Origin of the sequence: Candidatus Agathobaculum pullicola (genome assembly GCF_052117205.1) — a bacterium.
GTDB classification, from domain to species: Bacteria; Bacillota; Clostridia; order Oscillospirales; family Butyricicoccaceae; genus Agathobaculum; species Agathobaculum pullicola.
Genome location: NZ_JBQKJP010000001.1, coordinates 108,683 through 166,353, shown reverse-complemented (window position 1 = coordinate 166,353; position 57,671 = coordinate 108,683). Strand labels below are relative to the sequence as shown.

Annotated in this window: 51 protein-coding genes, 2 tRNA genes and 2 pseudogenes (2 of these 55 running past the window's edge); 15 read left to right on the top strand and 40 right to left on the bottom strand. The window is 54.7% G+C overall.

The genetic code is table 11. From position 1 onward, the window contains the following. On the bottom strand, nucleotides 1-1,039 hold the 5' portion of the coding sequence (locus ACTQ3V_RS00930) for a hypothetical protein (protein WP_441465847.1). Its footprint begins 296 nt before the window's first position; only the first 1,039 of its 1,335 coding nucleotides appear in the window; its start codon is at nucleotides 1,037-1,039; its stop codon lies beyond the left edge, outside the window. Nucleotides 1,040-1,253: 214 nt separating this feature from the next. On the opposite strand from ACTQ3V_RS00930, the gene ACTQ3V_RS00925 reads away from it, so the two are divergent. After that, a tRNA-Leu gene (locus ACTQ3V_RS00925) sits at nucleotides 1,254-1,338 on the top strand. Nucleotides 1,339-1,430: 92 nt separating this feature from the next. Here the strand turns inward: ACTQ3V_RS00925 and ACTQ3V_RS00920 are convergent. From ACTQ3V_RS00920 to rpmH, 15 genes are all read right to left on the bottom strand, one after another. Further along, nucleotides 1,431-2,042 carry a DNA-3-methyladenine glycosylase family protein gene (locus ACTQ3V_RS00920; protein WP_441465846.1) on the bottom strand — a complete coding sequence of 204 codons (612 nt, stop codon included), beginning with the start codon at nucleotides 2,040-2,042 and terminating at the stop codon, nucleotides 1,431-1,433. Nucleotides 2,043-2,090: 48 nt separating this feature from the next. Continuing rightward, entirely contained in the window at nucleotides 2,091-2,483 is a 393-nt protein-coding gene (locus tag ACTQ3V_RS00915; RefSeq protein WP_441465845.1) for a thioesterase family protein, read from the bottom strand. A gap of 4 nt (nucleotides 2,484-2,487) precedes the next feature. Beyond that, entirely contained in the window at nucleotides 2,488-3,783 is a 1,296-nt protein-coding gene (serS, locus tag ACTQ3V_RS00910; protein ID WP_441465844.1) for a serine--tRNA ligase, read from the bottom strand. Between the two features lie 29 nt (nucleotides 3,784-3,812). Continuing rightward, on the bottom strand, nucleotides 3,813-4,352 hold the full coding sequence (locus ACTQ3V_RS00905) for a hypothetical protein (RefSeq protein WP_441465843.1): 540 nt from the start codon (nucleotides 4,350-4,352) through the stop codon (nucleotides 3,813-3,815). 12 nt (nucleotides 4,353-4,364) lie between these two features. Further along, nucleotides 4,365-5,237: a ParB/RepB/Spo0J family partition protein gene (locus ACTQ3V_RS00900; protein ID WP_441465842.1), complete on the bottom strand. Its 873-nt coding sequence runs from the start codon at nucleotides 5,235-5,237 to the stop codon at nucleotides 4,365-4,367. A gap of 2 nt (nucleotides 5,238-5,239) precedes the next feature. Next, a complete protein-coding gene (locus tag ACTQ3V_RS00895) occupies nucleotides 5,240-6,016 on the bottom strand; it encodes a ParA family protein (protein WP_441465841.1) in 777 nt (258 codons plus the stop codon). Nucleotides 6,017-6,220: 204 nt separating this feature from the next. Beyond that, nucleotides 6,221-7,045, bottom strand: a complete 825-nt coding sequence (locus ACTQ3V_RS00890) for a ParB/RepB/Spo0J family partition protein (RefSeq protein ID WP_441465840.1) — start codon at nucleotides 7,043-7,045, stop codon at nucleotides 6,221-6,223. Nucleotides 7,046-7,276: 231 nt separating this feature from the next. Continuing rightward, on the bottom strand, nucleotides 7,277-7,981 hold the full coding sequence (gene rsmG, locus ACTQ3V_RS00885; RefSeq protein WP_441465839.1) for a 16S rRNA (guanine(527)-N(7))-methyltransferase RsmG: 705 nt from the start codon (nucleotides 7,979-7,981) through the stop codon (nucleotides 7,277-7,279). Then, complete coding sequence (gene mnmG / locus ACTQ3V_RS00880) at nucleotides 7,978-9,864, bottom strand: tRNA uridine-5-carboxymethylaminomethyl(34) synthesis enzyme MnmG (protein ID WP_441465838.1); 1,887 nt, start codon at nucleotides 9,862-9,864, stop codon at nucleotides 7,978-7,980. Before mnmG ends, rsmG begins: the two co-directional genes overlap by 4 nt. A gap of 235 nt (nucleotides 9,865-10,099) precedes the next feature. Beyond that, on the bottom strand, nucleotides 10,100-11,461 hold the full coding sequence (gene mnmE / locus ACTQ3V_RS00875; RefSeq protein WP_441465837.1) for a tRNA uridine-5-carboxymethylaminomethyl(34) synthesis GTPase MnmE: 1,362 nt from the start codon (nucleotides 11,459-11,461) through the stop codon (nucleotides 10,100-10,102). Between the two features lie 15 nt (nucleotides 11,462-11,476). Further along, nucleotides 11,477-12,457, bottom strand: coding sequence for an RNA-binding cell elongation regulator Jag/EloR (gene jag / locus ACTQ3V_RS00870; protein WP_441465836.1), 981 nt, complete (start codon nucleotides 12,455-12,457; stop codon nucleotides 11,477-11,479). A gap of 3 nt (nucleotides 12,458-12,460) precedes the next feature. Then, nucleotides 12,461-13,435, bottom strand: a complete 975-nt coding sequence (locus tag ACTQ3V_RS00865) for a YidC/Oxa1 family membrane protein insertase (RefSeq protein WP_441465835.1) — start codon at nucleotides 13,433-13,435, stop codon at nucleotides 12,461-12,463. A 72-nt stretch (nucleotides 13,436-13,507) separates the two neighbouring features. After that, on the bottom strand, nucleotides 13,508-13,720 hold the full coding sequence (yidD, locus tag ACTQ3V_RS00860) for a membrane protein insertion efficiency factor YidD (protein ID WP_297283409.1): 213 nt from the start codon (nucleotides 13,718-13,720) through the stop codon (nucleotides 13,508-13,510). After that, on the bottom strand, nucleotides 13,717-14,061 hold the full coding sequence (rnpA, locus tag ACTQ3V_RS00855) for a ribonuclease P protein component (RefSeq protein ID WP_441465834.1): 345 nt from the start codon (nucleotides 14,059-14,061) through the stop codon (nucleotides 13,717-13,719). The genes yidD and rnpA overlap by 4 nt, the downstream gene beginning before the upstream one ends. 287 nt (nucleotides 14,062-14,348) lie before the next feature. Further along, nucleotides 14,349-14,483: a 50S ribosomal protein L34 gene (gene rpmH / locus ACTQ3V_RS00850; RefSeq protein WP_441465833.1), complete on the bottom strand. Its 135-nt coding sequence runs from the start codon at nucleotides 14,481-14,483 to the stop codon at nucleotides 14,349-14,351. Between the two features lie 330 nt (nucleotides 14,484-14,813). Between rpmH and dnaA the strand changes: the two genes are divergently transcribed. The 9 genes from dnaA (at nucleotide 14,814) to ACTQ3V_RS00805 (ending at nucleotide 24,526) form a co-directional block, all read left to right on the top strand. Next, nucleotides 14,814-16,094, top strand: a complete 1,281-nt coding sequence (gene dnaA, locus ACTQ3V_RS00845; protein ID WP_441465832.1) for a chromosomal replication initiator protein DnaA — start codon at nucleotides 14,814-14,816, stop codon at nucleotides 16,092-16,094. A gap of 229 nt (nucleotides 16,095-16,323) precedes the next feature. Next, nucleotides 16,324-17,433, top strand: coding sequence for a DNA polymerase III subunit beta (gene dnaN, locus ACTQ3V_RS00840; RefSeq protein WP_441465831.1), 1,110 nt, complete (start codon nucleotides 16,324-16,326; stop codon nucleotides 17,431-17,433). Beyond that, nucleotides 17,426-17,632: a S4 domain-containing protein YaaA gene (gene yaaA / locus ACTQ3V_RS00835; protein ID WP_441465830.1), complete on the top strand. Its 207-nt coding sequence runs from the start codon at nucleotides 17,426-17,428 to the stop codon at nucleotides 17,630-17,632. Before dnaN ends, yaaA begins: the two co-directional genes overlap by 8 nt. After that, nucleotides 17,629-18,729, top strand: coding sequence for a DNA replication/repair protein RecF (gene recF / locus ACTQ3V_RS00830; RefSeq protein ID WP_441465829.1), 1,101 nt, complete (start codon nucleotides 17,629-17,631; stop codon nucleotides 18,727-18,729). The genes yaaA and recF overlap by 4 nt, the downstream gene beginning before the upstream one ends. Before the next feature lie 175 nt (nucleotides 18,730-18,904). Next, the gene (gene remB, locus ACTQ3V_RS00825) at nucleotides 18,905-19,165 is read left to right on the top strand and encodes an extracellular matrix regulator RemB (RefSeq protein WP_441465828.1); all 261 of its coding nucleotides are present in this window, start codon (nucleotides 18,905-18,907) and stop codon (nucleotides 19,163-19,165) included. 59 nt (nucleotides 19,166-19,224) lie between these two features. Next, on the top strand, nucleotides 19,225-21,165 hold the full coding sequence (gene gyrB, locus ACTQ3V_RS00820) for a DNA topoisomerase (ATP-hydrolyzing) subunit B (RefSeq protein WP_441465827.1): 1,941 nt from the start codon (nucleotides 19,225-19,227) through the stop codon (nucleotides 21,163-21,165). A 47-nt stretch (nucleotides 21,166-21,212) separates the two neighbouring features. Beyond that, the gene (gyrA, locus tag ACTQ3V_RS00815; RefSeq protein WP_441465826.1) at nucleotides 21,213-23,771 is read left to right on the top strand and encodes a DNA gyrase subunit A; all 2,559 of its coding nucleotides are present in this window, start codon (nucleotides 21,213-21,215) and stop codon (nucleotides 23,769-23,771) included. Nucleotides 23,772-23,933: 162 nt separating this feature from the next. Continuing rightward, entirely contained in the window at nucleotides 23,934-24,320 is a 387-nt protein-coding gene (locus tag ACTQ3V_RS00810; protein WP_441465825.1) for a hypothetical protein, read from the top strand. Between the two features lie 5 nt (nucleotides 24,321-24,325). Further along, nucleotides 24,326-24,526: a helix-turn-helix transcriptional regulator gene (locus ACTQ3V_RS00805; protein ID WP_441465824.1), complete on the top strand. Its 201-nt coding sequence runs from the start codon at nucleotides 24,326-24,328 to the stop codon at nucleotides 24,524-24,526. A 66-nt stretch (nucleotides 24,527-24,592) separates the two neighbouring features. Here ACTQ3V_RS00805 and rpsR read toward each other — a convergent pair whose 3' ends face one another. From rpsR to rpsF, 3 genes are read right to left on the bottom strand one after another with little or no spacing between them, the layout of a single operon-like run. Beyond that, on the bottom strand, nucleotides 24,593-24,865 hold the full coding sequence (gene rpsR, locus ACTQ3V_RS00800) for a 30S ribosomal protein S18 (RefSeq protein WP_031473842.1): 273 nt from the start codon (nucleotides 24,863-24,865) through the stop codon (nucleotides 24,593-24,595). 21 nt (nucleotides 24,866-24,886) lie between these two features. Further along, entirely contained in the window at nucleotides 24,887-25,378 is a 492-nt protein-coding gene (locus ACTQ3V_RS00795) for a single-stranded DNA-binding protein (protein ID WP_441465823.1), read from the bottom strand. A gap of 15 nt (nucleotides 25,379-25,393) precedes the next feature. Continuing rightward, the gene (gene rpsF, locus ACTQ3V_RS00790) at nucleotides 25,394-25,690 is read right to left on the bottom strand and encodes a 30S ribosomal protein S6 (RefSeq protein ID WP_441465822.1); all 297 of its coding nucleotides are present in this window, start codon (nucleotides 25,688-25,690) and stop codon (nucleotides 25,394-25,396) included. Nucleotides 25,691-25,872: 182 nt separating this feature from the next. Between rpsF and ACTQ3V_RS00785 the strand changes: the two genes are divergently transcribed. Continuing rightward, nucleotides 25,873-25,948 (top strand) — tRNA-Thr (locus tag ACTQ3V_RS00785). A gap of 223 nt (nucleotides 25,949-26,171) precedes the next feature. Here ACTQ3V_RS00785 and tnpC read toward each other — a convergent pair. Continuing rightward, nucleotides 26,172-27,770 carry an IS66 family transposase gene (tnpC, locus tag ACTQ3V_RS00780; protein ID WP_302668365.1) on the bottom strand — a complete coding sequence of 533 codons (1,599 nt, stop codon included), beginning with the start codon at nucleotides 27,768-27,770 and terminating at the stop codon, nucleotides 26,172-26,174. 19 nt (nucleotides 27,771-27,789) lie between these two features. Next, on the bottom strand, nucleotides 27,790-28,839 hold the full coding sequence (gene tnpB / locus ACTQ3V_RS00775; protein ID WP_441465821.1) for an IS66 family insertion sequence element accessory protein TnpB: 1,050 nt from the start codon (nucleotides 28,837-28,839) through the stop codon (nucleotides 27,790-27,792). Between the two features lie 331 nt (nucleotides 28,840-29,170). Between tnpB and ACTQ3V_RS00770 the strand changes: the two genes are divergently transcribed. Beyond that, nucleotides 29,171-29,704, top strand: coding sequence for a translation initiation factor 2 (locus tag ACTQ3V_RS00770; protein ID WP_441465820.1), 534 nt, complete (start codon nucleotides 29,171-29,173; stop codon nucleotides 29,702-29,704). A 153-nt stretch (nucleotides 29,705-29,857) separates the two neighbouring features. On the opposite strand, the gene ACTQ3V_RS00765 is transcribed toward ACTQ3V_RS00770, so the two are convergent. From ACTQ3V_RS00765 to metK, 3 genes and pseudogenes are all read right to left on the bottom strand, one after another. Further along, nucleotides 29,858-30,388: a hypothetical protein gene (locus ACTQ3V_RS00765; protein ID WP_441465819.1), complete on the bottom strand. Its 531-nt coding sequence runs from the start codon at nucleotides 30,386-30,388 to the stop codon at nucleotides 29,858-29,860. A gap of 8 nt (nucleotides 30,389-30,396) precedes the next feature. Continuing rightward, entirely contained in the window at nucleotides 30,397-31,140 is a 744-nt protein-coding gene (locus tag ACTQ3V_RS00760; protein ID WP_441465818.1) for a phosphoadenosine phosphosulfate reductase, read from the bottom strand. Next, a pseudogene (metK, locus tag ACTQ3V_RS00755) lies at nucleotides 31,137-32,054 on the bottom strand (methionine adenosyltransferase); the annotation flags it as partial. The pseudogene metK and the gene ACTQ3V_RS00760, both read right to left, overlap by 4 nt. Nucleotides 32,055-32,179: 125 nt before the next feature. Here metK and ACTQ3V_RS00750 point away from each other — a divergent pair. Further along, nucleotides 32,180-32,470 (top strand): hypothetical protein, encoded by a 291-nt coding sequence (locus ACTQ3V_RS00750; RefSeq protein ID WP_441465817.1) that lies wholly within the window; start codon nucleotides 32,180-32,182, stop codon nucleotides 32,468-32,470. Between the two features lie 224 nt (nucleotides 32,471-32,694). On the opposite strand, the gene ACTQ3V_RS00745 is transcribed toward ACTQ3V_RS00750, so the two are convergent. From ACTQ3V_RS00745 to ACTQ3V_RS00690, 12 genes and pseudogenes are all read right to left on the bottom strand, one after another. Continuing rightward, nucleotides 32,695-32,919, bottom strand: coding sequence for a DUF5348 domain-containing protein (locus tag ACTQ3V_RS00745; protein WP_002584988.1), 225 nt, complete (start codon nucleotides 32,917-32,919; stop codon nucleotides 32,695-32,697). Between the two features lie 14 nt (nucleotides 32,920-32,933). Further along, a pseudogene (locus tag ACTQ3V_RS00740) lies at nucleotides 32,934-33,877 on the bottom strand (DUF6017 domain-containing protein). Between the two features lie 186 nt (nucleotides 33,878-34,063). Continuing rightward, nucleotides 34,064-34,426, bottom strand: a complete 363-nt coding sequence (locus tag ACTQ3V_RS00735) for a hypothetical protein (protein ID WP_002584990.1) — start codon at nucleotides 34,424-34,426, stop codon at nucleotides 34,064-34,066. A gap of 172 nt (nucleotides 34,427-34,598) precedes the next feature. Continuing rightward, a complete protein-coding gene (locus tag ACTQ3V_RS00730; protein WP_441465816.1) occupies nucleotides 34,599-35,663 on the bottom strand; it encodes an ATP-dependent DNA helicase in 1,065 nt (354 codons plus the stop codon). Between the two features lie 425 nt (nucleotides 35,664-36,088). Continuing rightward, nucleotides 36,089-36,583: an Lrp/AsnC family transcriptional regulator gene (locus ACTQ3V_RS00725; RefSeq protein ID WP_441464598.1), complete on the bottom strand. Its 495-nt coding sequence runs from the start codon at nucleotides 36,581-36,583 to the stop codon at nucleotides 36,089-36,091. 244 nt (nucleotides 36,584-36,827) lie between these two features. After that, on the bottom strand, nucleotides 36,828-37,064 hold the full coding sequence (locus ACTQ3V_RS00720; RefSeq protein ID WP_118623837.1) for a hypothetical protein: 237 nt from the start codon (nucleotides 37,062-37,064) through the stop codon (nucleotides 36,828-36,830). A 51-nt stretch (nucleotides 37,065-37,115) separates the two neighbouring features. Beyond that, on the bottom strand, nucleotides 37,116-37,721 hold the full coding sequence (locus ACTQ3V_RS00715; RefSeq protein ID WP_441465815.1) for an ImmA/IrrE family metallo-endopeptidase: 606 nt from the start codon (nucleotides 37,719-37,721) through the stop codon (nucleotides 37,116-37,118). Further along, complete coding sequence (locus tag ACTQ3V_RS00710; RefSeq protein WP_441363933.1) at nucleotides 37,718-38,116, bottom strand: helix-turn-helix domain-containing protein; 399 nt, start codon at nucleotides 38,114-38,116, stop codon at nucleotides 37,718-37,720. Before ACTQ3V_RS00710 ends, ACTQ3V_RS00715 begins: the two co-directional genes overlap by 4 nt. A gap of 123 nt (nucleotides 38,117-38,239) precedes the next feature. Further along, nucleotides 38,240-39,199: a helix-turn-helix transcriptional regulator gene (locus ACTQ3V_RS00705; RefSeq protein WP_441363934.1), complete on the bottom strand. Its 960-nt coding sequence runs from the start codon at nucleotides 39,197-39,199 to the stop codon at nucleotides 38,240-38,242. 95 nt (nucleotides 39,200-39,294) lie between these two features. Continuing rightward, a complete protein-coding gene (locus tag ACTQ3V_RS00700; protein ID WP_441465814.1) occupies nucleotides 39,295-43,035 on the bottom strand; it encodes an S-layer homology domain-containing protein in 3,741 nt (1,246 codons plus the stop codon). Between the two features lie 174 nt (nucleotides 43,036-43,209). Next, nucleotides 43,210-48,462, bottom strand: coding sequence for an S-layer homology domain-containing protein (locus tag ACTQ3V_RS00695; RefSeq protein WP_441465813.1), 5,253 nt, complete (start codon nucleotides 48,460-48,462; stop codon nucleotides 43,210-43,212). A 65-nt stretch (nucleotides 48,463-48,527) separates the two neighbouring features. Continuing rightward, on the bottom strand, nucleotides 48,528-50,891 hold the full coding sequence (locus tag ACTQ3V_RS00690; RefSeq protein ID WP_441465812.1) for a helix-turn-helix transcriptional regulator: 2,364 nt from the start codon (nucleotides 50,889-50,891) through the stop codon (nucleotides 48,528-48,530). Nucleotides 50,892-51,179: 288 nt separating this feature from the next. Here ACTQ3V_RS00690 and ACTQ3V_RS00685 point away from each other — a divergent pair, with 288 nt between their 5' ends. Next, complete coding sequence (locus ACTQ3V_RS00685) at nucleotides 51,180-51,965, top strand: MerR family transcriptional regulator (RefSeq protein WP_441465811.1); 786 nt, start codon at nucleotides 51,180-51,182, stop codon at nucleotides 51,963-51,965. A 44-nt stretch (nucleotides 51,966-52,009) separates the two neighbouring features. Here the strand turns inward: ACTQ3V_RS00685 and ACTQ3V_RS00680 are convergent, their stop codons facing one another. The 3 genes from ACTQ3V_RS00680 to ACTQ3V_RS00670 are packed head-to-tail and all read right to left on the bottom strand — an operon-like array spanning nucleotide 52,010 to nucleotide 56,750. Next, nucleotides 52,010-54,061, bottom strand: a complete 2,052-nt coding sequence (locus ACTQ3V_RS00680; RefSeq protein ID WP_441363939.1) for an NlpC/P60 family protein — start codon at nucleotides 54,059-54,061, stop codon at nucleotides 52,010-52,012. A gap of 6 nt (nucleotides 54,062-54,067) precedes the next feature. After that, nucleotides 54,068-56,404 carry a VirB4-like conjugal transfer ATPase, CD1110 family gene (locus ACTQ3V_RS00675; RefSeq protein ID WP_441465810.1) on the bottom strand — a complete coding sequence of 779 codons (2,337 nt, stop codon included), beginning with the start codon at nucleotides 56,402-56,404 and terminating at the stop codon, nucleotides 54,068-54,070. Then, entirely contained in the window at nucleotides 56,397-56,750 is a 354-nt protein-coding gene (locus ACTQ3V_RS00670) for a PrgI family protein (protein ID WP_441363941.1), read from the bottom strand. The genes ACTQ3V_RS00675 and ACTQ3V_RS00670 overlap by 8 nt, the downstream gene beginning before the upstream one ends. A gap of 102 nt (nucleotides 56,751-56,852) precedes the next feature. On the opposite strand from ACTQ3V_RS00670, the gene ACTQ3V_RS00665 reads away from it, so the two are divergent. Continuing rightward, entirely contained in the window at nucleotides 56,853-57,191 is a 339-nt protein-coding gene (locus ACTQ3V_RS00665; RefSeq protein WP_441363942.1) for a hypothetical protein, read from the top strand. Between the two features lies 1 nt (nucleotide 57,192). Here the strand turns inward: ACTQ3V_RS00665 and ACTQ3V_RS00660 are convergent, their stop codons facing one another. Then, on the bottom strand, nucleotides 57,193-57,671 hold the 3' portion of the coding sequence (locus ACTQ3V_RS00660; protein WP_441363957.1) for a VirB6/TrbL-like conjugal transfer protein, CD1112 family. The gene runs 367 nt beyond the window's last position; only the last 479 of its 846 coding nucleotides appear in the window; its start codon lies beyond the right edge, outside the window; the stop codon is at nucleotides 57,193-57,195.

Below are 57,671 nucleotides of genomic sequence, written 5' to 3'. Positions count from 1 at the left end.
GGTCTATCACCAGACTCCACGCATCCGAAATATTCTGATAAGTCGTCATCACCAGCACGGGCGACTCGTTCACGCTGTAGGCATACCAATCAAGCATGAACACTGCGTCGGATGCCGCTGCATCCGTATAGCCCGCCATAAGCACCGCGCGCGGCAGCTCGGTTACGCCGTCGCTATTAATGTCGGAAGCATAGACCGATACCGGTCGATAGGTGCTGCGGGTGATGGAATCCTCGCCGTCCAGCGACAGATTGAGAAGCGTCCGGTCGGCAAACACAAAGATATCGGTTGTCAATCCCACGCCGCTTGCCATCTTCTCCTCGGCAAGCACCGCCGTATAATCGCCCAGCACATGGCCCGTCCCCATACGCTCCACCGAAACCGTTTCCGCGCTGGTGGACGCTTCGCCAACCATGAACAGGCTGCCGTCGCTGTACTGATACAGCCGCGCCACGCGCTTACCCTCGGGCGCGGTGGTCATAAGCAGCAGGTCTTTTGCGCCGTCGCCGTCCATATCGGTCAGCTCCATGGCGGAGTACTCGGTTTCCAGCAGTACGCCCGGCGTGCAGTCGCTGCCAAAGTCGCACATGGTCAGCGCGCCGGTGCCATCGGCGGAAAGTCGCCATGTGATGACCATGCCGCGGCGGCCATCCGGCGTGATGACCGGATAATCCACCGACTGGATTGACGTGCCCGTGCCTTCAACCGAGCCGGTACAGACATAGCGCTCGTCCTGTTTCCGATAAACATATACCTTAAATTCATTGCTGGTTACCGATGAGGAGCCGCGGAAAAAGGAGATGGCCTCCTCGACACCGTCATTATCCAAATCAATCAGCTGAATAGCCGAGCGATTTTCGCCCTCCACCGGTGCGGTGTAAGAGATACCCGAGGCAATCTGTTTCTCGAGCTCAGCCTGCAATGTCTGATAGTTTGTAGACGGCTTGGGCGCGGCCAGAAGGTCGTCGCCCGAAGGAAACGTACAGCCGCTGAGCACCAGCAAAGGCAGCAGTACGGATAGCATACGGATCAGTTTCATGGATTTCTCCCATTCATAATACTGCAACAGATATACAAATTCAGTATAGCACAAACCGACTTGCTTTGGTACTGGAAATTGTATAATTTTTATGCGTATCACGCGGCTTTTCTGCGTCAAAATGCTGTACTGTTTCTTTTATTTCCACCACGATTTTATTTGACAAAACCGGGTGAAATGGGTATACTGTTGTTACGTCTTTTTGCAAAGCTATGCGGGTATGGCGGAATTGGCAGACGTGCAGGATTTAGGTTCCTGTGCCGCAAGGCGTGTGGGTTCGACCCCCACTACCCGTACCAGTGCAACAAATCCGGATATCTTCCATACGGAGATATCCGGATTTGTTTTTGTTCTGTTTATACCCTGCGATTACCAAGCAACATCAGCTATCCTATTTATCCGCCGCAATTTCCCACAGATACAAGCCCGCTACGGTCGCATAGGGGGAATACCGCGCGCGGTACTCTTCAAATTGCGCACGGGTCAACGTCTCTAATCCATACAGGCGGCACAATCCTTTTCGGATACCGAAATCGTCGAACGCGAGCACATTCGGCCGCTCAAGGGAAAAAATCAGCAGCATTTCCGCTGTCCAGCGGCCTACGCCGGGCAGTGCGGTCAACGTTTTTATCACTTCTTCATCCGATTGATCCACAAGGCTGTGGATAGGCAATGTTCCATCCTGCACAGCGCACGCCGCTGCCAGCATATACCCTGCCTTACGGCCGGACAGTCCGCACGCGCGCAGACCTTGCTCCCCTGCGGTCAGCACGGTTTCCGGTGTGATTTCTTTCAGGCTGTCGCACAGTCTGCCCCACACCGTTGCCAGTGCTTTTCCGGATATCTGTTGTCCGGCGATAGAATTCACCAAAGCGGTAAACAGGTTGGGGATAACTGCGCGCTCGATATGACCGATACGCGCTATTGCGGCTCCTAAAATCGGGTCGTTCTCCGATAGATATGCGATCTCGGCTTGCCCATATTGGAAGATTTTCTGTTCCATATGTCACTTCCTATCAAAAAAGGACGGGGTTTTCCCCGCCCTTTTTTCTTATGCGTTTTTCTTGGCCTGCGCCTTTTCCTCAAAGCGCTCCTTTGCAACGATGGCGCGCTGATGCGTACCCTCGCCAATCAGGCCCGCCTCATCGTAAGCCGCTACCTTAAAGGTCAGCATCTTACCGTTGGGCGCGATCTCCACCAGTTCGGTCTCGACGCGCACCTCCATACCCTCGGGGGTAGCGGCGACATGGCTGACGTTCACCAGCGTACCGACCGTCGTCTTTCCCTCTTCCAGATAGGGTGCGACACTGCCCGCCGCGGTATTCTCAATTGCCGCAATCATCATCGGTGTGGCATATACCGATACCAGGCCGCTGCCGACGTTGCACGCGAGCTTATCAGCCGTGACAACCAGCTTCTGCTCCCCTTTGATTCCAATTTCCATATTTTTACTCTCCCTTTTTACGGATTTCGGTCATGACACCCATATACGGCTGAAGCGGCTTGGGAATAGCGACCGAGCCATCCTCACGCAGATTATTCTCGAGGAAGGCAATCAGCATGCGCGGGGGTGCAACCACGGTATTATTCAGGGTGTGCGCGAAATACAATTCCTTAGAGTCTTTTGCGCGAACGCGAATACCCAGACGACGCGCCTGTGCATCACCCAGATTGGAGCAGGAACCGACCTCGAAGTACTTCTTCTGGCGCGGCGACCATGCCTCCACGTCACAGGACTTGACCTTCAGGTCAGCCAGGTCGCCCGAGCAGCATTCCAGCGTGCGCACCGGAATATCCAGCGTACGGAAGAAGTCGACCGTATTCTGCCAGAGCTTATCGTACCACATCGGGGATTCCTCCGGCTTGCAGACAACGACCATTTCCTGCTTCTCGAACTGATGGATACGGTATACGCCGCGCTCCTCAATGCCATGTGCACCGACTTCCTTACGGAAGCAGGGCGAATAGCTGGTCAGCGTCTGCGGCAGGGTAGATTCCTCATTGATGGTATCGATAAACTTACCGATCATCGAGTGCTCGGACGTACCGATAAGATACAGATCCTCGCCCTCAATCTTATACATCATGTTCTCCATTTCCTTAAAAGACATAACGCCCTTTACCACATCACCGTGGATCATGAACGGCGGGATATAGTAGGTAAAGCCGCGGTCGATCATGAAGTCACGCGCATAGGACAGGATAGAGGAGTGCAGACGTGCGATATCGCCCTTGAGATAGTAAAAACCGTTGCCCGAGGTACGGCGGGCTGCATCCAGATCAATGCCGTCGAACGACTCCATGATATCCACATGATAGGGAATCTCGTAATCCGGTACAACCGGATCGCCAAACTTCTCGATTTCAACGTTCTCAGAATCGTCCTTACCGATCGGTACCGAAGGGTCGATGATATTCGGAATAACCATCATGCGGTTTTTGACTTCCTCCGCATAGGTTTTTTCATCCTCTTCGAGCTTTTCCATCTCGTCGGCCATTGCCTTAACCTCGGCCTTAACCTTCTCCGCCTCGTCCTTTTGGCCCTTTGCCATCAGGCCGCCGATCTCCTTGGACTTCTTGTTACGCTGCGCGCGCAGTTCATCACAACGTGTCTTGGCCGCGCGGAACTTGGCGTCATACTCGATGACCTCATCCACAAGCGGCAGCTTTTCGTCCTGAAACTTCTTTTTGATGTTTTCCTTGACCGCGTCCGGATTCTGACGGACAAATTTGATATCCAGCATGCTTTTGTTCTCCTTTTTTTATCTAATTTTTATTCTTCGCTATTTTGGTTGTTGATTTGCTGCTGCACTGCTTGGAACAGCTTGTTGATATCCGCATCAAAGCCATCCTCTGTGTTGCCCAAGAGACGTTCTTCGCTGTATTTCTGCACCAGCTCATCATATGCCTGCTTGGCATCTGTCGGGTTGTCTGCCAGCAGCTGTGCGTTGATACGAGCCAGCAGTGCATAAACCTCACGCTCAGCCATGCGCTGCTCGGTAGCACCTACCACATCGGTTTTCGCCAGTTCTGTGTCCAGTACCTCACGTACTTTATCCAGCGCTGTTCTTTGTATGTCATATTGCACCTGTAAATCTTCCATTTTTTGGGTTGCGCCTTGTGCAACCGTTTGCTGCTCATTGAGCTGATTGGTCAGTGTATCCAGCTGTCGATCCGCGCGGACTTGTGCAACATAACTAATGAGTATCAATGCAATCGCCACGGAGAACAGGCCGACAATATAAAAAGTTAATGTGGTGCGGCTGAGTTTTTTCTCGGGTTTTACCTGCTCAGGCTTTTTCTTTTCATCCATAGCAGCTCCTCCTTATACGCGCAAACCGCGCAGCGCTTCGATTAGGCGTTCCAGATCGTCTGCGCCGTAATATTCCAGCGACAGGTTGCCGCTGTTCTTGCCCTGTTCAATACGGATTTTACGGCCAAGCACGCTTTCCAATTCCTTTTCAACCTCTGCGACGTAGTCAACGGAGAATGTCTCATGCTGCGGCTTGGGCGTTGGCTTTTTGTTCATACGCTTTGCCAGAGCTTCCGCCTGCCGCACACTCATACCGACCATCTGTTTGGCTGCCTCTACGCGCTTGTCCTCTTCTGCTACGGACAAAACAGCGCGCGCATGACCGCCGGATAGCTTGCCCTCGGACACCATGGTACGCACTTCATCCGGTAGTGCAAGCAGTCGCAGCGCGTTGGCTACCGCCGGACGGGATTTTACCACGCGGTGGGCAACCTCCTCCTGCGTCATACCAAACTGCCGCATGAGCAGGTCATATCCTTCGGCTTCTTCAATCGGATTCAAGTCTTGTCGCTGTAGATTTTCAATCAGCGCCAGTTCCATAACTTCGCTTTCGTGTGCTTCAAGCACCATCGCGGGAAGCTCTTTCAATCCTGCCAGACGGGCTGCGCGCCATCGGCGCTCGCCAGCGATAATCTGATAATACCCTTCTTTGTCCCCCGGCCGCACAGTAATCGGTGTGATGATACCATGCAGTCGAATACTCTCGGCCAGTTCTTCCAACGCCTGCTGATCGAATTTTTTACGCGGCTGGTTGGGGTTGGGTTCGATTTTGGAAAGCGCAATCTGAGAAACACTGTCAGTCGCACCGGCAGCACTCAAATCAGTCGCATCCGCACCGAACAGGTTGGACAGGCCGCCTCCCAATCCTTTTTTGGTTGACGCCATGTTCAGCCTCTCCCCTTCCTTTCTGTCTTTTTCAGTATTTCATCCGCCAAGGATAAATATGCCTCCGCGCCGCGACACAATCGGTCATAGTCTGTAATCGGTTTGCCGTGGCTGGGTGCTTCGCTCAAGCGCACATTACGCGGAACGACTGACGAAAATACCTGACCCGGGAAGTGCTTTTTAACCTCTTCAACCACTTGAATGGACAAATTGGTACGGCCGTCAAACATCGTCAACAGCACACCTTCCAGCTCCAATGCCGGATTCATTGATTTTTTTACCATCCGAACGGTTGTCATCAGTTGGCTCAGGCCTTCCAGTGCATAATATTCACACTGAAGCGGCACAAGAAAGCTATCCGATGCACACAAGCAATTGAGCGTCAACAGGCCAAGAGACGGCGGACAATCGATAAAAATGTAATCATAGTCATCACGGACACGGTCAAGTACGCTTTTAAGCCGGTTTTCGCGATTTTCCATTGCGATCAGATCCAACTCTGCGCCTGCCAGATTGACGTTTGCCCCAATCAGATCCACCCATTTTGTGGATACAATTGCGCTTTTGACATCCGGATTATCGGCTACAATCAAATCATAGACCGAGGTTTCGAGTGAACGCGGGTCCACGCCGAAGCCTGAGGTCGCGTTGCCCTGCGGATCAAAATCGCACAGCAGCATACGCTTGCCGCGCTCGTAGAGCGCAGCCGCCAGATTGATGGCCGTGGTGGTTTTCCCTACGCCGCCTTTCTGGTTGGCGAACGCGATAATTTTCCCCATATCTGGTTCCCTCTTATCTTTGGTAATTTTCCTACGCGTTTCATTATATCACACCCTTGTTGGATTGCAAAGCAAATCCCTTAAATTTTCTCACTTGTTTCACGTGAAACATAAAATAAAGAGCTGCCATATGGCAGCTCTTTATAAAGGGGAAATGTTTCACGTGAAACACAGACGCAGCAAATGCTGATAAGTATAATAAATCTATACACGGGCATGCGGAATATTAATGGTCAAGGTCAAGCTATCATCATCCTCGGATTGATCAACCGTTGCGCCAATACCTGCATCCACCATCACCCCGACCGCACGATTGAGCGTGTTGAGAAAAAACCGGACATCCTTGATCAGACGCACCACCTTACGCTCTCCCGTCGCGGGCGGTTCATCCTTCTCCTTGAGCAATGAATCTATGTATTGCTCTGACCGACTGACATTCAAATCATGCTCGATAATATATTTGGTCGCATTGATACGATCGTTTTCATCGTCAAGCCGCAGCAGGCAACGCGCATGTCGCTCGGTTAAATTCGCGCTACGAATCAGTTCCATATTTGGCATAGATAATCGCAGCAGTCGCAGTTTATTTGCTACCGCTGATTGTGTTTTACCTACCTTGCGCGCGGCCTCCTCCTGCGTCAGACCATATTGATCGATCAATCGCTTAAAACCCTCTGCTTCCTCAAAGAAATCCAAATCGCGGCGCTGTAAATTCTCCACCAACGCAATTGCAGACGAATCCTCATTATCCGCCGCAATTACCAAGCAAGGTACATCATTCAAACCCGCAACACGAGCAGCACGCAGCCGACGCTCCCCTGCCACCAATTCATAACCGCCGCCCGGTGCACGGCGTACCGTCAATGGATTCAGTACACCATACTGTCGAATACTCTCCGCAAGCTGTGCAATTGCCTCCGGGTCAAAATACTTGCGCGGCTGATTGGGATTGCGTACAATATCGCTCACTCGAATCCGCCGCAGTGTCCGGTCCTCTTTTCCCGTCACCAATGTTAAAACCGACATCATGTCATCTCCTCCTTGTGCTGTCGACCGGCCAAAACACCACGCCGGTTTGTCCTTCGGTAATAGATTACCATATTATTACATTTTGGCAAGGAAAATCGACCGCAAAACCTGCCTGTTTCGACATGGATTTGTCATTTCCTTCCAAATATCACACATTTCCATTCATTTTCGGACAAAAAATAACCCTCTGTAATTTCCATACAGAGGGTAAACAAATGGTATTGACTTAATTCAAAGTGGATTGGTCTGAATCTTTTTGAAGCGACGCGGATATTGAACCGGCGTTTCTTTGGTCTTTTGCAAGCGCACCAACACGCGCTCGACTCCATCATGCGGAACGGTATACCGCAGCAGCTCGGCCGCAGGCGCACCCAAAACAGCAAAAGCCTGTGACGCCGAACCAACCTCATCCTCACAGTCTGCCGCCTTCATTGCATAAAACGCGCCGCCCACCTTGACCATCGGCAGTGCAAGTTCACACAGCACGCGCAGCTCCGCCACCGCGCGCGAAACCGCCAAATCAAAGGACGCGCGATGCTGAAAAGCAAACTCTTCAGCACGCGCATGCACCGGCAGAACATTGGTCAATTCCAGCGCATCGACAACCTCGCTTAAAAAGTCGATGCGCTTACGCTGCGCATCCAAAAGCGTAAACTGCGCACCCGGACAAAGGATAGCAAGCGGCAATCCCGGAAAACCAGCACCTGTGCCAACATCCAACACTGTCTGCCCCTTCTCTACATAGGGTGCAAGCGAAGCACAGTCGAGAAAATGGCGCGTGACAACCTCGCAAGGATCGGACACAGCGGTCAGATTCATCACCTTGTTTTTTTCCAAAAGCAGATCGGAGAATTGCAATAATTTATCCACAGCTTGTGGAGAACTCTCCGGGATAATCTGGTGTAAACCGGAAACCAGAAGCTCATAAGCGGTCACGGCTTGCCCTCCTTCCATCGCGTTTCCATATAAATCATCAATGCAGTGATGTCCGCAGGGGAAACACCGGAAATACGCGCGGCCTGACCGAAATTAAGCGGCCGCACTGCATTGAGCTTTTGCCGCGCCTCTAAACGAAGGGACTCTACTTTCTCATAATCCAAATCCATCGGCAGCGGCCGCGACTGCAGCTTGCGATACTGCTCGACATCCTTCTGCTGACGGTCGATATAACCCGCGTACTTGACACGGATTTCCACTTGTTCACGGATGACTGCGGGCAACGTGGGACGCTCCGGGTCAAAATGGGTAAGGTCAGCATAGCTCAACTCCGGACGGCGAAGCAAATCAATCAGCTTGCAGCCTGCCTTGACCGGCGCGCTGTTTTTGCCCGCAAGAAAGCCGTTGAGCGCATCCGACGGCGCAATGCCAACCGCCGCGATTCGATTGATTTCCTCTTGCACCGCCTGATATTTACGACACACCTTTTCGCCGCGCTCGGGCGGATTCAGTCCAATCCGCACGCCGATTGACACCAAGCGTTCATCCGCGTTATCCTGTCGCAGCAGCAAACGATACTCCGAACGCGAAGTCATCATACGATACGGCTCGTTGGTGCCGCGCGTCACCAAATCATCAATCAAGGTGCCGATATAGCCATCCGCACGGTCGAGGATAAGCGGCTGCTCTCCCTTGAGAGCAAGCGCCGCATTCACGCCCGCCACCAGGCCTTGCGCCGCGGCTTCTTCATAACCGGACGAGCCGCAAAACTGCCCTGCCCCGTACAAGCCTTTGACCTTTTTTGTCTCCAGCGTTGGACGCAGCTCCAACGGGTCGATGCAGTCATATTCAATCGCGTAGGCCGGACGCATAATCTCCGCATGCTCTAACCCTTTGACCGTGTGCAGCATATCACGCTGCACATCAAACGGCATGGAAGAAGAAAAGCCCTGCACATAAATTTCTTCCGTATCCAGTCCCATCGGCTCCAAAAAGAGCTGATGACGCGGCTTATCCGCGAAACGCACCACCTTATCCTCAATGGATGGACAATACCGCGGGCCGACACCTTCAATCTGACCGCCGTACAGCGGAGAACGGTCCAGATTTGCGCGAATAAGTTCGTGCGTGCGGTCGGTGGTATAGGTCAAATAGCAGACCGCGCGGTTTTCCGGCGGCTGTTCGGTTTCAAAGGAAAACGGGATGATTTCATCCTCGCCTGCCTGCAACTCAAGACCGGTAAAATCGATAGAACGGCGATGAATACGCGGCGGCGTACCAGTCTTAAAGCGTTGCAGCCGCAGACCGAGTGCGCGCAGCGATTCGGTCAGCGGCTTTGCCGCCGCCATACCGTCCGGCCCGCTCTCGCGCGCATATTCCCCAATGATGATACGGCCTCCAAGAAAGGTACCGGATGCAATAATCACCGCTTTTGCTGGATGACGCGCACCAATCGCCGTTACAACCGCAGACACAGCACCATTTTCCGTCTCAACAGAGACAATTTCATCCTGCATCAGCTGCAAGCCTTCCTGCTGCTCCAACGCATGCTTCATATACGTTCGGTATTTGACACGATCGGCCTGCGCGCGCAGCGAGTGCACCGCCGGACCTTTGCCGCGGTTCAGCATACGGTACTGAATACAGGCGACATCCGCTGCGCGCGCCATTTCACCGCCCAGCGCATCAATCTCACGCACCAGATGGCCCTTAGCCGTGCCGCCGATGGCCGGATTACACGGCATATTACCGACAGCGTCCAGATTGATGGTAAAACAAGCGGTTTTCATTCCGAGACGCGCGGCAGCAAGCGCTGCTTCAATCCCTGCATGCCCCGTGCCGACAACCACAACATCAAATGCTTCGGCCGGAAAAACCGTCATGAATCCTCCTCCTTCTTATTGCTTCACAGTTACCCGCAGAATACAGCATGATAATCCCGCCCCTGTGCATACCTGTTGATAACTCTGTGTAAACTTTGGATAACTTGCACTTTTGGTAAAAATTTTGATTACTAAAACAAATAATATAGATTTATATTACAAATAGTAATTACTCTTTTCCACAGAAAAGGGCCGCTGCGCGCGGCAGGCGGCCCTTAACACTGTGGCATCCATATTATTTACCCACACAGAAATCACTGAAGATGCGGGAAACAACCGCTTCGGTCACGGTCTCTCCAGTGATTTCTCCAAGCGCGGCAATCGCACCTTCCGCGTCCATGACAACCGCGTCCGGGGTCATACCGGACTGTGCGGCATACAGTGCAGCTTCACAGCGCTCGGCCGCACGGGCCAGAGCGGCAGCCTGTCGAGCATTGGTAATCAGCGCGCCGTCAAACGCGCCGTCACCTAAACCAATCGTGCGCGGGATGAGCGAAAGCAGCTTGTCCATGCCGGCGCCGGTCTTGGCAGACAGCGGGACAATATGAAGAAAATGCTTTTTGAGCAATTTTTCATCCAGCTGCTGCGGCAAATCGACCTTATTCACTACGGCAATCGCGCGATGTCCTGCCGCACGGGCAAGCACCAGCATATCCTCGTCTCCAATCGGCTGTGAGCCATCGAAAACCGCAAGAATCAATGCGGAAGCGGACGCTTCGGCCATTGCACGATCAATACCCGCCTGTTCAATCGGGTCGGTCGTATCGCGCAGACCTGCCGTATCGGTCACACGGAGCAAAAGCTGGCCCACCTTGACATTTTCTTCAATCAAATCACGGGTTGTGCCCGGAATATCGGTCACGATAGCACGCTCACGGCCCAGCAAGGTATTGAGCAGCGTGCTCTTGCCTGCATTCGGTCGGCCCAAAATCACACATGGCACGCCCTCGCGCAGGATACGTCCGCGCTCATAGCTTTCGGCCATCGCATATAAACGGCTGGTCGTACGGTGAAGCAGCGCGGCGGCGTCATCAAACAAAATTGGGTCGATATCCTCATCCGGAAAATCCACCACCGCATGAAAATGCGCCACCATGCCGATCAACTCGTCCCGCATCTGCTGCACGGGAGACCCAACCGCGCCCATCATCTGCGCCGCGGCGTTTTGCGCAGCCTCCGCAGTACGGGCGGTAATCAGGTCGTGCACAGCCTCGGCCTCGGACAATCCGAGCTTGCCGTTCAAAAATGCCCGACGAGTGAATTCGCCTGCCTCGGCCTGACGCACACCCTGCGCAAACAGCGCATCCATCGCCTGCTGCAATACAGCGGTCGAGCCATGACATTGCAATTCTGCCATTGGCTCACCGGTATAGGTATGCGGTGCATGAAATACCACCGCATAGCAGCAGTCTATCATCTTGCCGTCTTTATTATGCAGCGTACCGTAAATTAGCTTTTGTCCCGGTGCATCCAGCATGTGCTTACCGTTTTTCGCACGGAAAACGGTATCTACTGCCTGTATCGCCTGCTCACCCGACACCCGAATCAGACCGATCGGCCCGCCGGCGGAAGAAATGGCGGCAATCGTATCGTTCATAAGCAGTACCCCGCGTTAAGAACGGGCGTGAAAGTTGTTATCCGGTGCAATAACAACGCGACGGCCGGGTTCGGTGCCGGTCGAATACGTGGTGACGCCGTTGAAATCCTGCAGCGCAGCATGAATGATGCGGCGCTCATAGGGGTTCATAGGCTCCAGCGTCATCGAGCGGTGGGATTTTACCACCTTCATCGCTATCTTGCGAGCCAGTCGCTCCAGACTTTCCGCGCGCTTTTCGCGGTAATTCTCAGTGTTGACCGACAGACGCACATGCTCGTCCAGCGCGTTATTGAGCACCAGGGAGCCAAGATACTGGATTGCATCCAGCGTATCGCCGCGACGACCGATAATCGGGCCCATATCCGGACCGGAAATCTCCAGACGCAGCTGGTCGCACTCGACCTGCGGCAATGTGGTGACCGTACCTTCCACGCCCATTTTTTCCAGCAGGCCGGTGACGAAATCGGTCGCCAGCTGCTCAGCTTTCTTCATACATTCCTCGGAAACCGGAATCAGCTCGCGTTCTTTAGGAACAGAAGGCGTAATCGGGCGCTCCTCGCGGGGACGGCGCTCACGGCGGCCACCGCGTTCCCGACGCGGACGCTCCCGACGCGGCGGACGCTCCACATCCAGTTTTTCCGGCACAAAATCCGCGGGCGCAGCCTTGACCAGACGCGGTGTATCATCCGCATCGGTAATGGACAGCTTTTGCGGCTTTTCAGCGGCTTTCTCTTCCTTTACCGGTTTTTCAGCACGATGCGGCTTCGCAGGTTTTTCCACAGGGTTGTGGACAGGCTCCTCCTTTTTCACCGGCTCATCCGGCACTTCATAGGTAACGCGCACGCGCGCAGGCGTTGCACCGATACCGAGAAAACCCTTCTTACCGTTATCCAGGACCTCTACCGATACGTCATCCCGGTCCATACCGAGCTGCTTGAGCGCTGCTTCAATCGCAGCATCACGGGTATCGCCGGTGGTTTCAATAAATTTTTCCATAGCTTACTTGTCCCCCTTCTTTTTCTTGGCATTTTGGGACTGTTCCTGCTGAGCGGCTCTGCTTGCCGCGCGCTTGGCTTCCTTTTCCGCCTCGACGCGCGCAAATTCCTCCGCATCCTTCTTTTCCTTTTTGCCGCGCAGATAAGTCGTCAGCACAATTTCCTGCACGCAAGCAAAAATGTTGTTGAAAATCCAGTAGATACCGATTGCTCCCGGCAGGATAAAACCGAAATACAACGACATGAGCGGCATCATGATATTGAGCACCTTCATCTGACCGGCAGCGGCGCTATTCTGTGTGCCCTGCATCTTCTGCATCACAAAGCTGGACAGAAATGCGGTCGCACCCGACAGAATCGGGATGATCCATAAAATACTCGGATTCGGAAAGGTCGGAGTCTGCGCCAGATTCAGACCGAGGAAGTTAAAATCAATGTTGAGCAGTTCTCCTGCGCCATTGGTGATGTTGGTCACGGCCTCCGGCCATACGCCGCCGTTCTGGGTAAACAGGTCACCCAGCTTTTCGGCAATCGTTATTTGGCTATAATAGCCTGCTGTCGCGGTATCCACACCTACCAGCACCGCCAGCTGATTGATCACATCCTGATTAAAGCCCATCATAAACTTGAGCGGCTGCTGCACGGCATAGTACAGACCCATCATGATCGGCAGCGGGATAAACTGCGGCAGACAGCCGGACATCGGATTGACGCCATGCTTGTCATACAGCTTCTGAATTTCCTCGTTGAGCTTGATGCGATTATTCGCGTACTTTTTTTGCAGCTGCTGCATTTCCGCATTGAGCGCGTTCATGGCAAGCATACTCTTTTTGCCCTTAATCGCCAGCGGAATACAAATCAGCTTGACCAGTAACGCAAACAGAATAACCGCAAGACCGTAGGATCCTATCGCCTTAAAGATTCCCAGCAGGATAAGACCGAGCGGTCTGACGATGACAAGTCCGAAAATATCTCCCATATAAACCTCCGTAGGGTTGTTTTTCACTTGTGAAACGAAATTTTTCCGATACCATTTCTTTTTTCTCCTTTATTATGGCACGGGATCATATGGCCCGCGTTTGGAGAAGGGATGGCATCGGCAGATGCGTTTGAACGCCAGCCATCCGCCCTTGAGCGCGCCGTATTTCTCGATTGCCTCGATCGCATACTGCGAACAGGTCGGGATATAACGACAGCAGGGAGGTTTGGTCGGCGAAATATGCCGGCGGTAAAAACGGATTGCCGCCAGCAGAAAACGCTTCATGACCGAGCTGCCGCGACTTTATTTTCCTGCAAAGCCCGCAGCAGCGATTTTTCAATTTCCAAATAGGTTGCGCCTACCGCGCGGCTGCGCGCGACAAGCACCAAATCCACGCCCACCGCAAATTCATCCTCATGCAGACGATACGCTTCGCGGAACAGGCGTTTGATGCGGCTTCTCTGCACCGCTCCGGCCAGCTTGGCGCTGACCGTCAGCCCCAGCCGGTTATATCCCAATCGGTTTTTCCGACAATACAGAACCAGATGTCTGCCCGCCGAAGAAACCCCCCGGTGATACAGCCGCCGGAACTCATGGTTTTCCTTCAAGGATATTGTGTTTTTCATCTTTTTCTCCTCGTTTTTCCGATGCCCGGGAAAAAACGGAAGGTAATGCCCGATTTGAACATTATCTTAAATTTCTTTGCAGCTAAGTATGTTTGCAAAGCTGGTCATATCTCTTTTATTCCGGCGGATACAACCCAAATCCCTTTTGCCGGTTTCTTCCGTCCGAACCGAAGCCCCCTTTGAGCCTGTTCTCTTTGTGACAAAAGAAAAAAGCGAACCGCAGGATAAAGCGGCTCGCTTCGTTTTTCCTCCGCGCCGCCGGCGCGTATTGAAAAATCGGTTTTCGCTTAGTACGTCAGGCGCGCGCGGCCCTTGGCACGGCGACGGGCCAGTACCTTGCGGCCGTTCGACGTACGCATACGCTTGCGGAAACCATGCTCCTTGGAGCGCTGACGCTTCTTAGGCTGATACGTTCTCTTCATTTCTTCGTGCACCTCCCTGTTTTTGGATTTACGGATGGGCACCGGCATAGGTCCGGCGCGAGACGCGGGCTTATGCCGCTGCCTGTCCGCAGAATATGAGACAATAATTATTATCCTATAGAAACCCCAAAATGTCAAGGTTTTTTTGCGTTTTCAACATCTTGGGGAAAAGTTTCAAAATGATACTATAAATTGGGTTATCAAATCAAAAACCACAAAAAATGATACACAAATTTCCGCACAGCTGTGTATAACCCTTGCTGTTGAAACTGCCCGAAACTTGTGATATTATATTATTATCTATGTACTTATATCGACAGGAGGCGCCCCATGGCTAATAATATATTGGAAATGGCGCTCGAACGCCTTGAACGCGATTTCCCGCCGTCCAGCCTTTCCGCCTGGTTCGACGATGCAACGGTTGTTTCTTTTACGGACAACCGTTTGATTTTGCATTCTCCGGTCCAGTTCAAAAAAGAGTTTATCGACCAGAAATTCATCGAGCCGCTGCAAAACGCGCTGTATGAGCTGACCGGCGACCCGACAACCGTCGTGGTTGTGACCGGCGAGTACACTGCGTCTACCACCAGCTCTTCCCCCTATGATGATTACACGTTTGAACGGTTCATCGTCGGTTCGAGCAACAAATTTGCACACGCGGCAGCGCTCGCGGTCGCGCAGCGTCCGGCAGCGGAAAATAACCCGCTTTTCATTTATGGTAACTCTGGACTGGGCAAAACCCACCTGATGTACGCGATTGCAAATGTTTTGCGCCGCACGCATCCGGAGTTTCGCATCATCTATGTCAAGGGCGAGGACTTTACCAACGAACTGATCACCGCCATTCAGGAAGGCAATGTGCAGACCTTCCGCAACAAATACCGCATGGTCGACCTGTTGCTATTGGACGACGTGCAGTTTATTGCAGGTAAAGAGCGCACGCAAGAAGAGTTTTTCCATACCTTCAACGCGCTGTACGAAGCGAAAAAGCAGATTGTACTGACCTCGGACCGGCCGCCCAAGGAAATCAACACTCTGGAAGACCGCATGAAAACCCGTTTTGAATGGGGTCTGCTGGCCGATATTCAGCCGCCCGACTTTGAAACCCGTATCGCTATCATCCGTGACAAAGCGGTCAAGATGGGTGTAGTTCTACCGGACGACGTTTCCGTCTACATTGCTGAAAATATTCAGGCCAACATCCGGCAGCTGGAAGGCGCAGTCAAAAAAATCAAAGCCATGCACGAGCTGATGGGCGAACGCATCACGGTTACGCTGGCGGAAAACGCAATCGACGCCCTGCGTATCGAAAACCCCGGGCTTAATCCCACGCCCGAACGCATCATGGAGGCCGTCGCCAACTATTTCTATATCCCTGTCGAGCAAATGATTTCACAAAACCGCTCCAAGGACGTCGCCTATCCGCGCCAGATGGCCATGTATATGATCCGTCAGGAGCTGGAATACTCCTTCCCCGATATCGCCAAAATCTTCAAGCGCGATCATACAACAGTCATGCACGCCTGCAACAAAATCGAGGAGGAACGAAAGAACTCCAGAGAGACTGAAGAGGTCATCAAAAAGCTGCACAACAACATCCGCGGGGAATAAAAATCTATCCACATATCCCTGTGGATTCCACAAGACTTGTCCTGTGGATAAAAAAGCCGGCTGTGGAAGCTGTGGAGCGCGCAGAATTCATCCACATCCTTCTGTGTACGACATTTCCCGCACCACGTCTGGCTTTGCACTGTTTTTCCCCAATTTCCCCAGCCTCTACTACTACGATAAAATCCTATCCTGTTTTTTCTTACGATTTCCAAAGAAAGAGGAACGTCCGATGAAATTCTCCTGTGAAAAAGAAACCCTGCTCGGTCTGATCGGTACTGCCTCCCGTGCGGTTACAGGCAAAAGCTCCATGCCATTGCTCGAAGGACTTTTAGTTACCGCAGAAACCGATTCGCTCACTTTGACCGGCTATGACCTTTCCATGGGTATTCGCACCACTGCCCAAGCCGATATTGTCGAGCCCGGCAGCATTGTGCTTAACGCCAAGCTGTTTTATGACATTGTTCGCAAGCTGCCGCAGGATGTCGTCTATCTGGAAACCGATGACAAACTGCTGACCACCATCAAATGCGGCCGCGCCGTATTTAATCTGGTCGCGACCGAAGCCGACGAATACCCGGCTTTGGCCGAGGTTTCCGCCGACACTGGCTTTTCCCTGCCGCAGTCCATGCTCAAAAGCATGATTGCCCAGACCATTTTCTCGGTATCCGACAACGAATCCAAACCTATCCACACGGGCTGTTTATTTGAACTGGAAAGCAACCGTTTGAATGTTGTCGCGGTCGACGGATATCGACTGTCCGTGCGCCGCGAAACGGTGGAAGGCATTTCCGGGGACATGAAATTCGTTGTGCCCGGCCCATCGCTGCGTGAAATCGAACGTATTTTAACCGAAGAGGACGGCGATGTGGAGATTTTCCCCGACCGAAAGAATATTTTGTTCCGCATCGGCGGCACCACGCTCATCACCCGTCTGATTGACGGCGAATTTCTCAATTACCGCGCGGCAATCCCGTCAGAATTTGAATATGTCGTTACGGCCGACCGGCATGAGATGATCACCTGTATTGAGCGCGTCTCCCTGATCGTCTCCGAAAAGCTGAAAAACCCGGTCAGATTCCATTTTGACGGCTCCTATGTGCAGATGTCGTGCATCACGGCCGTCGGCAAAAGCTATGACGAATGTGCGTTTGAAGGCACGATTGACGATTTGGAAATCGGCTTTAACAATCGCTATATTCTAGACGCGCTTCGCGCCGCCGGCGACGAAACCGTAAAGATTCAGCTTAAAGGCTCGCTCAATCCGATTGTCGTCTCTCCGCTGGAAGGCGATAAATACACTTATCTGGTGCTGCCGGTGAGGTTAAAGGCCAATGACTGAAATCAAAATCCAAACAGAATTCATTAAATTGGATGCACTGTTAAAATTTGCTAATTTAGTTAGCTCGGGCGGAGAAGCGAAAATCCGTATCGCGGAGGGAGAAGTGCTGGTAAACGGCGAGAGCTGCACCATGCGTGGCAAAAAACTGCGTCCGGGCGACTCTGTGACGCTGGACGGGGAAACCGTCAAAATCGTATGAATATCCGTTCGCTGGAGCTGGAACAGTTCCGCAATTATGCGCATGCGCGATTTGTATTTGACCCTGCCGTCAACCTGATTTGCGGCGAAAACGGACAGGGCAAAACCAATCTGCTTGAAGCCGCCGCCGCCTGCTCCACCATGCGCTTATTCCGCACCGCGCAGAAAAAAGAAGGGCTGCGCTTCGGTGAGGATCACGCGCGGATTATAACCGATTTTCAGGCGCAAAGACGGGATTTTACACTTGAGCTGCGTCTTTCGCGCATGAAATCCATGGAAATTTACAAAAACGGCGTGCGACAGAAGCGCCAGTCGGATGCGCAAGGCATTCTGAAAACCGTTCTGTTTTGCTCGGAGGATCTGATGCTGGTGCGGCAGGGCGCGGGCGCGAGGCGACGCTTTCTGGATACCGCGCTGTGCCAGCTGCGTCCATACTATGCGCGCTATCTGGAGGAATATAACCGCTTGCATGAGCACAAAACGCGTATCCTGCGTGACAGCGAGGAAAAACCCTCGCTTTTGTCCATGTGGGAGGATTTTTCGCTGCGCATGGCGCACATTGGCGCGCAGATTATCCGTTACCGCGCGTATTACTGCAAAAAACTGCTTGAAGCAGCAGCGGCTGTTTATGCCGACATCGCGCCGCAGGAGACGCTTTCAGGCGAATATCAAACCGTCTCATCGGTCACCGACCCTTTTGCGTCCGCAAAGCAAATCGAGCAGGAGCTTATCGATCACGTTTTGCGCCATAAGCAGGCTGAAATCGCGGCGCGAAGCTGCCTTTCCGGCCCGCATAAGGATGATTTGGTGCTGCTGCTCGATGGACGCAGCGCGGCGTCCTACGGCTCACAGGGACAGGTGCGCACCTGTACGCTGTCTTTAAAGCTTGCCGAGCGCGAGCTGTTTTTCGGGGAGGACGGTGAGTATCCGGTTTTACTGCTGGACGATGTGCTTTCCGAGCTGGACCGCCGGCGGCAGGACTTTGTTTTAAACCGCATTTCCGCCGGTCAGGTGATGATTACCTGCTGTGAGGACGGCATTTCGGATAAGCTGCGCGCAGGCGCGGTTTTCCAAATACAAAATGGTAAAATCATTTGAGTTTTTCCGTCTATTCGGTACACAAAACCTGAAAAAAGTGGTATAATTAGAATAGAATACAGCCCGAGGGACAGACCGGCGGACGATATTTCGCGCGGTGGCTGCATATTTCTGCGCAAGGTCGTTCCACGGTCTGTTATTGTGTCCATTTTGTGGGAAAACAGGAGGATTTTCCATGTATCTGCATTTGGGACAGGACTATATTGTGCCGCTGCAAAGCGTGGTTGCCGTGTTCGATATGGACACCGCCACCGCATCCAAACGAACCGTTCGATTGGTGGAGCGATTACAGGATGAGGGACGCATCATCGAGCTGTATGAAGACCTGCCGCGCGCAGGGGTGCTATGTGAAAATGCGCTGGGTGAAACGCTGTATTTAACCAGCTTGTCGCCGCAGGCCTTGCAGCGCCGCGCGGAAAAGGCATACGCAATATAAGCGCATAAAAGCGCATACAATTATCGTTACCGCAATTTCTGGAAAGGAAATTAAATCATATGAGTGAAGAAATGGAAATCAAGGACGAAGTGCTCGACCTGAAGGTCACCGACACCTATGACGAAAGTCAAATTCAGGTGCTCGAAGGACTGGAAGCGGTGCGCAAACGTCCGGGCATGTATATCGGCTCGACCTCGGCGCGCGGCCTGCACCATCTGGTGTATGAGATTGTCGACAACTCAATCGACGAAGCGCTGGCGGGCTACTGCACCCATATTGAGGTGACGATTGAAAAGGGCGAGGTCATTCGCGTAGCGGATAACGGCCGCGGTATTCCCTGCGGCATCCATCCGCAAATGGGCATCCCGACGCTGGAGGTCGTTTTGACCGTGCTGCACGCGGGCGGTAAGTTCGATGGTTCGGGCTATAAGGTGTCCGGCGGCCTGCACGGCGTTGGCTCGTCGGTCGTAAACGCCCTGTCCGACTGGCTGGAGGCCGAAGTGCGCGACGGCCATACCAAGCATTACATGCGCTTTGAGCGCGGCGTGACGCAGGTAAAAATGCGCGACACGCCTTGCGAAAGCGAAACCGGTACGACCATTCGTTTCCATGCCGACCCGGAAATCTTCGAGACGACGGTTTACGATTTCGACGTGCTGGAAAAGCGGCTGCGTGAGCAGGCGTTTTTGAACGCCGGTCTTAAAATCACGCTGCGCGACGAGCGTGACGATGAGCCGGTCGAGGAGGTCATGCACTACGAGGGCGGTATCCGTCAGTTTGTGCAGCACCTCAACCGCGCGAAAAATCCGCTGCACGAGCAGGTCATTTACATGGAAGGCAGCCGCGATACCTCGATGGCAGAGGTTGCCATGCAGTACACCGACAGCTACAACGAGCTGTTGCTGTCCTTTGCCAATAACATCAATACGACCGAGGGCGGCACGCACGAGACCGGCTTCAAAGCCGCGCTTACCCGCGTGCTGAACGAATACGGCCGCAAATACAAGCTGCTCAAAGATGACGAGTCCTTTAAGGGCGAGGACGCGCGCGAGGGCCTGACCGCGATTATCTCGGTCAAGTTGCAGGAAGCGCAATTTGAGGGCCAGACCAAAACCAAGCTGGGCAACAGCGATATGCGTACCCTGGTCGACGCGATGGTGTCTGAAAAGCTGATGACCTTCTTTGAGGAAAACCCGCAGGTCGCGCGTACGATTATCGATAAGGCACAGACCGCCGCCCGCGCCCGCGAAGCCGCCAAAAAGGCGCGCGAGATGACGCGGCGCAAGTCCGCACTTGACTCGGCCTCCCTGCCCGGCAAGCTGGCTGACTGCATTGAAAAGGACCCGACCTATACCGAAATCTACATCGTCGAGGGTGATTCCGCGGGCGGTTCGGCCAAGGAAGGCCGCGACCGGCGGCATCAGGCGATTCTGCCGCTCTGGGGTAAGATGCTTAACGTTGAAAAGGCACGTCTCGACCGCGTATACGGCAACGACAAGCTTACCCCGATGATTACCGCATTCGGCGCGGGCTTTGGCGACGATTTTGATTTGTCCAAGCTGCGTTACGGAAAAATCATTTTGATGGCCGATGCCGACGTCGACGGCAGCCATATCCGTACCCTGCTGCTGACATTCTTTTTCCGCTTTATGCGGCCGCTTATCGAGCATGGACATGTGTTTATCGCGCAGCCGCCGCTTTTCAAGAACGAAAAGGGCAAGGATGTACGCTATACCTATACCGACGAACAGCAGCGCGCCTGCCTTGATGAAATGGGAGAAGGCGTGCGCGTGCAGCGATACAAAGGTCTGGGCGAGATGGACCCGCAGCAATTGTGGGAGACCACCATGGACCCGGCAAACCGCACGCTGCTGCAGGTAACGATGGAGGATGCGGCGGCAGCCGACGAAACCTTCGCGCTGCTGATGGGTGAAAAGGTCGAGCCGCGGCGCGAATTTATTGAGAAAAACGCCAAGTATGTTATGAATCTGGACGTCTGATGCGCGGACGGCATGTATAATAACGCCAACAATTCCGGAGGCAAAGAATGAGTCAAGAATACGAACAGCAAAAAATATTGCAGGTCGATCTCGAAAAAGAGATGAAAAAGAGCTACATCGACTATGCGATGAGCGTCATTGTCGGCCGCGCGCTGCCCGATGTGCGCGACGGCTTAAAGCCTGTACACCGCCGTATCCTGTACGCGATGTACGAGGACGGCCTGACCTCGGATAAGCCCTACCGCAAGTCCGCTACGACCGTCGGTAATGTGCTCGGCCGCTATCATCCGCACGGTGACGCATCGGTATACGACGCTTTGGTGCGCATGGCGCAGCCGTTTTCGCTGCACTATCCGCTGATTGACGGTCACGGCAACTTCGGTTCGGTCGACGGCGACCCCCCGGCAGCTTACCGTTATACCGAGGCCCGCATGGCCAAGATTTCCAACTACATGCTGGCCGATATCAAGAAAAATACGGTCGACTTCGGTCCGAACTTTGACGAAGAACTCAAAGAACCGCTTGTATTGCCCTCCCGCTTTCCCAATCTGCTGGTGAACGGATCGTCGGGTATCGCGGTCGGCATGGCCACCAATATCCCGCCGCACAACCTGACCGAGGTGATCGACGGCATCTGCCATGTCATCGACCATCCGGAAGCCGAAATGGACGAGATATGCCAGTTTATCAAAGGGCCGGACTTCCCGACCGGTGGCGTCATCATGGGCCGCAGCGGTATCCGCGCGGCGTATGCGACCGGCCGCGGCAAAATCAAGGTACGTGCCAAGACCGAGATTGTCGACCTGCCAAATGGCAAGAGCCAGATTCTGATTACCGAAATTCCCTACATGGTCAACAAGGCGCGTCTGGTCGAGTCCATGGCGAACCTCGTCAAGGACAAGCGCGTCGACGGTATCACCAACATTCAGGACCATTCCTCGCGCGAGGGCATGCAGATTGTGGTCGACATCCGACGCGACGCGAACGCGCAGGTGATTCTCAACCAGCTGTTTACCTATACCCAGCTTGAGGATACCATCTCGATGATTCACATTGCGCTCGTGCCGTCGGGCGCAGCGGGTAAGCTGCAGCCGCGTGTGCTCACGCTGCGGCAGATCATCGACCAGTATGTCGTCTTCCAGAAAGACGTTGTCGAGCGCCGCACACGCTTTGATTTAAAAAAAGCGCAAGACCGTGCGCATATCCTGGAAGGTCTCAAGGTGGCGACCGATAACATCGACCGCATTATCGCCATCATCCGCGCATCCAAAAACGAAGCGGAAGCCAAGGTAAACCTGATGGCTGAGCCGTTCTGGATTGACCAGATTGCGCTGCTCGGCATCGTAGACGGCTCAGAACACTTCGAGTTTCACCTCGACGAGCCGCAGGCGCAGGCGATTGTCGATATGCGTCTGGGCCGTCTGTCTGGTCTGGAGCAGGAGAAAATCAACGACGAATATAACGAACTGGAGGGAAAAATTGCTTCGTTCGAGGAAATTTTGTCGTGCGACGCGAATATTCTCGCGGTCGTTAAAGCGGAATTGCAGGAGATCAAGCAGAAATACGGCGATGAACGCCACACCGAGATTGCCAATGTCGCGGATGAAATCGATATTGAGGATTTGATTGAGGAGCAGCAGTGTGCTTACACGCTGACTCATTTCGGCTATATCAAACGTCAGCCAACTTCGGTTTACCGTGCACAGCGACGTGGCGGTCGCGGCATTTCCGCGATGAGCACGCGCGAAGAGGACTTCGCCAAGGATATTTTCACCGCGTCGACGCATGATACCATTTTGTTCTTCTCCAACCGCGGTAAGGTATACAAGCTCAAGGGCTATCAGATTCCCGAAACCGGCCGCTCGGCAAAGGGAATGAACATTGTAAACCTTCTGGAGCTGGAAAGCGATGAGAAAATCACCGCGATGTTCGCTATCAAGGAATTTGCCGACGATAAATTCCTGTTCTTTGTCACCCGTCAGGGCGTTGCCAAGCGCGTGGTGCTGTCCGATTTGCAGAACATCCGCCGCGCAGGTCTGCGCGCGCTCAATCTCAATGAGGATGACGCGCTGGTTGACGTGCGTCTGACCGACGGTGAGCAGAATATCCTGATTGCAACGCATGAAGGACGCGCGATTTGCTTTGACGAGAACGAAGTACGCGCGATGGGCCGCACGGCGACCGGTGTGCGCGGCATCCGCCTGAGCGAAGGCGACTATGTTGTGGGCGCGGCGCGGGCACGCAAGGGTGCGTATGTGCTGTCAATTACCGAGAACGGCTATGGTAAGCGTACGCCTGTTGAGGAGTTTACCATCCATCACCGTGGCGGCAGCGGTATGACACTGCATAATCTGACCGCAAAGACCGGTCTGGTGGCTGGCATTGCGGTCGTAGACAGCGATAATGATGTGATGATCATTACGGATGATGGTGTTATCATTCGTACAGGCTGTGAGGAAATCCGCGAATGTGGCAGAGGCAGCCAGGGTGTTATCGTGATGCGCACAAGCGAGGACGTAAAGGTAATCTCGATTGCCCGCACCGACAAACAGGAAGAGGACGAGGCTACCGAGGACGGCGAATCGACCGAGACAACGGAAGAATAAGTAAAAAGGACGCACAAAAGTGCGTCCTTTTTTTGTTTCCCTTACCCGATGCAAAAAATTATCCACAATACTGTGGAAAAAGAAATGGAGATTGACAATGTATATACTGTGTGATATATTTATCACACAGAGATACAAATATATCACATATGGGAGGGATATATGATGACGTTAACTCGTGCAAAGATGCTCCATGCCGGCGTATGGGGCGTGCTTGTTGTCTTGTGGGTGTTTGCCAAAAACTACGGCCCGATCAAAGCACAGCCGTGGCAGGGAATCTTGATTGCACTGTGCATGGTGCTGCTGATCGGTCTGGTGCTGCTGGAAATCGGTGTAGGTGTAGAAAAGCCGGACGAGCGCGCACACATCAACGGCTATAAAGCCAATTCCCTGCTGTTTAATATCATCAACGGTGCACTGCTGTTGTATATCATTTTCGGTGAAGAAATGCCGCTTACCATTCCCTATGAATACGCATTGTTGCTGATGGGGCTACTCAACGTTTTTCAGGATGTGGCGTTTTTGTATTATGAACGCCGCTCGGCATGACCGTTATGCTGAAAACACGAATCAAAGAGCTGCGCGCCGCGCGCGGCATGGATCAGGCGCAGCTGGCGGAGCTGGTCGGCGTGCGGCGTGAAACAATCGGACGGCTGGAAAACGGACAGTATAATCCGTCGCTCAAGCTCGCAATGGACATAGCAAAGGTATTCGGCCTGACGGTCGAGGAGGTTTTTATCTTTACCGATGAATGAGCAAAAAAATACCGCTTTTCTGATGAAAAGCGGTATTTGTGTATCCTTTTATGATGAGAAAAATGATTACTCCGCAGTATAGGGCAGCAGAGCAATGTGACGGGCGCGCTTGATCGCCTCGGTCAGCTGGCGCTGATGATGCGCGCAGGTACCAGTCATACGGCGGGGCAGGATCTTGCCGCGCTCGGACATATACTTGCGCAGCTTGCCGGCATCCTTATAATCAACGTGCTCGACTTTATCAACACAGAAAGCGCAAACCTTACGGCGGCGACGGCCGCGCTGCGGGCGCTCTGCACGCTCCGGACGGGGCGTGAATTCCTTCTTGGTTTCTTCCATTGTCGCGTAACCTCCTTCAGTTTAGAATGGGACATCGCCGTCGTCATCGGCCAGCTCCTGAAAATCCGAATCGCTTGCGGGCAAATCGAATGCCGGAGTCACCTGAGACGCGGCAGGCTCGGGCCGCATCTGCGATCCGTTATCATAGCCGCCATAACCGCCGCCGGCATAACCGACGTTTGCTTCGCGGGACTTTTTAGTCTCGCCGAAGGAAACTTCATCGCAGTTTACTTCGATTGCAGTACGGTTGTTGCCGTTCTGGTCCGTCCAACGACGGGACTGAATACGGCCGACTACGATTGCCATTGCACCTTTGGTAAACCACTGTGATACGAACTCTGCCTGACGACCCCATGCGACACAGTCGATGAAGTCGGTCTGGCGTTCGCCGTTCTGATCTTTGCGGCCACGATCGATCGCAAGAGAGAACGAACACACAGCCATATTGGATTGCGTATGGCGCAGCTCGGGATCGCGGGTCAAACGACCCATCAGAATAGCCTTGTTGAGCATTGGTCGTTCACCGCCTTAGTCGTCCAGGCAGACGATCAGGGAACGCATGATGCCGTCCGTAATCTTGTAGATACGGTCCAGCTCAGCCGGGAACTCCGGCTTGGACTCAAAACGAATCAGAGTGTAGATACCCTCGTTCTGGTCTTCGATCGGGTACGCCAGACGACGCTTGCCCCAATCTTCCACTTCCACGTTCGTGCCGTTCGCCTCGACGAGAGACTTGAACTTGTCCACAACAGCGGTAGCCGCTGCCTCTTCCAGCGTGGGGTTGACAATGAAGATTGTCTCGTACTTGCCAGAAATCTTTGCCATTTTCTTAGCACCTCCTTTTGGACTTTTGGCCCATATCCTTTGATATGAGCAAGGATACTTTACTATTATAGCGGATAGCCAGAAAAAGTCAAGGAAAATATCAAAAAAAGATTGACGAAAGCAAAAAAACATGATATACTATCAAGGCTGACATACAGAAGCACAGTCAGTCAATTAAGATTGCTTGCGTGGCTCAGTTGGTAGAGCAGCGCATTCGTAATGCGCAGGTCGCCGGTTCGAGTCCGGCCGCAAGCTCCAAAATATGTTGATGAAAGATGCAGCACCGAAAACACCGCACGAAAGTGCGGTGTTTTCGCATATTTAACGCCGTTTTCTGTGGCAAAAAGTTCGAAAAAACGCTTTTTTCGGAAAATCAGTTTTTCCACGCGAGAGGCGACATTTCAGAGATGCATGTAAGCGTAAAATAGAGGAGGACACCTCAGGAAAGAGCAAGACTGCCATTTTTCACAAATGGCAGCCTTTATCTGCATATAGACTGGGCCGTTTCCTCCCATGGGAGGCAAGCTTCCGGGGAATAGCCGTGAGGGAGTCGTTCCAGTAGGAAGTTTAAATAGTGGAAAGGCCGCAGGCCATTCGCTTTGGCCGTCTCAACAATGGAATAGATCGTTGCACTGGCATTGGCGCCATGAGGTGTGTTGCAGAACAACCAGTTTTTTCTTCCAATGGCAAAGGGACGTACCGCACGCTCCGCCCGGTTATTAGACAGCTCCAGCCGTCCGTCCAGAAATATATTCATCAGCCAGTCCCGTTGATTCAGGGCATAAGTCAACGCCGTACCAAACATACTTTTTGGTACGGGATTTTTCTCCTGTTCCTCTCTCACCCAGGCGAAAAATTCTTCTGCCACCGTTCTGGAGCGTTCCATCCGGGCGAAAAATCTTTCCTGAAAAGAAAGTCCCTGTTTTGCGTAATCTTCTTCCAGATGGAACAGCTTATTGCAGTACTCCAGACCGACCAGAGCTGGAGAGCGTGCCCGGATATCTTTCGGAAGCGTTTTCAACGCATCCGTGAATTTTCGTCTCATATGTGCCCAGCAGCCCGCAACTGTGATCTCCTGCGGCAATTTGCAGTGGTATGCCTCATACCCATCTGTATGTAGCAGCCCAGTGAAGCCCTGCAGAAAATTGCTTGCACACACACCGGAGCGGCTGGGCTGGTAATCGTACAGCACCACTGGGCTTACCGCATCGCCGGATGTCCGATATACCCACACATAACTCTTTTGCCTGGCCTGCCTGCCATCCTCCCGCAGCACAGTCAACGTGGTCTCGTCCGCGTGGAGGATCTCACTCTTCAGCAGCTCCTGGTGCAGAGCATGAAAAAGGCTGGGGAAATAATGCTGATACGCATAGATGATCCAATTGGACATGGTTTGCCGGGAAATCGACAGCCCCCTCCGCTGCAGCTCCTGTTCCTGCCGGTAAAGGGGAAGGGCCAACGTATACTTGCTGTTCATAATATGGGCCAACAGGCTTGGTGAAGCCACCCCGCTTCCAGGAATCAGTGGGGCGGGAACCTCGCTTTTCCGCAGAAAGACATGGTCGCTGTTCCTTTCACAGCACCTGCACGCATATACCGTCTGTACATGTTCCACCACTTTATATTGCGCGGGAACATAGGCCAGTTCCCGGCGCAGCACCTCATGACCGCAGGCATGCAGTTTCCCGCCGCACTCCAAACAGACCTGTTCGGCTTCCGGCAGTTCATGGATGACTTGTTCCACGGGAAGGCCAGAAAAATCCAGTTCCCGTTTTCCTTTCTGCTTCCTCCGCTTATATGTGACCTGCTCCAGTTCTGGTTCCGGCATCTTTGCACATGACTCCGATTCCGCCTCCTGGAACAGCGACACCTGTTCCAGGATCGCCTGTGTCTGTTCGCTGGACGCACCAAAACGCTGCCCTCGCGCAAGCCGAAGCTGCTGTGTCAGCCAGTCGATCTGCCGATGCAGGAATGCGATTTCATCTTCTTTTTTATCCAGCAGCGCGCGCCACTCCGCTGGGCTTCTCTCTTTTGTTTTCATACTTAAATTATAGCAAAAAAGTGCCGTGATTTCAATCATCACAGCACTTTTCTGCTTTTTAGATATCTTTCTTATGGGACTTGAACGGCACAATAGATCGACTCAGAAGATATGTAAACTCTTTCTCGCTGATCTCGACCACACGGCCAGACTCTCCTTTCGGCCAGGGGTATGTGCCGCTCTGGGCCCGCCGTTTCCCCTGTTGAAAGCTCTGACCATCCCATTCAATATATTTCAGCATACTGCCCGTTCCGTCACGGAACACATACACGCTTCCATCGTATGGATCACACCGCAAATGATAGCGGATGATCGCGGTCAATCCATCCAGGCCGGTGTACATGCTGGTCGTTCCGCATACAAGACGGACTCGCTTCCCACGCACACCGCTTTTGTTCGCTCTGGCGGCCTGTGTCAGCTTTTCCAGCCATAGCTGGGTATCTGCGGCACTGATCCGGTGGCTGCCTTTGTGAAACCCCCGCAAAGCGTACCGGCCTGCTGCCGCACATTCCCGGCTGCAATAGGTCCGCTCCACCCCAATGGTGGTGGCGATCGGCCGGCCGCACCACTGGCAGGTCCCTTCCACATGTGTCTGGTCCATCGCCAACAGGTAACAAAACCGGCTGCAATATTTCTGGCCTTTTTGCTTCCCTGGCAGCGGTGCTCCACAGGTCGCACATGTCTCCGCCGGTTCTTCTATACTGGGATTCGCTTTGTGATACGCCGCCCACCATTCGATCCTACACGGGTCACTGCAGAACCGCCGTTGTTTCCCTGTTCCCCATTCTGCCTGAAACTCTTTCCCGCAGTTGGGACAGATCGCTTTTGTTTGTTCTCTTGCCTGCCGTCGTTCCATGACCTTACGAGCATGATATTTGACCCGGCATTGGTCACTGCAAAACCGCCTCCGCCGTCCCCGTTCTCCACTCTGCTCCACGATATCTCCACAACCTGGGCAGATATCTACTGGCACATCATAATGCCGCTTGGCGTTATGATATTTGTGCCGACATGCGTCACAGCAAAATTTCTGCCGCGTGATATGACACGTTGGCTCAAACGGCTGCCCGCAGTTCAGGCACTGCAAAATTCGCTTTTCCTCACTCATGACCTCTCTGCCCCCTGTCTTTTTACTCCCATCTTACCACAGGGGGAAAGGTCCTCCTCTATTTTACGCTTACGGAGATGCAAAAGGCCATTTTCGTGATGTGGGGTGATTCGAACCTCTGAGCAAAGAGAAAACAGCGAGAGAAGCCCCCGCTGGTAGTTCAAATCGAACTGCCAACGGGGGCTTCTCTCTTTTTATTACATTATTACATAGCTGTTTCAGTTGGTGGTATTGCTTGCTTTGTCCTTGGTTCCTTGGTGGTCTTGGTAATAGCTTTCTGACATGGTTTTGGATATACTTGCGTTGCAAAACGAGGAAAGGAGAGCAGACCATGGCAGACAAGAAAAACCTATGCGCTCAAATCGACATCGCCCTGCACAACCGGGTAACAGAAGAAAAAGACCGCCTGGAGATGACCACCAGCCAGTACATCGCAGCACTGCTCACTGAATACTACAAGATGAAAGATGAGAATGGAGGAATCAACATGACAGGCAGCAGAACGATGGCATTCCAGATCCCCGAGGAACTCTTCCAGCGCATCAAGACCCACCTGGCCAGAGAAACGGCTCGGACCGGCGTAAAGCTCACCCAGCGGGACTTCGTCCTGGGCCTGATCGAGCAGGCGCTGGCGGAAGCCGAAGCCAGCCTGGCCCCACAGGAGGCCCCTGAGAGCACCGAGGAAGCCTCGGAGGACAACGGAGCCGCCGGTACCACCCCAGACGCCAGCGAGGCCAGCACGGAGGCGGAGAGACACAGCGGACATCGAACAATAACACAAGGAGTCAAAGCAAGGGGCCGGAGGACACATCTCAAGCAGATGCGTCCTCCGGCCCCTTTTTTGTTTTTCCTAGAAGGGGGGTGAACATGATACAAACGTCAGAAAAAACTCGTTTTACAGAGGCTGAAATGGCCACTGTCCGAGACACGGACCTTCCAGATCTGCTGATCTCCCTGGGCTACCAGGTGAAGCGGATCGGCAGGTACTACACCACGCAGGAGATGGACAGCATCCGGATCAAGGACAGACGTACCTGGTTCCGCTATCGTTGCGGATTTCCTCACCGCTGATCACCAATGCGCTGCCTGTCAGACGCACATCCCCGGATACTTTGCCATAGACCGCGCAGTGGCCGGACAGAATGGGAACGCCCATGGTATCCTTGTCATTGAGGATCATGGAAAACCCGGAGGCCCTGGCAGAGGCGCTGAGCACAGCGCCGCGTATATAGGCATTGTCCTCTACCCGCGCATGGCCGGAAAGGACAGCGCCCATAGAGATATAAGCGTTGTCGCAGACGACCGCCTCTCCGCGCAGAACAGCCCCCTTGTCAACATAGGCGTCATTACAGGCAATGGCATCGTCAAAAATCCATGCGGTATCGTTCGGCTCAAAGGAAAGGTTGCTCTCGCTCTCCACGAAGCCACCTAAATCACCGGCGCTGACCTCCGCACTCACATCTCGGAGCGCCCGGATACGATGAAGGAAGGGATACCTTTCGTGTGAGATCTCCGTGATTTCATATTTCTGATTGCTCGTTGTTGTCATCTCCTTTTTTATGCAGCATTTTGGAACAGACTCTCCTGCGCATCTTCCAAACGAAACTCCGCGTCAATGTCGGAGAAGGTCTCGCTGCGATTGAATTTCTCGCTTACCTTGTTGGGTAAGGCCTGCAGCTCCAACATCCGTTCCCACAGGTTCGGGTGGTAATCATAGAGATGGCGCAGTTCTTTTCTTTTGGCGTTAGGGCAGAACCAACAGCCCCCGCGGGTTGTAAATGTGTAGACAGGCGAAAGCAGCCCTGCCCGCTGGCAGAGCTGCTTTGCATCTTCCTCTGTGCAGTTGTACTTGTCCAGTAAGGAGACCCGGTTCCCGGCCAATCGAAGCAGCCGTTCCTGCTCGTCCTTGGCGATCCCAATATACTGAACTGTGTCGGGCGGCAGCGTTTTTTGGTATCGCAGGATCGGTTTCAGCTTGCAATCTCTCTGAACAGCACACCGTCCGCAGATGGGAAAAGAACGCAGAAGGCCCTTCTTGGGACCGCGGGTGATTTTGCCTGTGAAGAGATCCACATATGTTTTCTCACTGCGCAGGACGGTTACCTTCACACCCCTGCGTTCTAAAGCCGGAATGGCGGTGGTGTAGACAAAATCTCGGTGTTCCGGCACCTCACCGGAGATCTCCTTGTCGAACATGACCTCACAGTATACTGCCTCATCCAGAGGCTCCCCATGTTCCAGAGCCAGTAATATGGTGGCAAGGCTGTCCTTACCAAAGGAACAGGAGGCAACATGTTTCAACGGTCCGACACACCTGCTTCCTTGATGCGACAGGCGTTGCACAGTACCTCCACTTTGTCCATCTGCTCCCAGGGAGCGTTCGGATGGGTAAAGTGGCCATAGTTGCAGAGCTGAGCGAAGATGGGCTTGTCCAGTCCGAGGGTGTGACGCATCCCGGCGGGGGTCAGGTCAAAGACCGCCTGGACGGCCTGTTCCAGCACATCATCCCGGTATTCGCCGGTCCCATCGGTGTCCACGTTGACCGCCACGGGTTCAGCCTTGCCAATGGCATAGGCCAGAGTGACGGTACAGCGATCCGCCAGACCGGCAGATACAATGTTTTTTGCAATATAGCGGGCCATGTAGGCTCCGCTGCGGTCCACCTTGGTGGCATCTTTCCCAGACAGCGCGCCGCCGCCGTGAGGGGCCAGTCCGCCATAGGTATCCACCATCAGCTTGCGGCCCGTGAGGCCGGTATCCGCCTCAAATCCGCCATAGATAAACCGCCCCGATGGATTGATCAGGACCTCCGTTTCCCCATCGGGCGGCAGCTCCTGCAGTGCGGGCTGGATCACATGGTCCATGAGTTCCTCCCGCAGCTGGTCCAGATCTTTCTCCGGGTCATGCTGGCAGGACAGAACCACCGCTGCAAGACGCATGGGGATATCGAAGTTGTACTCCACAGACACCTGCGCCTTGCCGTCCGGACGCAGGCCCTGGATCATCCCGGTTTTTCTGGCGTTGGTCAGCAGCCGGGTGAGCCGGTGGGCCAGGATGACCGGCAGAGGAAGATAGGATTCTGTCTCATCACAGGCAAAGCCATACATGATCCCCTGGTCGCCAGCCCCGGTCTGGACTCCTTCCCGCACAGCGTGAGCAATATCGTCGCTCTGATCGTGGGTGATGACCTCGATCTCATAGTCCAGCCCAGTGTACTCTTGTCCATGAGGCCAGTCATCAGATCCTCAAAATGCTTTTTCCAAAAGAATATGCCCCAGGTATAAACCATCGACATGTCTATTGCTGTACAGATTCCTCCATACGGTATGGCGGGAGACAAGTGGACTGGGAAGAATGGCGTGTTAATATGCTGACAGCTGCCATATTAATGCCGCTGGATCTATTGGTGAAACAGATGGAAGCAGTGGGATTGTACTCCAAAATCCGTATGTTAAACCGTGTATTTGCGCCCAAAGAGTACCAGGCATTTGCAACAGTAGCAGAAAACCTGGAGGTATCCAAAGCTGCCCTCTCCATCCGACTAAAGCAGCTTGGACTTTTGACACGGAATGATTTGAAAGATCCGTATGCTCTTGTCCGTATTGAGCCGGACGAGAAAGAACTGTTTTGAACTGGAGGGAATCTTTCTTATGCCACGATACAATATCAGAACCGAAAATCCAGTCCGTTATGCCCAAGTTAAGGCGGAGCAGGATAGGCTCCGGGCGGAGTGCGCCAGGAGCAGCAGCATAACGCTGGCCCGCCTGTGTCCCTATTGCGACCATAAGATTGAAATCCTGTCCCGTGGGACCCACGGCTAGGGTGGTACGCCGCTGCGGTAGCCGCCCATAAGCTTTAGATACGGACGCGCAAGCCGTTCAAATCCTCGGCGCGGATACCCACAAGGTACCATTCCTGCGCCGCGCTCATTTCAATGCGGGTCGGCTTCCATTTGCCGCCTGTGAATACGTCGAAACACTCTCCGCAATGCAAGCCGCCGTAATAGTCGGCAATGTCAAAGCGAATGTCGTAGCGGTCGGTCTGTTCGTCAAAAATCAAAGCTCCTGTTTTCTGTGCCATGTGGTAATCCTCCTTTAGATTTTGCCTGTCGCCATGTCGTGAGCGACAAGGGCGGTATAGTAGCTGTCAATGGTATTCGGCGCATTGAACAGCACCGCTTTAAGGTACTGTTTGATGTTGCGGATTTTGGTGGTATTCTCTTTCATGCAGTCAAAGACAAATTCAATGTGACTGCTGTTGAGCTTCATAAACTTTGCCTTGACAAGCTCTGCCGGGTAATCGTCCCCGGCGATACGGATTGTCTTTCTCTTGCTGCATACCGTTTCAAGGATAATCGAAACAATTTCGTCCAGACGGTCTTTGTCTACCTGCCCGTAGCGTACAAAATGGTCGTACTCGATATTGTCCTTGATGATTTCCTCATAAACGCTGTATGCGTCTGTCGCTTCCTTTCGTTTCCGTTCCGGCGGCTCTGCCGCTTCCCCGTCGTAAGGCAAGGGATTTAGGGAATGGATAGGAATGGAATCGGTACTTGATAAATCTATATTTGATTTTTCTTTTTTGGTAAGTTAGTCTTTTGTATATCTTTATTTAATTGCGTTGGATTTTCCAACGTAGGTTTTTTCTGCGTAGGTTTTTCCAACGTTGGATTATCCAATGTTGGATTTTCCAATGTAGGTAAATCCGATACAGGCGGGGTCTGCGGCTGCTCAAAAATCACATAATCTGCGCCGCGCAAGCGTCCTTTCTCGTCGCGTTCCCTTGAACGCACGATATACCCGGCGCGTTCCAGTTCCTTAACGGCTTCCCGGATAGCGTCGATTTTCTCCCGGTTGATAAAGGACAGCCCCGCAAGGGTGTAGTCCCAATCCTCTGGCAAGGACAGCATTTGCGATAACAGCCCTTTTGCCTTTAGGGATAGCTCCTTATTGCGTAAGTGGTGGTTGCTCATAACCGTATAGCCCTTGTTGCGCTCCACTCTGAAAACTGCCATAGCTTCATCACTCCTTTGCTGCATACCTGTTACGCAATAGAAACGCGATTTTGAGGGTTTAGGTATCAATCCCTTATCCGCTGAAAACCGCGTCCGCAAAGCCGCGTAAATCAAGGGCTTTTTCATGCCTACTGCGTAACAAAGGGCATGAAAAAAGCGGCGTTCCTGTTCTTCCTTGTGGGAAGTGAGAAACGCCGCCTGTGCGGTGCGTTATTCTGCTTCTTCGGCTATGAGGTCTTGTATGACTTCGCCAAAGTCTGCCGTAAAGGAAAAAATGAAGTATTCCAAAACGGCGGGGTCTGCGTCCATAGGCTCGGCTTCCTCGGAAAAGGGCAAGCCCATAAGCCCATAGAGCATTTTTATGATTTTGAACAGCTTCCCCCGGTCGGCGGGGGTGTTCATGGTAACAAGTACGTCGGTCAAGCGGTTTACGGTTTCCATGTCGCCGCCTGTCGTTACCCATACCATTTCTGCGAATGGCTGCGTGATTGCTCCGGTTACAAGGTTTACCTTATCCTTGCTGATTTCGCCGGACGGGAGTATAATACCCTTGTCTAAAAGTACGTTTTTCATGTCGTCCTCCTATAATTTGTGGTGCCAAAATGGTGCCCGGTCTTACAAAATCATCTTATACGGAGATATGGCAAGATAAATGACGATATGCAGAAAACCTTGATTTTAAGCCATTTTCGCGAGGTTTTATAAACACTTGCGCGGGCTTATAAGAAGATTTCCGTCTATCAAATCAATAAAAAATCATATCTGTCTGGGGACTGGTGAACAGCTTGACCGCGTCCAGTACCGTATTCAGCTGGCAGCTTCCCAGCGGGGAGAGCACGCTGCCGATCTGCCGCTGGATGATGGGCAATGTGCGGGATGGTGCGGTCAGCAATCGCAAACAGGCTTCCACCGGCTCCGCTTCCTCTCTGGACTGTGCCAGCTTGCACAGCAAAGGGCCGGTGCTGTCCTCCAGCATTTCTGCCGCCAGTAAGTACCGTTCCTCTTTTAGCTGAAGGATAAGGTTTCGTATCTCTTCGGCCGCCAACGTCACACCCAGCATCTGCTGTGCGGTCTCCGGGAGCTTATGGGCTTCATCCACGATGATGATGCCGTGCTCCGGGAAGATGGGGCGTTTTCCCTCGCTGTGGTGGATGGCGTCTGCCACCAGCAGATTATGATTGCAGATTTGAAACAGGAATTGACCTTTGTCACAGGTCTTGAGAAACCGCTGATAGCGGCAGTCCCTCTGCTTGCAGTCGCAGACCTGCGGTACGCAGACACGCTCCCGGTCATAGCCGCTGAGATGGGAAACGCCGTCCATGTCCAGCGTTTCCTTAAGAGTTCGGAGCGCTGCCAGCGCTTCCGGATTTTTCTTTGCAGGATATACCTGACGCAGCCGCCTGTCCAATCGCTCATCGCAGACATAATGGCTTTTGCCTTTGCGGATGACCGCTTTCAGTGGCTTGGTAAGAATCCCGTCCGCCATTAGGACACAGGACAGCAGCGGCAGATACTCCGTCAGCACCGCATTTTGCAGCGCGATACTGGAAGTGGAAATGATAATGGGGCGGACGATCTGCCCTGTTGGAAAAGCCGACGCTGCCGTGGCAGCCGCCAGATAGGCGTAGGTCTTGCCGATGCCCGTCCCGGCATCGCACAGGGCGATCCTCCCGCCCTGCATGGCGTCCAGCATCCGGTGACTCAATTGGATCTGCTCCGGGCGCTGTGTCATACCGTGGGCGGGAAGAAGATCCTGAAAAATATGGTCGATCAGTTTATGGGCTTTCAGCCTGTTATCGTTGGTATTCATCCGATAATTTCCTCTTTTCTGTCATGCTTTGTTTTCGTTTCCACCGTATTTGCAGCGCGCGCCCCGGTGAGAAAAGGGAACAATACGGACAAGGTCCGGCAAGACCTTCACGGGCGTATTTCCGGGATCTCTACTGCTTTCAATCCCGGAGCAGCCCAGCCTCTTCATGCTGGCCAGTGCATTGTGTCTCATTATCTGCCCGAACAGCGTCTCTGCGGGCGGCGCTGCCAACGCCGCCCCCGCGCAGGTAAAATCGCTCGCCACGAGAAGCTGCAAGGCTTCCCGTGGGTCGTGGCGCACACTGCGCGGATCGCTCTTCTGTCCGGGTGGTTATCCGTATTGCTGGTATGCAATTTTCAAGGAACAGCGAGGGGCGATTCGGAGCCCCTCACTGTCCTCCCGAAAATTGCGTTCGGTGAATACCTTTATTTCGAGGAATTTTCAAAAAACTTTTTGAGATCCCGCAGGATACGGTCTCTCCGCTTGATGACCGCCCGCTGGCTGACGCCCATTCTTTGGGCGTATTCCCGTGTAGACGCGCCGTCGAAGAACAGAGCGTTGATGAGTTCCCGGTCGGTATCCTTTAGTGACAGCAGCGCCAGCAAAAGGATCTGCTTCTGTTCTGCCAAATCCCGGAATTCCTCACGCTCCAGTGCCTCCGTTTCAGCACTGGGGGCCGTTTCCGCTCCGACATAGTCCGGCAAAAGCGCATCTTCCGCCATCTGCTCCAGAGAGAGCAGTTTTCCGGAGGACTGTTCCTCCATGATATAGCGTTCCCTGCGGTCTGCCTGAGAGTAGGCCAGATACACATCTTCCGGCACCACTACATCCATGCCGTCTACAGTGATGATATTGGTGATGACTTCGCCAGCCTCGTTTCGAACGCGCCGGTAGTTGCGTTCTTCCTGCCATTTTTTCATGATTCATGACTCCAATCTCAGATTTTTTTTGAAATGTCTGAGATGGGGTCACGGATATTTAGCGATATAGGGTTGCCAGCGTCTGCGCATTGTGTGCCTTTCCGCTTTTCAGCCAAAGAAAGGCGCAAAAAAGAGCCTTACACATAGCTGAAAAGCTACTTGTAAGGCTCCTAACTCAATGTTCCCATATTCGACGATGGGTGGCTGGTGCGCTTGACGAAGTCATATCAATTGGATTTTTAATTTATGCCTGAACATATCCCATAAAGGGGATGGGCGTGTGGATCAGGGGGTGAGCATCCGGTGTCAGCACCGTGATGCCGATCTGTTCGCCGCACTTGGGGCATTTGGCGATCAGGTCAGGGTGTTCCGCTCTGTGCAGCGCAAACAGCCTGTACTGAGACTGCTCCGCACCGCTGGGGATATCCGCGATACGGCCCTTGCCGCACAGCGGACAGCGCAGGGAATTGGTTTTTGACATAGCGCCTCGCTTTCTCTGTTCTCTTTTTTGAGAACAGCACATGAAAATTTTTTACAGCAGGTTATGGTTCTCCAACCGAATGCGCATGGCCTGCTTGGATACCTGAAAGATACCTGCCATATCCGTCACCAGCTGTTGATTTGTCCGTCCGGAGCGCAGCTGATAGAAGCAGCGCTTGACCTGCGGCAGCGGCAGCAGAAGGATAGAGCCCAGCAGGTTCGCCTGCACTTCCAATGTGTTGTCGCTCTCATCGCCGGAACGGAGCGCCGCGTTTTCGCCGGTCCCACTGAACTGTTTCTTATGGAGCAGCCAGTGCCCCAGCTCATGGGCGCAGGTAAAGCGCAGCCGCCCGGTAGATGCTTCCTCTTCGCAGAGAGAGCAGTCGATGAGGATGGTGCTGCCCTTGACGGGAAGAAGGTCATAGCGGTGGTTTTCCCGGTCATAGATCGCTGTGAGACCGTCGTCAAAGATGGTCTCGCCCAAAACCCGCCCATTATTCCGCAGATACTGATACTCCAGCACCAGCCCCTGTGCCTCGATGATGTCCTCAATGGGAATGGCTGTGGGAGGGCCGTAATAAAGTCTGAGGTCATAGGCGGTGATCACATCGCGGGCGATCCGCTCCAGCGCCTGTTCGCGGTAATATGCTTTTTTCATGCGTCTATTTCACCGCCCTCTTTGGATTTCTTTGCGCGCTGGGTGATCCGGTCGATAAATTCCTGCCACTCCTGGTCTGTGGCGTCTGCCTCCTTTGCCGTGCGGAGTGCGGCCCGGACGATCTCCCGATCCATGATGTAGTCCGGCAGGTCTGCGGATACCCGGTTATTCTGGGACTTGGCGGCAAGATCCAGCATCTGCTCGGTGTCCACCTTGCTCAGATGCAGTTCCTGCTCCAACCGTTCCAAATATGCGCGCGTCGGCGCCGGTCTGCGGTCGTTCTCAATGTTGCTCAGATAGACCGGCGACAAGTCCAGCTTTGCCGCCAGCGTGCGCAGGGACAATCCGATAGATTGCCGTTTCTCCCGAATGAAGCTGCCGAATGTCTGTTCCAAGTAACTCACCTCCTATCCGTGTTCTCTTCTCTGGAAACACTGTAGCCTCAGTATAGCAAACATTCGTTCGATTTGCAAGACATGAAAAAGATGGTGTTCCCCACAGGGAACACCATCCAGAAATTATTTCAGCCACGCTGCCATATCCCGCATTTCCTCCAACACCGTTAACGGGCTAATGATGCGGATCTTTCCTCCAAAAGTAAAGATCCAGCTGAAAAACGGAGGGCTTGGCGCGACCTCGACTGTGGCACGGAAATGCTGTTCATCTGCAGTTTCCTTCCGCACATTTTCACCGAAGCGGTCGATGACGCTGCGCATGACCTCATTATCGCACAGCAGCTCTACGGTACAGAGGTCGTCCGGGTACATCCCAAACACCTTGCGGACATACTCCGCCGGATCAAAGTCCGGTGTCTGGACTGCCGCCTGTTCCAGCGGTTCGACTGCCGTCATGCGGTCCACCCGAAATTGTGCAATCTTTCCGTGCTTTTCCGACCAGCCTACGGCATAGTAGCAGTCCCGATTCCAGATCATGGCGTAGGGGCTGAACCGATACTTGTATCCATCATGCTTGAGTATCTTTTCCTTTTTAGGCGTGTACTCAAAATACTGGAAGGTGATTTGCTGTTTCTTCTGGACGGCGTTGTGGATGGTATCCACATTGTAGTAGATGCTCTCATTCTCCGGCTTTGGAGTGCCGCCCATGTAAATGCGGCGGTTCAACTGCTCCGCCTGCGCTGTGCTGGTGAGATGGCCCAGCTTCTTGATGAGGGCGGTACTCTTTTTCTCCGTGATAAACCGGGAGGATTCCACCGCGTCCACCAGCAGTTTCAGCTCCGGCAGCTCGAAGAGCCTCTGGCCCACAAAGTATCTATTCTGACTGCTTTTGACGCAGACGATATCCATCCCGACATTCTGCAGCAGTTCGATGTCAGTGTAAACACTCTTGCGTCCGGCCTGAATGCCGTGCTGCTGCCAGAATGCGAGAATGTCTGTGACCGAGACCGGATGCTGTTCATCTGTATGCTGATGTAGGTATTGCCAGAGAAGCAGCAGTGCCTGCTGTGATTCGTTCTTCATGTGGTGGCTCCTTTGCTCTCTTTCCCCAAATTTCAGTCTCGACAGCGGTAAGAGAATAGCGGTCGCATTATACGACCGCTGTTCTCATTGCTATGTCATTTGCTCAGATAGCTGCGGTGCAGGAAGGTTACGATCTGCGCACGGGTGCAGGTGGCGTTGGGGTCGAAGAGGCCGCCGCCCACGCCGGCGGTGATGCCATTCTCGATGGCCCAGGCCACGGCGTCGGCATAGTAGCTCTCAGCGGTAACATCGCTGAACGCGATGTCATCAGAAGCCGTGGGAGACCCGGCTGCGCGATAGAGGAAGGTCACGCTCTGACTGCGGGTGCAGGTGGCGTCGGGGCTGAACATGCCATTGCCGGTTCCCCCCGTGATGCCGTTCTCCAATGCCCAGGCCACCGCCTTGGCGTAGTAGGCGTCGGCGGGAACATCGGAAAGGTTGCTCAAGCCCTTGGGCTCAGGGGACCCGGCGGCCCGCCACAGGAAGGTGACGATCTGGCTGCGGGTGCAGGAAGCGTCCGGAGAGAAGGTGGTGTCGGAGGTGCCGCCGGTGATGCCCCGGGCGGAGGCGAAGGCAACTGCGTCGCCGGCCCAGTGGCTTGCGGGTACATCGGAGAATTTCTTGGCGTTGTCCATGACCTTCACAGTGGCGGAGCCATCCAGGGTCAGCGCCACGCCGGTTTTGGTGGGAATGGAGGTCTTGACGATCTCCTCGGTGCCATCGGCCTTCACGATGACAGCCACAGTGCCGGGAGTGACCTTCTCCACGGGGATCTCCACCTTGACGGAGCCGGTGCTCTTGGGCACGGAAACCTCCACGGCGGGAGCGTCCCCGGTGGTCTTGACAGCGGGAACCTCCACGGGCAGGGTCACGGCCCCGCCGGTCTTGCCGGCTTCCTTCGCGGCAGCAGTGGAAACGGTGGACTTCACTTCGGTTACGCTGCCGTTCTTGTCGGTGACCACGGTGCCGGTGGTGCCGTCAGCGGTCTTGTTGGTCTCGGTGACGGTGCCGTCCTTCTTGGTCTCCACAACGGTGGTACTGCCGTCGGTGTTCTTGGTGGTCTCGGTCACGGTGCCCGTCTTCTTGTCGGTCACGGTCGTGGTGGTGGAGCCGTCCGGGTTCTTCTCCGTTTTGGTGGTGGTGTTGGAGGAGGAGCCGCCGGAGGAACCGCCGCCGCCGGAGGAACCGCCGCCGCCGGAGGAACCGCCACCGCCGGAGGAACCGCCGCCGCCGGAGGAACCGCCGCCGCCGGAGGAACCGCTGTCACCGGAGTTGCCGCCGTTGCCGCTGTCACCGCCGTCACCGGGACGGGAGACTACGGTCAACGTGCCGTTTTTATAGATGATGTTATAATTATCGGTGATATCTTCGAAGGTTTTACTGTCTCTGATTTCTCCAATTTCTTTGGTGAATTTGATGGTTGCCGTTCCGGGCTTCGACATATCCGGCTGGGTTTCATAGCCCAGGCTGGGTTCCTTTCCTATAACGTGGGTGGATAGAGCAAAGCCTTCGGCGGTATAGCTCAGCTTTGGAGCAGGGTCACCCACATAGGCGGTCTTATCTTCGGCACGTACAATGACATCCTTTTTGCCGATAGAGAAATCCATGGACGTACTTCCCGTATAATTTGCGACATCTCTGACAGAGATGGTCACAGTGTAGTCACCGGCATTGGTGGGTGCTGTGTAACTGCTGTACGTTGTGTCCTTTCGGCCGGAGTAATAATGCAAATAGCCTTCTTCATAGTTGTCGTTGTTGCTCACTGTGCCTGTATAGCCTTCCTGGGGGAGCCCGTTGTAGGTCAGATCGGAGGCGGCCTCTACGCCTAGGATGGTCACCTCGGATCGATTGGGATTGACTAATCGGAACTGGAGATCGAAAGTATAGAATTTATAGGGACAGTAATCCTGACCCAGATCGGATACGACAGGAATCTTGATTACGCCTACATGGCTGCTATTCACTGAAGAAAAGGACTTTGCTGTAAAGGTAAGCTGATTGTTCTCCAGCTTTATATCACCATTTAAGTAAGTAGAACCCGCGAAAATTTTAGGGGTGTCATATTTCAAATTTTCGTGGAGCTCGGCAGGGTCGGGCAAATCTATGGTCATAGTCACACCCGTATTGGGTACCTCCACTTTTTTAAAAAGGTAGTTAGAATTGGTTACAGGGCAGGGGGCTATCTCAAAAATTCCCATAGCTGTGCCCACATAGCCCTTGCTTTCTATACCCTCTGCGTAAACATAGGCTTCACCCGGCAAAGCATTATCGCTATAGCTGATGTCATAATTTTCGGGATCTACCAGTGTTTGTCCGGAAGCATCTTTTAACCAGACTTCGATTTCAGGCTTTACCTCTCCGTTGGGAATACATTCCAGAGGCTGCGGATTCAAAATCTTGACTTCCGCCTTGTCGAGACTGATTTTTCCGTCATTGGGCTGTGAGGAAGCTTTCCAGACAGCCTTGTTGCTTTCGCCTTCTGCAAGCACAAAGCTCATGTTCGGCTGGCTGTCGCTGGGAGCCAGAAGGAATGTGGCCAAAGAAGAACCGTCGGCGATGATGTAGGAATTGCCCTCGACGGCATTATTCCAAGATACGTTTGTGTCACCTTTAAATCCGCCGAGCGCTACCATGGTTACGCCGGAGGCCTGACCAAGAATATTCAGCTGCTGGTGGGGGAGACTGGTGCCGGCCTTGAGGGTAAGCTTGGCAGGATTATTTTTTTCGCCTCTTGGTATTGAGGTAAAGGATTTTACAGTGAGATTGTTCGCGGTATTGTCGGGGAACTGGCTCTTGAAATTATGCAGTTCCAAGGTCTGACCGCCGTACACAGTAATGTCCGTGAACAGGAAGCTTTCTTCCGATGTGGTATTGAAAGAGAATTTGCCATTTTCGATCTCCAGACTGGAAATATCCTTGATATCCTTTGCTCCTCGGGAAGAGGAATCATTGGAGTTGTACGTCACTTCTGCATTGGTGGGACCGCCGGTGGAACCGTCAATGTCGATTTGTTTGTTGGCAGTTCCCAACATGAATTGCACCCCGCCTGTTACCTTATATCTGGAAGGATCGGTCACCAGAGTGTCACCGTTTGCCTCGCCGCTGGTGTTTCCGCGAACTTCCCGGGCGCCGCAGGCATAGATGGCACCAATGGTGCTGTCTTGGCTTAAATCAGAGGAGAATACGATGTGGCTCTTTGTGAAGGTGTTCACGCCTTTTTTTGTTCCGAGATCGTTGACGGATACATCGGACAGCCCGCCGGCGTGAATCTCGCCTACCTCAACTTTGCCGGACAGCAAGATGTGTCCGAAATCACCTACAGGGGGCAGATCCTGCAGATTGGTATCGGACAGCCCGCCGGCAAACAGATGGGTGCTGAATCCTGTATTATCGGGTTTCGTTACATTTTTCATGGTCAGAGAATGACCATTGGCAATGATCCCGTTGCGGACAGGGTTTGAAAATCCAAGGGCCAGGTTGCTGAATGTGACATAATTGCCCAAGATGATGCCTGCGTGGCTGATCTTCAAGATACCGCTGTCATCCCCTTCGATGGTGACTCCCTTGTCAATGATCAGCGGGATATCGGTCTGAGTCTGTTCGGTCACCACTGTACCGATAATATGAATCGTATCGCCTGTCTGCGCCTGCTCAAGGGCGTATTCAAGGGTTTTGTAGGGGGACACTTGGGATGTGCCGAAGCCGCTGTTGTCCGTGCCGCTGTCGCTGACATAGAGATCTCTCATTTCTGCTGCTGCTGCCGCTGCCGGAAAGGCGGGCAGCAGGCTCAGGAACATGGCCAGAGCCGTAATGATGCTGAACAATCGTTTTTTCATATTATTTTCCTCCCGTGGTAAAAAATGTCTATCCCCGCAGGGTTCCCTGCGGGGACAGGGGGGTACCCCCCTGTCCAAAGCCTTTTTGCTGTACTGTTTTGTAAGATTATGTGATAAAAATTCCCTTCCGGAGCGGGCGTTGAGCCGAAAACCGGAATCAGGTTCGCCCTAAAATCACTTTGCGCTCCGATAGAGGAAGGTCACGATCTGAGCCCGAGAGCACTCATTGGCAGGTCCAAAGAGCCCACTGCCAATGCCGCTGGTAATGCCGTTCTGCGCGGCCCAGGCCACGGCGTCGGCATAGTAGCTCTCAGCGGTAACATCGCCGAACGCGATGTCATCAGAAGCCGTGGGAGACCCGGCGGCACGATAGAGGAAGGTCACGCTCTGACTGCGGGTGCAGGTGGCGTCGGGGCTGAACATGCCATTGCCGGTTCCCCCCGTGATGCCGTTCTCCAATGCCCAGGCCACCGCCTTGGCGTAGTAGGCGTCGGCGGGAACATCGGAAAGGTTGCTCAAGCCCTTGGGCTCAGGAGACCCGGCGGCCCGCCACAGGAAGGTGACGATCTGGCCGCGGGTGCAGGGAGTGTCCGGAGAGAAGGTGGTGTCGGAGGTGCCGCCGGTGATGCCCCGGGCGGAGGCGAAGGCAACCGCTTCGCTGGCCCAGTGGCTTGCGGGTACATCGGAGAATTTCTTGGCGTTGTCAATGACCTTCACGGTGGCACTGCCTTCAAGTTTCAGCGCCACGCCGGTTTTGGTGGGAATGGAGGTCTTGACGATTTCCTCGGTGCCGTCGGCATGGACAATGACAGCCACGGTGCCGGGGGTGACCTTCCCCACAGGAATTTCCACCTTGACGGAGCCGGTGCTCTTGGGCACGGAAATTTCCACGGCGGGAGCGTCCTCGGTGGTCTTAGCGGCGGGGACTTCCACAGGCAGAGTCACAGCCTCGCCGGTCTTGGCGGCTTCCTTCGCGGCAGCAGTGGAAACGGTGGACTTCACTTCGGTTACGCTGCCGTTCTTGTCGGTTTTCACCGTGCCGGTGGAGCCGTCGGCAGACTTGTTGGTCTCGGTGACGGTGCCGTCCTTCTTGGTCTCCACAACGGTGGTAGAGCCGTCGGTGTTCTTGGTGGTCTCGGTAACGGTGCCCGTCTTCTTGTCGGTCACGGTCGTGGTGGTGGAGCCGTCCGGGTTCTTCTCCGTTTTGGTGGTGGTGTTGGAGCTGCCGGAGGAGCCTCCACCGGAGTAGGACACCACATAGGGCGTGATGCTTCCGGTCAGGTTGTTGTAGTTGTCCGGGTCGGTGGGGGTATAAGTCCAGTTGTAGGCGGTGTTGGCTGTCACAGCGGTGTCGGCGGCAACGTCCCACGCGATGGAGCCGCCGGTCGGCGTGATGGTGCCGATAGCCAGCGCCGCGTCCGCCAGAGTCTTGCCGCCGGTGGTGATGGCGGTGTAAGCGGGCGTTCCGGTGGGGGTGGCCTTGTTGATGGTCACCTTGATGAAATCCTCAACCGTTTCATAAGTGTCCGTGTCCGCGGGGGTGAACACCACGGTCACACTGTCGCTGCTGTCCGCAACCTTCACGGGAGCCGCGTTCTTGAAGCTCCAACTACCGGCCACGCTGGCAGTACCGGTAATGGCGCTGTTCGGAACAGCGGAGCCGGTGTAGGTCACGGTGATGTCGTTGGCGTTGACCGTGGGAACATCCTTATCCGTCAGGGTAATCACCACATTGACGGTGGAATCCGCGTAGTTGGTGGAGGTGATCTTGATGGGCAGGGTCACAGTGCTGCCTGCTGCGCCGCCGGACAGGGTGAAGGTCACTTTACCGGTATCGGGTTCCACGTTCCAGCTGCTGACGTAGGTAATCTCTTCCTCAGTGCCCTTGGCATAGGCCAGGGTTCCGGCGTTAGCAGACATACCGGCGCGGCCGATGTCTTTGCTCTGCTGGGTGGTCACGGTGTACTTCTGGCTGACAGAAATGTTGTCCAGCGTCGGCGCGGCGGCCTTGCCGATGGTAAAGCTCTGCTGCGCTTCGCTGAAGGTGTAGTTTCCGGTCGTCTTTTCTGTGACCGTGATCTTGCCGCTGCCCGCGTTGATGTTGTCGGCGAGAACGGCGGTATAATCACTGTCGGTCAGAGCGGTGTCGCCGTCCTTCACCGTGAAGGCGGGCGTGATGGCGCTGCCGGTGAAGGTATAGGTTCCGCTCACTGCAATGGTGGGCGTGATGGACTTTTTGGCGATGGTGAAGTCCTTGGTCACGCTGCCGGTGTAGTTGGAATTGTCCTTGGCCGTGACCGTCAGGGTGTAGCTGTCGGCGTTGGTCTGCACATTGTTGGACACGTTGCAGGAGCTGGTGATATCCACTTCACCAAGCTTCACGGTAACCGTCTGGGTCTGACTGGAGCCGTTGTAGGTCAGCGATTCACCCAGCGTGACCGAAGCGTCCGCAATGGACCTGGGCGCGATGGTGACGCTGACCGAAGCCGGCTCGCTGTCGGTGTAGTTGCTGTCACCCACGACCTTGTAATAAACAGTATACGTTTTGGCATCGGTGCCGGTGGGGATGCCGGTGCTCCAGTCTGTATTATCCAGACTGTACTGCATGGTACCGTCCGCTGTAGTACCGGCGGTGACCAGCGCCTGCGCACTGCCGTTATAGACCAGAGTGTTTGCGGTGGGGGCGGTCAGCGTGGGAACCTGCTTTTCCCACAGGGCGGTCAGGCTGGTCACGTCGGCGGGGACAGTGCCGCCCGGCTCGTAGAAGTTGCCGCTGCTGTCCTGCCACTTGAAGTAGGCGCCGTCGTTCCCGGTGGGGCGGGTCAGGCCGTCGCTGCTGGGAGCGGTGTATGTCCCGCTGGATTTCACCGCCAAATTGACAGTAACAGCAGTAGCATCACGTCCCACATGGCCGCCGTTCAGGTCCAGCGTGACGGTCGTCAGCCCGTCAGAGCCCAGTGTGTCAGGGTTCAGGACTTCAAGCACGGGGCGGAAACCGACGTCCACGTACTGGTCCGTAGCAGTGAGGTAAACCCAGTAGCGGGCCGAACGGTACCCACGGCGCGCGCGATACGACGCGTCGCCAGAAAAAGTATCCTGTCCCCACGAAAACATTTCATTCCAGTTTTGGATATATTCGTCGTCCTTGTTCAGCATCGTGTCCCATTCATTGCTTTGGGGCACGCCGGGACCGGAATCGCCCGAGCCTGTAGAGTTACTTCCCGCAGACGGCGCACGCAGGGTATAGTCCACGCCGCCGGCGACATAGCCCTTGCCGAAAATCAGACCTGCGCTATTCAGGTCATCCCAGCTTACCGTATGCGTTACGGCATAGTCCGCCACAAACAGGCTGTGGGCGTATTTCTTCTTCTGTGCATATTCCTCGGTGGTTGCCATCGCAGACATGAGCTTGTAGGCTTCTATCGTTCCGGCATAAGTAAAGGGAACATAGTGCAGGGCGCTGTCCGGCAGATTGCCGTTTGCCGTTCCGGGAATTTTCTCGCCGGAGAGGTCAAAATAATATCTGCCGCCGGGAGTGAGGGAAAACTGCTCTGATAAAGTAAACTGCGCCGTGAGCTTGGTAACGTCCGCCGGAACACTGGCACCGGGGGCGTAGAGCTTGCCGTTGCTTCCAAGCCACACGAAGTAACTGCCCGTATCTCCATCGGGGCGGGTCAGGCCGTCGCTGCTGGGAGCGGTGTATGTCCCGCTGGATTTCACCGCCAAATTGACAGTAACAGCAGTAGCATCACGTCCCACATGGCCGCCGTTCAGGTCCAGCGTGACGGTCGTCAGGCCGTTAGCGCCCAGGTCGCCAGGGTTCAGAATTTCAAGGACGGGGCGGAAACCGACGCCCGGGTAGGAGTTCGTAACATAGCTGCTGTCCCAGTCGCGAGCCGAACGGTACCCGCGAACCGCACGGTACGGCGCGCTGCCAGAAGAAGCATCCTGCCCCCACGAATTTATTTCATTCCAGTTTTGGATATATCCGCTGTCCTTGTTCAGCATCGTGTCCCATTCGTTGCTTTGGGGCACGCCGCGTTGGGAATCGCCCGAACCTGTAGAGTTACTTCCAGCAGACGGTGCGCGCAGGTTATAGTCCACGCCGCCGCTGGTATAGCTCTTTCCAAAAATCAGATTCTTCTCATTCAGGGTATTCCAGCTTACATCATTCGTTACGACATAGTCCGCCACAAACAGGCTGTGGGGATATTTGTTCTGCTCTGCATATTCCTCAGTCGTTGCCATCTCCGATGTGAGCTTGTAGGCTTCTATCGTTCCGGCATAAGTAAAGGGAACATAGTGGAGCGTCGTATCCGGCAAGGAAGTCGCGCCAAGGATGTTTCCGGTGTTCACCGTGCCGGGAATGCTCGCGCCGGAGAGGTCAAAATAATATCTGCCGCCGGGTTTGAGGGAAAACTGCTCTGATAAAGCAAACTGCGCCGTGAGCTTGGTAACGTCCGCCGGAACACTGTCGCCGGGGGCGTAGAGCTTGCCGTTGCTTCCGAGCCACATAAAGAAGCTTCCTGTATCTCCGTCCGGGCGGTTCAGACCGTCGGACGCGGGCGCGGCAAACGTGCCGCCGTTTTTCACGATGATTTGAATATTCTTGGAGCTATTACCCAGCTTGCCGCCGCCAAGGTCAAGGGTAACGACCTTCAGTCCGTCAGACTTCAGTGTGTCAGGGTTCAGAATTTCAAGGACGGGGCGGAAACCGCGGTTCGCGTCCTGGTACGTAGCAGTGATGCAACCCCAGCCGCGGGCCAAGCTGTCCCCACGGAACGCGCGATACGAATCACCCTCCAGGAAAGTATCCTGCCCCCAGGAAAGCATACCGTTCCAGTTTTGGATATATCCGCTGTTCTTGTTCAGCATCGTGTCCCATTCGTTGCTTTGGGGCACGCCGCGTTCGGAATCGTCCAAACCTGTATAGTCTCCCACAGACGGTGCGCGGAGGGTATAGTCCACGCCGCCGCTGGTATAGGCCGTGCCGAAAATCAGACCCTTCTCATTCAGCTCATCCCAGCTGACGGTATGGGTCACGGCGTAGTCCGCGATAAACAGGCTGTGGTCATAGGTGTAGCCGTATTGCCCATCGGGGGAAGTCGTGCTTGCCGCCGCCTCTGAAGCGGTCTTTACACCGCTGGAGTTCTCGTTCAGCACATAAGCTTTCACGGTGCCCGCGTAGGTGAAGGGCACCCATCGGAGGGTCTTGTCCGGCACAGCGGCCGCGCCCTCACTGTTCCCTTCGTTCACGGTGCCCGGAATGCCCGCCCCGGACAGGTCGAACCAGTAGGTCTCGCCGAGGGTGAGACCGGAAAACTGTTCCGCCGGGGCTGCCTCCGGGTCCGCCGCCAGCGCCGCCGTGGGCAGCAGCGACAGGCAGAGCGCCAGCGTCATGAGCATACTCAATACTCGTTTTTTCATATTCTTCCTCCTTGAAAAATCGTCTTGCTTTTATATGGAAAACCGGCATCTGCCGGATGCTGTTTTTACAGGTCGTCCTGCACTAAATGCAGCTTTTTCGCGGCGGTTTTGGCCTCCGCCCGGCGCTTCACGTCCAGCTTGTCGAGGATGTGGCTGACATGGGTCTTCACGGTCGGCAGCTTCACGTCCATGATCCGGGCGATCTCCGCGTTGCTTTTGTCCGCGCAGAGCAGATGGAGAATTTGCAGTTCCGTGGGTGTCAGCTCCTCGCCGGGGGCAAGGCGGGGTTCGAGGAAATGGGGGTAAAACGCCGCCTGCGTCCGCACCGCCGCCATCAGCCGCTTGCGCCATGCTTTGTCACCGTCCCAGTCCAGCGCCTCCAGCAGCGGCAGCACCGCCGTGCCGTATACGCTGACGGTGCGGATGAAGCGGTACTCCGCCGCCGCGTCCAGCGCCGCCATCAATCGTCCGCGCCACCCCTCGTCCCGCTTGCGGTGCAGGGCAATGGCCGTCAAAATGTTCAGGTGAATCCCGTCGATGATGCGGGCGCAGTTTGGGATGTACGGCTCCAGCGGGGCAAGCGTCAGCAGCGCCGCGTCCGGCCTGCCGTCCGCCAGCTCCGCCATGGCCTGGGTGAGATATTGGTAGCGCCGCATGACGTTCAAATGCGTCGGCTCTCGGGGCGCTTTTTCCCGATACCACGCGTCCGCCGCATCGATATCTCCCGTGTGCAGCGAAAGGCGGCAGAGCATGGCATCCATGTTGGGGAAAAACCGGGTCAGGCCCCGCTCGGCAAAGCGTTCGCGGAGCACCTCGATGGTGCGCCGCGCGTCGGTGGGCTGTCCGTTTGCCAGCTGGCTGCGGGCCAGCAGACCGCTGATGGCGAACTCCATGTCCGGCGCGCCGCGGTTGCGCACCTCGTTGAGCTGCGGGAGAAGGGACAGCATCCGACCGGCGACGTCCTCGCCCTTTTCAAACTTACTCTCGGCGATGGCGCAGTCCACAAGACCCACGCCGTCCCGCCCCAGCACCGCCTCCACGGGGATGCGGAGGGTCTTGTAGAGCAGGTCGTCCTTTTTGCTCCACGGGGAGAAGTCCTTGCCGCCGTTCATGATGCTGGGCAACGCGCTGGTGACGGAGAAGGACGGCAGCGTCACTTCCTTGTTCATCAGCAGCCGGAACACAGCTGGGATGGTTTCCGTCAAGCCGTTCACGCCCCGCTGGGGCAGGGAGATGTCCAGCCACGCAAGGCGGCTGCGGGCCTGCTTCCCGGCGGCATCCTGTCTGCCGCAGTGTTCGGCAAATGCTTGCAGCTCGCCGTACCAGCGCTCCGAGCCTTCGTAATCCATGGCCAGCGCGCAGAGCATACTCATGCCCTGCATCAGCGAGGGAGAGGCGAGAATTTCCGCCTCCGGCAGACTTCGGTAGTATTTTTCCATCTCGGCATAGTGGCCCATGCCGGGGTGGAGTTCTGCATTGCGCACCAGCAACTCGGACACCTTGGAGTGGTCGCCGCCGCTGGTGTAGCATTCCAGCGCGCGGGCGTAGTCCTCCTTCAGCTCGTAGTAGAGCCCGCCGCGGCTGAGCAGCGCGCGGCGCTTTTCCTCTGTGTATTCCCGCTCCATCTCCCAGAGAAGGAACTCCCGGAAACCGGACCAGAAGTGATAGTGCTGGCGGTCGTCGCAGCGGAACATGGTGGTATAGCGCAGCAGCCAGTCCAGCAGGTCGCCGGCCCGTGGATCGCCGCTGACCATCCGCGCCATTTCCAGGTCGAAGCTCTCAAACGGCGCAAGCTCCAGCAGAAAACGGCGCACCGGCAGGTCAAAGCGCCGGTAGATGGCGGTCTCGAAGTAGAGAAACACCTCCCGGAACACCCGCGCCACGATCTCCGGCGAAAAATGCTTTCCGCCGGACAGATGCCGCGCCGTGATGGCCACGCCCAGTGGGTATCCGATGGATTCCTTCCGTATCCCGTCGATCTCACTGTCTGCCGCCTCCACGCCGTAAAGCCGGAGCAGCCGCCGCACATCGTCCGCATCAAAGAGCAGGTCGTCGGTCTCCAGCACCGTCATCAGCCCCGTGTATTGAAAGGCCATGAGGCTCCCCGGCGACGGGCCGCGGGAGAGCAGGACGAAGCGGCGCTCAGGGCAGGCGCGGATCAGCTCGCACAGGGCATTCCAGTCCTGCTCCTCCTGCATATCCTGAATGTTGTCGATCAGCAGGATGTCCCACGCATCTTCCAGAGAGGGCAGCGCAAAGCCGGTATCTGCCGCGTTCAGCCGCAGAACGGGCCGCCCATCCAACAGCGTATCGGCCAGCACTGTCTTTCCGAAGCCGCAGGGTGCGCTGAAAAAGAGTGCGCGGCCCTGCCGCAAAAAACGGTCAAACTGCTTCTCAACGGACGGTTTTACGATGATATTTTCCTGCAAGCGTTTCCCTCCCTTGCGCCAGAGTGGAATTGTCCCGTAGGGGAACCCTACGGGACAGGGGGGCGCGCCCCCCTGTCAATACCTCTTTCGACGAAATTGATTATAACTCAAGTTTATTATACAACCCCTGACGAAAATGTAAATCGTTCCAAAGTATGAGAGGAATGATTTTTGCAAATTGTCAATAACAATATTCCTATCGTAACCGTCAAAACCAGGGGCGGCCATAGAGAAAGCAAGGCTGTCGGAGTGCGGTGCAAGTCTTTTTTTGCTTTTTGAGGTAAAATTATGTCCAAAAATGAAGAAAATCTTTTTTCCATTGGGGAAATTGCCAAAGCGCTGGGCGTCACCCGCCGCATTATCCTCCATTACGAGGAGCGGGGACTCATTCAGCCCGACACCCGAAATACCGCCACCGGCAACCGCTATTACGGTATTGACACCTTCACTCTGCTGCGCAGTATCCGCAGCCTGCAAAACCTTGGATTGACGCTGGATGAGATCCGGGACTACTTCAACGACTCCGCCGACCTGCTGCCGCTGATTCAGCGGCTGGAAAAGATGCGCGATGAGCTGAACCTCAACATCGAAAAGCTCTACGAGCGGGCTAAGATCAGCTCTGAACAGGTCAAGGAGATATTTTTGCCGCCGCAGCTGGTGTATCGCCGCATCTATCCGAGCGGTTCCGTGGCCGAGCGCACCGTCCTGCTGCGTAATACGGCGCTGGAGGCCATGCGCTCCTACGGAACGGACATCACCCGGCGGATGTACTTCATCGAATATCCCATTGACCGTTCGGGAGAAGCCGCTTTCTGTGTGGCAGTTCCCGCAGGCAGCCAAGGTGAATTTGTGGTGGAGCTGCCGGAAGTGCAGGCAATCTGCATCTACCACCACGGAGCCTACGAGGAACTCCCTGCCGTAGGGCGGCAGCTTCAGGACCATGCCGCCGCCCACGGTCTAACGCCGCTTGGCACCCTGCGCCACACCTATCTGGAGGGCCCGCCCCAGCACAAGGACCCGAGCAAGTTCATCACCCAGGTGGCCCTGCCGGTGGCGGGAAATAGGAAAGCGTGACAGCATCAGAGAAAGACGATACCATGCGGAAACAAGAGGTATTTTTAATCGGCATAGTATGCAGGGCGGCTAATAGATGTAAAGCCGCTCTTTCCCGTCACAACCACATTGTTGTACCCGCTGGCGCAGTGGATGATAAGCACATTGCCGTTTCCGTCAAATCCACAGACAATGCCGACATGGCTGTCTCCCGGATAGAACACAAGGTCTCCCGGCTGGGCATCGCTCCATGAAATATCGGTGCAATAGCTGTGCTGACTGGACGCTCCACCGCCATGGCCGATGACATAACTGCCGCCAGACTGGTTGTAAAACACCCAATCGACAAAGCCGGAACAGTCTAATCCGAATGGGCGCATCGTTCCGGTCGTAGAGCTGCCTGCCGCCGTGACCTCCATAGGCGTACCCCAGCGAGAATCCCATCCAAGCACAAGGCTCTTTCCACCCCAGAAATAGTTGACCTTGCCCAGAAGCTGATACGCCGTCAGCACCACCTGCTTGCGCTCCTCGCTGATATCCGCAGGGAGTTTTTTCATGATCTCCGCAGCTTCCTTATCGCCGAGTGCAATATCCTGGTAGCTGCCGGTGAGCCGCATGAACAGTTCTTCATACTCCGGCTGCATCAGTTCCTCCAGCAGCTTCTTCTGTTCTGCCGTGAAATGGTATTCCTCCGCCATTTGCAGATGATCCTTGACTGTGACAGTGATGTGCAGGATGACGGTATCGCTTTCATCCTTGTCGCCTGAGATGGTTTCCACCCAATAAGAGATGGCGTTCATATCCCAGAAAATCTGTCGCAGAATATCCAGCTTTTCTTCCGTCAGCGTCGCCACCTCGTCCGGCGACGCTGCATCTGTCGTTGTCCGCACAGCATAGACCGCCAGCACATCCCGCCAGTTCGCCACCATAGCGGCGCTGCCCGCGTTGTCCATATCCAATTCGTCATAAGGGTTATCCACCTTGATCTGCTCGATGCGGTCTGTGAACTCCGCGTTCAGCATGGTCACAGCCTCCGGCATCGTATATCCGGTGCCGCTGTCCTCGCCGGAGAAGAAAATCCCAAACGGCGACGCGATCAGAAGCCCGATCAGGCAGATGACTAACACCATTGAGAGGACCGTGCTGCCGCCCGCCATCATCGCCGCCGCAAGGCTTCTGGCGGCGGACAGGATCGCCCGCAGCGCCCGTCCCGCCGCCTGGGATGCTTTCTGCGCGGTGGCCTGCGCCGCTTTCGCGGCTTGCTGATACCGCGTTGTCTGCACCACTGCTTCCCGTGCGGCATGGGCGCTGCTTTGCAGCATGACCGCCTGCTTCTGTGCGGACTCTGCGGCTTTCACCGCGTCGCCCGTCTTGCGTGAACGAGACAAAGTCGGTGATACTTTCCGTTCCATTGGCAGACTGTGTTTTCGCGCCGATTTTGGCAAGCTGGTTGCCGCCCGCTCTTTAATGTGAGGAGTCTGTGCTGAACGTTTCCTGTCGGGCATGGTGCTGCCGTCCCTGTCTGAATGCAAGGCTTGCGCCGTCTTGACCTGGTGCCGCGATACGGCTCGTTTTTGCACCGCCTGCCATCGGGCGGCTTTGCGCCCGCGTTCCTCCATAAATACTCTCTGCCCCTGCCGCTGCGGTTCCGCTGCCACTGTGACCTGTGTCTCTGTCTGTGCGCCGATATAGGCGTCTTTGGTCTTGATCTTGGCAGCTTTTTGCGCGGCGTTCTGACGCGCCTGCTGCCGTCCACGCTCCGCAGCGGTCTGCGGCTGCGAAACGGCAGAAGTGGTATCTTTTCCCTTGATAGCAGAAGGCTTTTGCTCTGTGGCATCGGCAGCAGGAGCGCCGCCCTCCGGTGGCTGCTCCTGCGGTTTCTTCTTCCGCTGCCGGGTGAGTTCCTTTTCTGCCCGACGCAGGCCGTGGGCGGCGGTATCCTCAACGGCGTCACCGCCGTACTCGTCTGCCTGCCCGTGCTGAGCCGTATCCCGCAGCTGCGTCCGCAGCCGCTCAGAACCATCGTCCAGACCTCTGTGCAGCAGTTCTCTGGGTGTCGATACCGCTTTTTCTTTGATGCGTTCAGAGAGCGTGGGTTTTTCTTTGATTTTTTTCATAGCACATCACGCAACAAGGTCGGAGGGGCGAGTCGTCATCATCTGATACAGCCTGGTGTGGCGGGGAAAACTGTCCACGAAAGGCACGATGGCGCTGCCACATTTGATGAGCCCCCGACCGGAGTCCACATTGGTGATGTAGGAGAGCTGATTATCCGAGATGTTCAGCAGGCGCGCCAGTTCCTCCCGGTCTGTGGCCGCCTGATTCAGCATGATGAGAAATTCTGAGTTTGCCAGCATGGTGCGGGCCGTATGGGACTGCAGCAGATCCTCGATATTCTGGCTGATCCCCGTGCCGCAAGCCTGATACTTTCTCATACGCTTCCAGAGGGTGAACAGGAAATTGGCGCTGTACTCATGCTGGAACAGCAGATAGATCTCATCAATATAGATCCAGGTGTTGCGCTTCAGCCCACGGTTGCGGATGATGCGGTTGAAGATGCTGTCCAGCACCACCAGCATTCCTACCGGCAGAAGCTGCTTGCCAAGGTCTCGGATATCGTAGCAGAGGATACGGGCGTTGGTGTCCACATTGGTGGGCTTGGCAAAGGTGTTGAGACTGCCGTCTGTAAACAGTTCGATGGCCAGCGCCACATCCTGCGCTTCCTTTTCCGGCTGGCGGAGCAGCTCCGCGTGGAAGTCCTGCAAGGTGGGGACCGCGCCGTGATACCCGCTGCGGATATAGTCCCGGTACACCTGCGCGGTGCAGCGGTCGATGACGGATTTTTCCTTGGCAGACAGCTTGCCTGCCCCGATGAGCTGTTCACAGAGGGAGAGCAGGAACTCGGATTTCAGCACCACGGGGTTCTCTCCGTCCCCGTAGCCCTGCTCCATATCCATGGCGTTGATATGGTTGGGCGAGGTGGCGGAGATGTTGATGACCTGACCGCCCAGCCCTTCGATGAGGGGCCGGTACTCCGACTCCGGATCGATCACGATAATATCGTCCTGCGTGGACAGCGCCAGAGACACCATCTCCTTCTTGGCGCTGAAGGATTTACCGGAGCCGGAGACACCCAGAATGAATGCGTTGCCATTGAGAAGCTGCCTGCGATCCGCTACGATAAGATTTTTACTGATGGCGTTCTGCCCGTAGTACACACCGCCCCGGTCCCAGATCTCCTGGGCCTTAAAGGGCATGAGAACAGCCAGCGCTTCCGTGGTCAGGGTGCGCAGTGCATCGATGCGGCGCAGGCCCAGCGGCAGCGCCGTCACCAGCCCGTCCGCTTGCTGCCAGTTCAGGGTCGTGAGTTGGCAGAGGTGCTTGCGGGCGATGGACTGGAGCGTTTCCGTGTCGCTGTCCAATTCCTCCTTGCTGTCTGCCAGATGTACCAGCGTCACCACGGCAAACATCATCCGCTGGTCGCGGGTGGTGAGATCGTCCAGCATCTCGCGGGTCTCCTTGCGCTGCTGCTCCAAATCGTAAGGTACAACGGCGGAGAAGTTATTGTTGGCGTTCTGCCGGCGCTGCCAGTTGGTCACATTGGTCTCCACACCCAGCAGGCGGTTCTGCATCTCCCGCACCGCCTCGTCGGTAGGGACAGGGATGATGTCGATAGACAGCATGAGACTTCGGTTCAGGCTGGTAAGCTCATTGATCATGGAATCCTTGATGTAGCTGGCATACTCCTTCAGAAACAGCACCCGGCCATATTTGCCGCCCATGATAAAATGGTCCTTTTTGAATTCCATGCTGTCCGGGCAGATGGCATCCTTGAAGGAGCGCCCATTCTTCATGTTCTCCCGGAGGTCAAAGCGGAACTCGCTTTCCTCTCCCACACGGTAGAAATCATGCAGGATGTGGAGGCGGTCTGCCGCATCCAGTTCCTCACAGTGGGAGTCCATGTGGTTCAGACGGGAAGCGGCGTCATGGACCGTGCGGTCAAAAAACGCACGGGCTTCCTCTACATTTTTCTTGTGGACGGACAGGGTGATGTAGCGCTCCTGCACCACGCTGTTGGACGAGTCCGTCACCTTATCCAGCAGCATGGCGTTGTATTCCTTACGCCCGCCGTCCAGATCATCTCCCTTGGTCGGGATAAGGATCTCCTGCTCAAAATTGCGCCGGTCCAGGCGCTTATTGTTGATGGTGATCTTCGTGGTGGAGCCGGTGTCCAGCGCGTTCAGCAGCTCGGAATAGCTGAGAAACATGGCTGTCTTATCCTCTTTCGAGGCGATGGCGTAGTTGATGTCGCTAAAACGCAGTGTTTTAGAATACTTGCTGCCAAATTGAAAGACCCCATCCGGCCAGATGCGGCGGATGGGGATGATGTCCTGTACAGATCTCGGAACTATAAATCTTTCTTTGTCCTGCTTCAGTGTATTTTGCAGAGTTTTAATCAAGCTTGAGTGCCTCCTTTATCGTTGAATTTTCCAAAACTTTGGCGTATATGTTGTCCGATTTGAACACGAGCCTGCGGGGAAACAGGAATTCCGAGCGGATATACGCAAGCAGAAAGCGTTCCAGCGTCATGCCGTTATACTGAAAAAAGCCGCCCAGGGCAAAGGGAAAGGCTGCAAGCACGCAGACCCAGCCGATCTCCCCATTCCCCAGCACAGGGCGCAGGCCGAAATATACGCCCACTGCCACGGCCACCGCCAGCAGTGCGAACAGCAGCTGCCGCAGGGACAGGCCGAAGAATAGACTCTCCTGGTAATTTCGTACTTCTTTGTTGATGCGGACCTCCAATGGATCACCTCCGATTTTTTCTGAGTTTTGCTGAACAGACTCTTGCTTTGTCTGCGCAGTCATGGTACTATGCCACAAACCCGATGAAGGAGGTCGTGACACATGATCGCTTTTTTGGTGATCGCCGGACTCGGCGTCCTGGCGCTTCTCTCCCGGCTGGCCGCGCTGACGCGGATGACCATCCCGCTTTTGTACACCGTGTCCATGCTGACGGTGTTCCACGGCTGGTATCGCGCCCATACCGTGCTGGCAGACCGCATCCTGTTCGTCCTTGTAGGGCTGGTGGCATTGTCCTGGCTGCTTTCGCTGATCCGCTTTGCCTGCGATTTTGTCACGCAGGCACGAGATGACGCTGCCGCTATGGAGTATTTCTCCTACCGTGTTCGCAAAGCCAGAGAGCGCGGTGAGGATACCGTCAGCACAGAGGGACTGTGGCGCTGAATCAGCCAAGGCCCATCAGTTCCCGGATGATGCGGTCGCTCATCTTGATCGCGCCCACCAGCACCAGCATATTGAAGATCAGCTCACCCACATAGTTCCACACGATGGTGGCTGCCGCCAGCGTATCGTCCGCGATGGCGGGCGGGGACGATGCAAAGGCAGAGAAGATCACACAAGCCAATACAATGATACAGCCCTCCAGACAGATGGCGGCATAGCTTTTCAGAAAGGCTACGCCAATACTGCTGGAGGGCTGTCCCGCAAAGCTGGCCAGCGGGATAGGCGCGATGGCCGTGGCGATGTAGAGCTTAAAAAAGCGGCTATACACCGTCAGGATCATCACGAGGGACAGAACCCAGATAAAGAGCGAGCCCAGCAGCGTCACTGCCCACAGCGGGATGGATTCGATAAATCCCACATCCTCGATGATGCTCACCAGTTCATCCGGTAATGTGGTGGCAGTCATCGCCGTCAGCCCGG

Bases quoted from the DNA above. Each gene is read 5' to 3' on its own strand.
- ACTQ3V_RS00900 (WP_441465842.1), bottom strand. From the start codon at position 5,237: ATGGCGTCAACCAAAAAAGGATTGGGAGGCGGCCTGTCCAACCTGTTC.
- rpsR (WP_031473842.1), bottom strand. From the start codon at position 24,865: ATGGAAGAAACCAAGAAGGAATTCACGCCCCGTCCGGAGCGTGCAGAG.
- ACTQ3V_RS00715 (WP_441465815.1), bottom strand. From the start codon at position 37,721: ATGAAAAAAGCATATTACCGCGAACAGGCGCTGGAGCGGATCGCCCGC.
- tnpB (WP_441465821.1), bottom strand. From the start codon at position 28,839: ATGAGTGAGGAAAAGCGAATTTTGCAGTGCCTGAACTGCGGGCAGCCG.
- recF (WP_441465829.1), top strand. From the start codon at position 17,629: ATGAATATCCGTTCGCTGGAGCTGGAACAGTTCCGCAATTATGCGCAT.
- ACTQ3V_RS00705 (WP_441363934.1), bottom strand. From the start codon at position 39,199: ATGAAGAACGAATCACAGCAGGCACTGCTGCTTCTCTGGCAATACCTA.
- mnmG (WP_441465838.1), bottom strand. From the start codon at position 9,864: ATGACGGTTTTTCCGGCCGAAGCATTTGATGTTGTGGTTGTCGGCACG.
- yaaA (WP_441465830.1), top strand. From the start codon at position 17,426: ATGACTGAAATCAAAATCCAAACAGAATTCATTAAATTGGATGCACTG.
- ACTQ3V_RS00895 (WP_441465841.1), bottom strand. From the start codon at position 6,016: ATGGGGAAAATTATCGCGTTCGCCAACCAGAAAGGCGGCGTAGGGAAA.
- ACTQ3V_RS00665 (WP_441363942.1), top strand. From the start codon at position 56,853: ATGATCGCTTTTTTGGTGATCGCCGGACTCGGCGTCCTGGCGCTTCTC.
- ACTQ3V_RS00795 (WP_441465823.1), bottom strand. From the start codon at position 25,378: ATGCTCAACAAGGCTATTCTGATGGGTCGTTTGACCCGCGATCCCGAG.
- rpmH (WP_441465833.1), bottom strand. From the start codon at position 14,483: ATGAAGAGAACGTATCAGCCTAAGAAGCGTCAGCGCTCCAAGGAGCAT.
- mnmE (WP_441465837.1), bottom strand. From the start codon at position 11,461: ATGAACGATACGATTGCCGCCATTTCTTCCGCCGGCGGGCCGATCGGT.
- rpsF (WP_441465822.1), bottom strand. From the start codon at position 25,690: ATGGCAAAGATTTCTGGCAAGTACGAGACAATCTTCATTGTCAACCCC.
- ACTQ3V_RS00770 (WP_441465820.1), top strand. From the start codon at position 29,171: ATGGCAGACAAGAAAAACCTATGCGCTCAAATCGACATCGCCCTGCAC.
- tnpC (WP_302668365.1), bottom strand. From the start codon at position 27,770: ATGATTGAAATCACGGCACTTTTTTGCTATAATTTAAGTATGAAAACA.
- rnpA (WP_441465834.1), bottom strand. From the start codon at position 14,061: ATGAAAAACACAATATCCTTGAAGGAAAACCATGAGTTCCGGCGGCTG.
- ACTQ3V_RS00745 (WP_002584988.1), bottom strand. From the start codon at position 32,919: ATGGCACAGAAAACAGGAGCTTTGATTTTTGACGAACAGACCGACCGC.
- ACTQ3V_RS00865 (WP_441465835.1), bottom strand. From the start codon at position 13,435: ATGGGAGATATTTTCGGACTTGTCATCGTCAGACCGCTCGGTCTTATC.
- ACTQ3V_RS00915 (WP_441465845.1), bottom strand. From the start codon at position 2,483: ATGGAAATTGGAATCAAAGGGGAGCAGAAGCTGGTTGTCACGGCTGAT.
- yidD (WP_297283409.1), bottom strand. From the start codon at position 13,720: ATGAAGCGTTTTCTGCTGGCGGCAATCCGTTTTTACCGCCGGCATATT.
- ACTQ3V_RS00680 (WP_441363939.1), bottom strand. From the start codon at position 54,061: ATGAAAAAAATCAAAGAAAAACCCACGCTCTCTGAACGCATCAAAGAA.
- ACTQ3V_RS00735 (WP_002584990.1), bottom strand. From the start codon at position 34,426: ATGAAAAACGTACTTTTAGACAAGGGTATTATACTCCCGTCCGGCGAA.
- remB (WP_441465828.1), top strand. From the start codon at position 18,905: ATGTATCTGCATTTGGGACAGGACTATATTGTGCCGCTGCAAAGCGTG.
- gyrB (WP_441465827.1), top strand. From the start codon at position 19,225: ATGAGTGAAGAAATGGAAATCAAGGACGAAGTGCTCGACCTGAAGGTC.
- jag (WP_441465836.1), bottom strand. From the start codon at position 12,457: ATGGAAAAATTTATTGAAACCACCGGCGATACCCGTGATGCTGCGATT.
- ACTQ3V_RS00805 (WP_441465824.1), top strand. From the start codon at position 24,326: ATGCTGAAAACACGAATCAAAGAGCTGCGCGCCGCGCGCGGCATGGAT.
- ACTQ3V_RS00725 (WP_441464598.1), bottom strand. From the start codon at position 36,583: ATGAAAAAATGGCAGGAAGAACGCAACTACCGGCGCGTTCGAAACGAG.
- ACTQ3V_RS00890 (WP_441465840.1), bottom strand. From the start codon at position 7,045: ATGATGTCGGTTTTAACATTGGTGACGGGAAAAGAGGACCGGACACTG.
- ACTQ3V_RS00700 (WP_441465814.1), bottom strand. From the start codon at position 43,035: ATGAAAAAACGATTGTTCAGCATCATTACGGCTCTGGCCATGTTCCTG.
- ACTQ3V_RS00730 (WP_441465816.1), bottom strand. From the start codon at position 35,663: ATGAATACCAACGATAACAGGCTGAAAGCCCATAAACTGATCGACCAT.
- gyrA (WP_441465826.1), top strand. From the start codon at position 21,213: ATGAGTCAAGAATACGAACAGCAAAAAATATTGCAGGTCGATCTCGAA.
- ACTQ3V_RS00810 (WP_441465825.1), top strand. From the start codon at position 23,934: ATGATGACGTTAACTCGTGCAAAGATGCTCCATGCCGGCGTATGGGGC.
- ACTQ3V_RS00920 (WP_441465846.1), bottom strand. From the start codon at position 2,042: ATGGAACAGAAAATCTTCCAATATGGGCAAGCCGAGATCGCATATCTA.
- ACTQ3V_RS00765 (WP_441465819.1), bottom strand. From the start codon at position 30,388: ATGACAACAACGAGCAATCAGAAATATGAAATCACGGAGATCTCACAC.
- ACTQ3V_RS00905 (WP_441465843.1), bottom strand. From the start codon at position 4,352: ATGGATGAAAAGAAAAAGCCTGAGCAGGTAAAACCCGAGAAAAAACTC.
- ACTQ3V_RS00720 (WP_118623837.1), bottom strand. From the start codon at position 37,064: ATGTCAAAAACCAATTCCCTGCGCTGTCCGCTGTGCGGCAAGGGCCGT.
- ACTQ3V_RS00695 (WP_441465813.1), bottom strand. From the start codon at position 48,462: ATGAAAAAACGAGTATTGAGTATGCTCATGACGCTGGCGCTCTGCCTG.
- dnaN (WP_441465831.1), top strand. From the start codon at position 16,324: ATGAAATTCTCCTGTGAAAAAGAAACCCTGCTCGGTCTGATCGGTACT.
- serS (WP_441465844.1), bottom strand. From the start codon at position 3,783: ATGCTGGATATCAAATTTGTCCGTCAGAATCCGGACGCGGTCAAGGAA.
- ACTQ3V_RS00685 (WP_441465811.1), top strand. From the start codon at position 51,180: ATGTCCAAAAATGAAGAAAATCTTTTTTCCATTGGGGAAATTGCCAAA.
- dnaA (WP_441465832.1), top strand. From the start codon at position 14,814: ATGGCTAATAATATATTGGAAATGGCGCTCGAACGCCTTGAACGCGAT.